This window comes from Ruegeria sp. CDSB136 (assembly GCF_059610965.1).
This window is the reverse complement of record NZ_JBXWOP010000005.1, coordinates 170,053-225,190: the sequence shown is the minus strand read 5'-3', so window position 1 is coordinate 225,190 and position 55,138 is coordinate 170,053. Positions and strand designations below refer to the sequence as shown.

58 protein-coding genes and 1 tRNA gene (1 of these 59 cut by a window edge) are annotated in these 55,138 nt (G+C 60.2%); 17 read left to right on the top strand and 42 right to left on the bottom strand.

The genetic code is table 11. From position 1 onward, the window contains the following. Positions 1 to 294: 294 nt before the first annotated feature. The 10 genes from AC2FIR_RS07915 to AC2FIR_RS07870 form a co-directional block, all read right to left on the bottom strand. Positions 295 to 888 carry a GNAT family N-acetyltransferase gene (locus AC2FIR_RS07915; protein WP_496744745.1) on the bottom strand — a complete coding sequence of 198 codons (594 nt, stop codon included), beginning with the start codon at positions 886 to 888 and terminating at the stop codon, positions 295 to 297. Continuing rightward, positions 881 to 1,279, bottom strand: a complete 399-nt coding sequence (locus AC2FIR_RS07910) for a ketosteroid isomerase-related protein (RefSeq protein WP_170612402.1) — start codon at positions 1,277 to 1,279, stop codon at positions 881 to 883. Before AC2FIR_RS07910 ends, AC2FIR_RS07915 begins: the two co-directional genes overlap by 8 nt. Further along, complete coding sequence (locus AC2FIR_RS07905) at positions 1,276 to 1,734, bottom strand: arsenate-mycothiol transferase ArsC (protein WP_170619887.1); 459 nt, start codon at positions 1,732 to 1,734, stop codon at positions 1,276 to 1,278. The genes AC2FIR_RS07910 and AC2FIR_RS07905 overlap by 4 nt, the downstream gene beginning before the upstream one ends. A gap of 3 nt (positions 1,735 to 1,737) precedes the next feature. Further along, positions 1,738 to 2,217, bottom strand: coding sequence for a UPF0262 family protein (locus tag AC2FIR_RS07900; protein ID WP_170807803.1), 480 nt, complete (start codon positions 2,215 to 2,217; stop codon positions 1,738 to 1,740). An 86-nt stretch (positions 2,218 to 2,303) separates the two neighbouring features. Then, positions 2,304 to 3,101 carry a hypothetical protein gene (locus AC2FIR_RS07895; protein WP_480908700.1) on the bottom strand — a complete coding sequence of 266 codons (798 nt, stop codon included), beginning with the start codon at positions 3,099 to 3,101 and terminating at the stop codon, positions 2,304 to 2,306. 104 nt (positions 3,102 to 3,205) lie between these two features. Next, entirely contained in the window at positions 3,206 to 4,507 is a 1,302-nt protein-coding gene (hisD, locus tag AC2FIR_RS07890; protein ID WP_496744748.1) for a histidinol dehydrogenase, read from the bottom strand. A 60-nt stretch (positions 4,508 to 4,567) separates the two neighbouring features. Then, a complete protein-coding gene (locus tag AC2FIR_RS07885; protein WP_496744749.1) occupies positions 4,568 to 5,089 on the bottom strand; it encodes a GNAT family N-acetyltransferase in 522 nt (173 codons plus the stop codon). Next, positions 5,090 to 5,566, bottom strand: coding sequence for a DUF2948 family protein (locus tag AC2FIR_RS07880; protein WP_170612391.1), 477 nt, complete (start codon positions 5,564 to 5,566; stop codon positions 5,090 to 5,092). Further along, the gene (gene murA, locus AC2FIR_RS07875) at positions 5,563 to 6,831 is read right to left on the bottom strand and encodes a UDP-N-acetylglucosamine 1-carboxyvinyltransferase (protein WP_480527474.1); all 1,269 of its coding nucleotides are present in this window, start codon (positions 6,829 to 6,831) and stop codon (positions 5,563 to 5,565) included. The genes AC2FIR_RS07880 and murA overlap by 4 nt, the downstream gene beginning before the upstream one ends. Positions 6,832 to 6,837: 6 nt before the next feature. Beyond that, positions 6,838 to 6,993, bottom strand: a complete 156-nt coding sequence (locus AC2FIR_RS07870) for a hypothetical protein (protein WP_170612387.1) — start codon at positions 6,991 to 6,993, stop codon at positions 6,838 to 6,840. A gap of 83 nt (positions 6,994 to 7,076) precedes the next feature. On the opposite strand from AC2FIR_RS07870, the gene AC2FIR_RS07865 reads away from it, so the two are divergent. Then, a tRNA-Thr gene (locus AC2FIR_RS07865) sits at positions 7,077 to 7,151 on the top strand. Positions 7,152 to 7,630: 479 nt separating this feature from the next. On the opposite strand, the gene AC2FIR_RS07860 is transcribed toward AC2FIR_RS07865, so the two are convergent. From AC2FIR_RS07860 to AC2FIR_RS07845, 4 genes are all read right to left on the bottom strand, one after another. Next, positions 7,631 to 8,095, bottom strand: a complete 465-nt coding sequence (locus tag AC2FIR_RS07860; protein WP_321251590.1) for a phosphate-starvation-inducible PsiE family protein — start codon at positions 8,093 to 8,095, stop codon at positions 7,631 to 7,633. A gap of 367 nt (positions 8,096 to 8,462) precedes the next feature. Next, a complete protein-coding gene (locus AC2FIR_RS07855; RefSeq protein WP_170619409.1) occupies positions 8,463 to 9,809 on the bottom strand; it encodes a metal-dependent hydrolase family protein in 1,347 nt (448 codons plus the stop codon). Positions 9,810 to 9,964: 155 nt separating this feature from the next. Next, on the bottom strand, positions 9,965 to 10,543 hold the full coding sequence (locus tag AC2FIR_RS07850; RefSeq protein ID WP_170613173.1) for an Rv1289 family protein: 579 nt from the start codon (positions 10,541 to 10,543) through the stop codon (positions 9,965 to 9,967). A gap of 208 nt (positions 10,544 to 10,751) precedes the next feature. After that, positions 10,752 to 11,498, bottom strand: a complete 747-nt coding sequence (locus AC2FIR_RS07845) for an outer membrane beta-barrel protein (protein WP_480440756.1) — start codon at positions 11,496 to 11,498, stop codon at positions 10,752 to 10,754. Positions 11,499 to 12,061: 563 nt separating this feature from the next. On the opposite strand from AC2FIR_RS07845, the gene AC2FIR_RS07840 reads away from it, so the two are divergent. Together AC2FIR_RS07840 and AC2FIR_RS07835 are read left to right on the top strand one after the other, a co-directional pair. Further along, positions 12,062 to 12,229, top strand: coding sequence for a hypothetical protein (locus AC2FIR_RS07840; protein ID WP_170613177.1), 168 nt, complete (start codon positions 12,062 to 12,064; stop codon positions 12,227 to 12,229). Between the two features lie 63 nt (positions 12,230 to 12,292). Then, positions 12,293 to 12,973: a hypothetical protein gene (locus tag AC2FIR_RS07835; protein WP_480490449.1), complete on the top strand. Its 681-nt coding sequence runs from the start codon at positions 12,293 to 12,295 to the stop codon at positions 12,971 to 12,973. Positions 12,974 to 13,026: 53 nt separating this feature from the next. Here AC2FIR_RS07835 and AC2FIR_RS07830 read toward each other — a convergent pair whose 3' ends face one another. Both AC2FIR_RS07830 and AC2FIR_RS07825 read right to left on the bottom strand, forming a co-directional pair. Beyond that, the gene (locus AC2FIR_RS07830) at positions 13,027 to 14,103 is read right to left on the bottom strand and encodes a T6SS phospholipase effector Tle1-like catalytic domain-containing protein (protein ID WP_496762103.1); all 1,077 of its coding nucleotides are present in this window, start codon (positions 14,101 to 14,103) and stop codon (positions 13,027 to 13,029) included. Beyond that, positions 14,081 to 16,372, bottom strand: a complete 2,292-nt coding sequence (locus AC2FIR_RS07825) for a xanthine dehydrogenase family protein molybdopterin-binding subunit (RefSeq protein WP_496762101.1) — start codon at positions 16,370 to 16,372, stop codon at positions 14,081 to 14,083. Before AC2FIR_RS07825 ends, AC2FIR_RS07830 begins: the two co-directional genes overlap by 23 nt. Positions 16,373 to 16,487: 115 nt before the next feature. Between AC2FIR_RS07825 and AC2FIR_RS07820 the strand changes: the two genes are divergently transcribed. The 4 genes from AC2FIR_RS07820 (at position 16,488) to AC2FIR_RS07805 (ending at position 22,129) form a co-directional block, all read left to right on the top strand. Then, positions 16,488 to 17,219, top strand: a complete 732-nt coding sequence (locus tag AC2FIR_RS07820; protein ID WP_170613185.1) for a dienelactone hydrolase family protein — start codon at positions 16,488 to 16,490, stop codon at positions 17,217 to 17,219. A gap of 78 nt (positions 17,220 to 17,297) precedes the next feature. After that, complete coding sequence (locus tag AC2FIR_RS07815) at positions 17,298 to 20,459, top strand: valine--tRNA ligase (RefSeq protein ID WP_170613187.1); 3,162 nt, start codon at positions 17,298 to 17,300, stop codon at positions 20,457 to 20,459. Between the two features lie 137 nt (positions 20,460 to 20,596). Then, positions 20,597 to 21,757: a benzoate/H(+) symporter BenE family transporter gene (locus tag AC2FIR_RS07810; RefSeq protein WP_170613189.1), complete on the top strand. Its 1,161-nt coding sequence runs from the start codon at positions 20,597 to 20,599 to the stop codon at positions 21,755 to 21,757. 39 nt (positions 21,758 to 21,796) lie between these two features. Further along, complete coding sequence (locus AC2FIR_RS07805; RefSeq protein ID WP_170816801.1) at positions 21,797 to 22,129, top strand: DnaJ family domain-containing protein; 333 nt, start codon at positions 21,797 to 21,799, stop codon at positions 22,127 to 22,129. Here AC2FIR_RS07805 and AC2FIR_RS07800 read toward each other — a convergent pair whose 3' ends face one another. Next, positions 22,130 to 22,912 (bottom strand): crotonase/enoyl-CoA hydratase family protein, encoded by a 783-nt coding sequence (locus AC2FIR_RS07800; RefSeq protein WP_170613193.1) that lies wholly within the window; start codon positions 22,910 to 22,912, stop codon positions 22,130 to 22,132. 127 nt (positions 22,913 to 23,039) lie between these two features. Between AC2FIR_RS07800 and AC2FIR_RS07795 the strand changes: the two genes are divergently transcribed. Beyond that, positions 23,040 to 24,155: a pyridoxal phosphate-dependent aminotransferase gene (locus AC2FIR_RS07795; protein WP_496715549.1), complete on the top strand. Its 1,116-nt coding sequence runs from the start codon at positions 23,040 to 23,042 to the stop codon at positions 24,153 to 24,155. 70 nt (positions 24,156 to 24,225) lie between these two features. On the opposite strand, the gene AC2FIR_RS07790 is transcribed toward AC2FIR_RS07795, so the two are convergent. From AC2FIR_RS07790 to AC2FIR_RS07765, 6 genes are all read right to left on the bottom strand, one after another. Further along, the gene (locus AC2FIR_RS07790) at positions 24,226 to 25,416 is read right to left on the bottom strand and encodes a pyridoxal-phosphate-dependent aminotransferase family protein (protein ID WP_170613195.1); all 1,191 of its coding nucleotides are present in this window, start codon (positions 25,414 to 25,416) and stop codon (positions 24,226 to 24,228) included. Between the two features lie 50 nt (positions 25,417 to 25,466). Next, entirely contained in the window at positions 25,467 to 26,102 is a 636-nt protein-coding gene (locus tag AC2FIR_RS07785; protein ID WP_496744788.1) for a bifunctional 4-hydroxy-2-oxoglutarate aldolase/2-dehydro-3-deoxy-phosphogluconate aldolase, read from the bottom strand. 3 nt (positions 26,103 to 26,105) lie between these two features. Further along, the gene (gene edd / locus AC2FIR_RS07780; RefSeq protein WP_496715409.1) at positions 26,106 to 27,911 is read right to left on the bottom strand and encodes a phosphogluconate dehydratase; all 1,806 of its coding nucleotides are present in this window, start codon (positions 27,909 to 27,911) and stop codon (positions 26,106 to 26,108) included. 2 nt (positions 27,912 to 27,913) lie between these two features. Beyond that, a complete protein-coding gene (gene zwf / locus AC2FIR_RS07775) occupies positions 27,914 to 29,359 on the bottom strand; it encodes a glucose-6-phosphate dehydrogenase (RefSeq protein ID WP_170613200.1) in 1,446 nt (481 codons plus the stop codon). Positions 29,360 to 29,478: 119 nt separating this feature from the next. Then, positions 29,479 to 31,722, bottom strand: coding sequence for a phosphoenolpyruvate--protein phosphotransferase (gene ptsP / locus AC2FIR_RS07770; RefSeq protein ID WP_170613202.1), 2,244 nt, complete (start codon positions 31,720 to 31,722; stop codon positions 29,479 to 29,481). Positions 31,723 to 31,768: 46 nt separating this feature from the next. Beyond that, positions 31,769 to 33,007: an aspartate kinase gene (locus AC2FIR_RS07765; protein ID WP_170613204.1), complete on the bottom strand. Its 1,239-nt coding sequence runs from the start codon at positions 33,005 to 33,007 to the stop codon at positions 31,769 to 31,771. A gap of 166 nt (positions 33,008 to 33,173) precedes the next feature. On the opposite strand from AC2FIR_RS07765, the gene AC2FIR_RS07760 reads away from it, so the two are divergent. Then, the gene (locus AC2FIR_RS07760; RefSeq protein ID WP_170613206.1) at positions 33,174 to 33,530 is read left to right on the top strand and encodes a hypothetical protein; all 357 of its coding nucleotides are present in this window, start codon (positions 33,174 to 33,176) and stop codon (positions 33,528 to 33,530) included. Here AC2FIR_RS07760 and AC2FIR_RS07755 read toward each other — a convergent pair. The 5 genes from AC2FIR_RS07755 to AC2FIR_RS07735 all read right to left on the bottom strand — a co-directional run bounded on the left by AC2FIR_RS07755 (position 33,524) and on the right by AC2FIR_RS07735 (position 36,581). Further along, a complete protein-coding gene (locus AC2FIR_RS07755) occupies positions 33,524 to 34,162 on the bottom strand; it encodes an SDR family oxidoreductase (protein ID WP_170613208.1) in 639 nt (212 codons plus the stop codon). The two genes, AC2FIR_RS07760 and AC2FIR_RS07755, sit on opposite strands and share 7 nt — an antisense overlap. A 3-nt stretch (positions 34,163 to 34,165) precedes the next feature. Beyond that, positions 34,166 to 34,621, bottom strand: a complete 456-nt coding sequence (locus tag AC2FIR_RS07750) for a DUF1178 family protein (protein WP_170613210.1) — start codon at positions 34,619 to 34,621, stop codon at positions 34,166 to 34,168. 51 nt (positions 34,622 to 34,672) lie between these two features. Beyond that, a complete protein-coding gene (locus tag AC2FIR_RS07745; protein WP_496762098.1) occupies positions 34,673 to 35,158 on the bottom strand; it encodes an NUDIX hydrolase in 486 nt (161 codons plus the stop codon). A 128-nt stretch (positions 35,159 to 35,286) separates the two neighbouring features. After that, on the bottom strand, positions 35,287 to 36,033 hold the full coding sequence (locus AC2FIR_RS07740; RefSeq protein WP_170613214.1) for an EcsC family protein: 747 nt from the start codon (positions 36,031 to 36,033) through the stop codon (positions 35,287 to 35,289). A 53-nt stretch (positions 36,034 to 36,086) separates the two neighbouring features. Beyond that, positions 36,087 to 36,581, bottom strand: coding sequence for a GNAT family N-acetyltransferase (locus AC2FIR_RS07735; protein WP_170613216.1), 495 nt, complete (start codon positions 36,579 to 36,581; stop codon positions 36,087 to 36,089). A 73-nt stretch (positions 36,582 to 36,654) separates the two neighbouring features. Here AC2FIR_RS07735 and AC2FIR_RS07730 point away from each other — a divergent pair, with 73 nt between their 5' ends. After that, the gene (locus AC2FIR_RS07730) at positions 36,655 to 37,260 is read left to right on the top strand and encodes a flavin reductase family protein (RefSeq protein WP_170613218.1); all 606 of its coding nucleotides are present in this window, start codon (positions 36,655 to 36,657) and stop codon (positions 37,258 to 37,260) included. A gap of 139 nt (positions 37,261 to 37,399) precedes the next feature. Here the strand turns inward: AC2FIR_RS07730 and AC2FIR_RS07725 are convergent, their stop codons facing one another. Next, positions 37,400 to 39,034 carry a SulP family inorganic anion transporter gene (locus tag AC2FIR_RS07725; RefSeq protein ID WP_170815909.1) on the bottom strand — a complete coding sequence of 545 codons (1,635 nt, stop codon included), beginning with the start codon at positions 39,032 to 39,034 and terminating at the stop codon, positions 37,400 to 37,402. A gap of 219 nt (positions 39,035 to 39,253) precedes the next feature. Between AC2FIR_RS07725 and AC2FIR_RS07720 the strand changes: the two genes are divergently transcribed. Then, positions 39,254 to 40,126 carry an S-methyl-5'-thioadenosine phosphorylase gene (locus AC2FIR_RS07720; protein ID WP_170613222.1) on the top strand — a complete coding sequence of 291 codons (873 nt, stop codon included), beginning with the start codon at positions 39,254 to 39,256 and terminating at the stop codon, positions 40,124 to 40,126. 2 nt (positions 40,127 to 40,128) lie between these two features. Here the strand turns inward: AC2FIR_RS07720 and AC2FIR_RS07715 are convergent, their stop codons facing one another. Next, positions 40,129 to 40,989 (bottom strand): alpha/beta hydrolase, encoded by an 861-nt coding sequence (locus tag AC2FIR_RS07715; protein WP_170613224.1) that lies wholly within the window; start codon positions 40,987 to 40,989, stop codon positions 40,129 to 40,131. A gap of 222 nt (positions 40,990 to 41,211) precedes the next feature. Here AC2FIR_RS07715 and AC2FIR_RS07710 point away from each other — a divergent pair, with 222 nt between their 5' ends. Both AC2FIR_RS07710 and AC2FIR_RS07705 read left to right on the top strand, forming a co-directional pair. Next, positions 41,212 to 42,228 carry a DUF418 domain-containing protein gene (locus AC2FIR_RS07710; protein ID WP_170613226.1) on the top strand — a complete coding sequence of 339 codons (1,017 nt, stop codon included), beginning with the start codon at positions 41,212 to 41,214 and terminating at the stop codon, positions 42,226 to 42,228. Between the two features lie 50 nt (positions 42,229 to 42,278). After that, entirely contained in the window at positions 42,279 to 42,908 is a 630-nt protein-coding gene (locus AC2FIR_RS07705) for a LysE family translocator (protein ID WP_170613228.1), read from the top strand. A 2-nt stretch (positions 42,909 to 42,910) separates the two neighbouring features. Here the strand turns inward: AC2FIR_RS07705 and AC2FIR_RS07700 are convergent, their stop codons facing one another. Continuing rightward, positions 42,911 to 43,084, bottom strand: a complete 174-nt coding sequence (locus AC2FIR_RS07700; protein ID WP_170613230.1) for a hypothetical protein — start codon at positions 43,082 to 43,084, stop codon at positions 42,911 to 42,913. A 107-nt stretch (positions 43,085 to 43,191) separates the two neighbouring features. Between AC2FIR_RS07700 and AC2FIR_RS07695 the strand changes: the two genes are divergently transcribed. From AC2FIR_RS07695 to AC2FIR_RS07685, 3 genes are all read left to right on the top strand, one after another. Further along, entirely contained in the window at positions 43,192 to 43,326 is a 135-nt protein-coding gene (locus AC2FIR_RS07695; protein WP_480440744.1) for a hypothetical protein, read from the top strand. Between the two features lie 80 nt (positions 43,327 to 43,406). After that, the gene (locus AC2FIR_RS07690; protein ID WP_170619414.1) at positions 43,407 to 43,946 is read left to right on the top strand and encodes an adenine phosphoribosyltransferase; all 540 of its coding nucleotides are present in this window, start codon (positions 43,407 to 43,409) and stop codon (positions 43,944 to 43,946) included. 170 nt (positions 43,947 to 44,116) lie between these two features. Beyond that, complete coding sequence (locus tag AC2FIR_RS07685; RefSeq protein WP_496715415.1) at positions 44,117 to 44,599, top strand: fasciclin domain-containing protein; 483 nt, start codon at positions 44,117 to 44,119, stop codon at positions 44,597 to 44,599. 34 nt (positions 44,600 to 44,633) lie between these two features. Here the strand turns inward: AC2FIR_RS07685 and AC2FIR_RS07680 are convergent, their stop codons facing one another. The 11 genes from AC2FIR_RS07680 to coxB form a co-directional block, all read right to left on the bottom strand. Beyond that, entirely contained in the window at positions 44,634 to 46,049 is a 1,416-nt protein-coding gene (locus AC2FIR_RS07680) for an FAD-binding oxidoreductase (RefSeq protein ID WP_170619415.1), read from the bottom strand. A gap of 38 nt (positions 46,050 to 46,087) precedes the next feature. Further along, positions 46,088 to 46,906, bottom strand: coding sequence for an MBL fold metallo-hydrolase (locus AC2FIR_RS07675; RefSeq protein ID WP_170815908.1), 819 nt, complete (start codon positions 46,904 to 46,906; stop codon positions 46,088 to 46,090). Positions 46,907 to 47,030: 124 nt separating this feature from the next. Next, positions 47,031 to 47,615 carry a GNAT family N-acetyltransferase gene (locus tag AC2FIR_RS07670; protein ID WP_170613774.1) on the bottom strand — a complete coding sequence of 195 codons (585 nt, stop codon included), beginning with the start codon at positions 47,613 to 47,615 and terminating at the stop codon, positions 47,031 to 47,033. Continuing rightward, on the bottom strand, positions 47,615 to 48,877 hold the full coding sequence (locus AC2FIR_RS07665; protein ID WP_170613240.1) for a M16 family metallopeptidase: 1,263 nt from the start codon (positions 48,875 to 48,877) through the stop codon (positions 47,615 to 47,617). Before AC2FIR_RS07665 ends, AC2FIR_RS07670 begins: the two co-directional genes overlap by 1 nt. After that, positions 48,874 to 50,262, bottom strand: a complete 1,389-nt coding sequence (gene thrC, locus AC2FIR_RS07660) for a threonine synthase (RefSeq protein ID WP_170613242.1) — start codon at positions 50,260 to 50,262, stop codon at positions 48,874 to 48,876. Before thrC ends, AC2FIR_RS07665 begins: the two co-directional genes overlap by 4 nt. After that, positions 50,259 to 50,936 (bottom strand): SURF1 family protein, encoded by a 678-nt coding sequence (locus tag AC2FIR_RS07655; protein WP_170613244.1) that lies wholly within the window; start codon positions 50,934 to 50,936, stop codon positions 50,259 to 50,261. The genes thrC and AC2FIR_RS07655 overlap by 4 nt, the downstream gene beginning before the upstream one ends. A 156-nt stretch (positions 50,937 to 51,092) precedes the next feature. Next, positions 51,093 to 51,908, bottom strand: a complete 816-nt coding sequence (locus AC2FIR_RS07650) for a cytochrome c oxidase subunit 3 (protein ID WP_170613246.1) — start codon at positions 51,906 to 51,908, stop codon at positions 51,093 to 51,095. A 22-nt stretch (positions 51,909 to 51,930) separates the two neighbouring features. Further along, entirely contained in the window at positions 51,931 to 52,506 is a 576-nt protein-coding gene (locus AC2FIR_RS07645; RefSeq protein WP_170619417.1) for a cytochrome c oxidase assembly protein, read from the bottom strand. Next, positions 52,506 to 52,667: a cytochrome c oxidase system small membrane protein gene (locus AC2FIR_RS07640; RefSeq protein ID WP_170613250.1), complete on the bottom strand. Its 162-nt coding sequence runs from the start codon at positions 52,665 to 52,667 to the stop codon at positions 52,506 to 52,508. The genes AC2FIR_RS07645 and AC2FIR_RS07640 overlap by 1 nt, the downstream gene beginning before the upstream one ends. Beyond that, positions 52,664 to 53,620 carry a heme o synthase gene (cyoE, locus tag AC2FIR_RS07635; RefSeq protein WP_496715420.1) on the bottom strand — a complete coding sequence of 319 codons (957 nt, stop codon included), beginning with the start codon at positions 53,618 to 53,620 and terminating at the stop codon, positions 52,664 to 52,666. Before cyoE ends, AC2FIR_RS07640 begins: the two co-directional genes overlap by 4 nt. A gap of 84 nt (positions 53,621 to 53,704) precedes the next feature. Continuing rightward, complete coding sequence (gene coxB / locus AC2FIR_RS07630) at positions 53,705 to 54,616, bottom strand: cytochrome c oxidase subunit II (RefSeq protein WP_170613254.1); 912 nt, start codon at positions 54,614 to 54,616, stop codon at positions 53,705 to 53,707. Between the two features lie 176 nt (positions 54,617 to 54,792). Here coxB and tldD point away from each other — a divergent pair, with 176 nt between their 5' ends. Further along, positions 54,793 to 55,138, top strand: the 5' end (the start) of a protein-coding gene (tldD, locus tag AC2FIR_RS07625) for a metalloprotease TldD (RefSeq protein ID WP_496715423.1). It continues 1,076 nt past the right edge of the window; only the first 346 of its 1,422 coding nucleotides appear in the window; it begins with the start codon at positions 54,793 to 54,795; its stop codon lies off the right edge, out of view.

The following is a 55,138-nucleotide window of genomic DNA, read 5'->3' as shown; positions in this document are numbered from 1 at the left end:
TTCGAATTGTCGAACTACGCAACCACTTAGAGCCGAGACAGGAAGGCAACGATTAGCGGTCAGATCACCCGACCCCGCCATAGCGCGATGTACTAAGGTGTCGGCCATTCCGAAAAGAACCCACTGGATGCCAGGTTCGGCCTCATGAGCTGGCGCGGCGTGGCAAATGAGACATTGGCTGCCTTCCTAGAAGGCATAGCGGCGATTTGGACGAGTAAGCTCAGCCTGAACAACTGGTCATTCACCGCGTTGGCACGATGAATGGCTGTTTTGTCGGCAAGCGACCAAAGCGGCCTACAAATCCCTGATCCAGAATTGCAAAGGCTTCTGGGTCTCGCCCTTTTCCCCGATATCCTTCCACGAAAACTGCGCGATGGCGCCGGAAAGCGGTGCGTATCCGCGCGCGCGCCAGAAGGCGTCGAGCGGCCGGTATGTTTCGGGGCGCATCGGGTGGTCGGCAGGACGCTGGACGCCGCAAAACGCACATTTGGAAAACCCGTGGCTGCGGGCGTGGGCTTCGCGCAGGTCGAAGAACTTGTGGCCAACGCCCTGCCCGCGATAGTCGGGTAACAACACGGATTCCGCACAATAGAAGATGTCACCCAGATCCAGCCCGGTTCCGTCGAACGCCGCCGCGAAATCGTCGGCGTGGTCGGTCAGCGGTGCGCCGGTCGATGCGCCGATCAGGCGGTCGCCGTCGAAGGCGCCGACCATTATGGCGCGGTCGCTGTCGCGGTAGGATTGCAGATACTTTCGTTCGTAATCCAGATCACCGTCATAGAGATAGGGCCAGGCGCGGAACACCTGGATCCGAAGGCGCGCCACATCATCCAGCGCGGCCTCCAGTGCCGCGCCGGTCAGGGTGCGGACCTCGCTCACCTCAGGCATTTGCGACCTGACGGGTCCAGTCGGCAAGATTGTAGAAGGTGGTAACCCGGGTGATTTTGCCGTCCTTGAGGTCAAAGAAGGACCCTGCGGGCAGGCGGTAGGTCTGGCCGTTGGCTCGCGGCAACCCTTCATCCGTTTCCAGATAGGTGCCGTTGACGATGAACTCGGCGGCGGCGCGGGTGCCACCCTCGGCCTCGAAAACCACGATATCGGTCAGGTTCTCGCGGTAGCAGCGGTTCATATGAGCACAGAAGGCTGCAAATTTTTCCTTGCCGACACGGATCTGGCCTTCGTTCACGTGATGGGCCACATCATCGGACAAACAGGCCAGCATGCCGTCCACGTCACCGGCGTTGAAGGCTTCGAAATAGGTTTTGACGGTCGCGTTCATGATCTCTCCGTTGGTTCGCCCCAGCGATCTTTCAGATGCTGAATGATCTGATCGCGGGTCTGACGGTAGTGATGTAGCTTTTGTTCGCGTGTCTCGCCCAGTCCGGTAGGGTCCATTATTGGCCAATAATCGACATCGAGGTGAAAAACACGGGTCAGTTCCAGCGCCTTGCGTTGACTGGCAGGCGACAGCGCCACCACCAGATCGAAGGAACTGAGGTCATCGCCCCATTCTTCCATCTCGTCGAACGACCGCGAGCGGTGGCGCGACAGTTCGACATCGATCTCCTGACAGGCGGCAATGCAGAACCCGTCGATTTCCAGATCGTTATGCACGCCGGCAGACTGAACATAGGTGCCGGTGCCATAGAACTTCTTCATGATCCCTTCGGCCATGGGAGACCGGACCGCGTTGTGGTCGCAACAAAACAGGACCGACTGCGGCAACGGCTTCACGCGTCAGCCTCCGAAGTGCAACACGCAGATCAGCGTGAACAGGCGGCGGGCGGTATCGGTATCGATGTCGGCCTTCCCTTCCAGCCGTTCCTGCAGCACGCGGCTGCCTTCGTTGTGGATCCCGCGGCGGGCCATGTCGATGGTTTCGATCTGGCTGGGCGGCAGGGTCTTCACGGCATCGAAATAGCTTTCGCAGATCTGGAAGTAATCCTTGACCACTTGCCGGAACGGACCCAGCGACAGGTGAAACTCGGCCGCCTTTTCGCTGGCCTCGGTTTCGATGTCGAAAACCAGCCGTTTGTCGCGGATCGACAATTGCAGGTGATACGGGCCGTCGGGCACGGTGCGACCGTCGCGCTGTGGCAGCGTAAAGGTGTTCTCTTCGAGCAGATCATAGATCGCAACCTTACGCTCCTGCTCGATCTCGGGGGTCGGCGGAGGCAGGTTTCGGTCGTCCAGTTCGATATGCGAAATGCGGGTCATAGATCATTTGGTCCGTTCAGGTCTGGCCAGACTTATCGTAAGAGTTCTGAATGGGCAATGCGTGGGTTCGGATGCCGCGGGCCCTGTCACAAAGGGTGGTCCGAAGGGTCGATTCCGTGCTTGCGCAGCAGCGTGTCGACCAGTGATCCAGGATTGATCGGGCGACCCGAGAAGATCCTGCGGAACCACGATCCAAAGAAATGGACCGACATCTGCTGCTGCCAGTTCAGGGTGTCCAGTTTGGACAGGTCCGGTTCGTTCCACAGCGACCGGTGGCGCAGCGGGATCGGGTAGAGCAGCGTACGAGGAACGCTCATCTCGTGTTCGGGTGTCGGGAAGATGTAATGGAACAGCATGGGCGGGCCGAAGCTGAAGATGGGCAGGCTCCAATGCGTGGATTTGCCGTAGAGTTCCAGGTAATTGGTCTTTTGCTGATCGCTCCACCAGGGCGGAACCAGATCGCTGTCGAAAGCGAAATCGCACATGTTCCGCAAGGCAGGGCTGTCGCCGGGCAAGGCCAGCACGCCATTCATGATGCGGCGGGTTTTGCGGTTGGCCTTGGGGAACAGGTAGCCGTTTTCGGTTTCAAACGGGCGCAGGGCGTAGGCGTCGGTGTCAGCCCAGATGTAATCTGTCTGCTCCAGCAGTTTAAGTCGGAAAAGATCGGCATGCACGGCCGCCGACCGGGTGACAGGGTCGCGGATAATCTCGGGGGTATCGAATATCTCGCGCGCGTCGCGGGCTTCGATATAGTCCGGAATGTCCCGCAGATCGCCGTAATGGTAGACGATCGGCGTCTGATCCACGTCGGCGAAGGATTTCAGGCACAAATGCTCCAGAAAGCTGAACCGTTCTCCGATCCAAAGGGTCGCCACACGTTCCAATAGACTGATCCTTGCTGGTCGGTGAACGGTTTAGCGGTCAATCGAGCGCCCCGGAACCCGTCCCCGGCCAGGGTCGGGTCGGCTGTGGCCCGCAGGCCATAGCTTTACCCGTTCAGCCGCCTGAGGCGGGCCGTGACGGACAGCCCGTGCGCCTCGAGGCTTTCCGATGTGGCCAGTTGCTCGGCGGCGGGTCCGATCGCGCGCAGGGCTTCGGGCGTCATGTGGCTGAGCGTGGTGCGCTTGAGGAAATCCATCACACTGAGACCCGAGGAAAACCGGGCGGAACGCGCAGTCGGCAGCACGTGGTTGGGGCCGCCGACATAATCGCCTATGGCCTCGGGCGTGTATTGGCCAAGGAAAATGGCACCCGCGTGAACGGTTTTGGCGCTCAGCGCCACCGGGTCGGCCACGCAAAGCTCAAGATGTTCGGGTGCGATGCGATTTGACAGCGCGGCGGCCTGTTCCAGATCGCGGACGGTAATGACGGCACCGAAATCGCGCCAACTGGCCCCGGCAATCGCGCGGCGCTGCAAGGTCTGGAGGCGCTTTTCGACCGCCTGCGCGACCGCCTGCCCGAATGCGGCGTCGTCAGTGATAAGGATCGACTGCGCGCTTTCGTCATGTTCGGCCTGGCTGAGGAGGTCCAGCGCGATCCAGTCGGGGTCATTGTCCTTGTCGGCGATCACCAGAATCTCGGACGGGCCCGCGATCATGTCGATGCCGACCTTGCCAAAGACCCGGCGCTTGGCCGCCGCGACAAAAGCATTGCCCGGACCGGTGATCTTGTCCACGGGCGCGATGGTCTTTGTCCCGTAGGCCAACGCGGCAATCGCCTGTGCACCGCCGATGCGATACACCTCGTCCACACCGGATAGTTGTGCGGCCAGCAGGACCAGCGGGTTCACCTGCCCGTCCGGTGTCGGCACCACGATGGCCAGACGTTCAACCCCGGCGACCTTGGCGGGGATGGCGTTCATCAGAACAGATGACGGATAAGACGCAAGCCCCCCCGGCACATAGAGCCCCGCTGCCGAAACTGCTGTCCAGCGCCAACCCAGCGTCGCCCCGGCCTCATCGGTCCATTGTGCGTTCTGTGGAAGCTGTTTTTCGTGATAGGCACGGATGCGATCCGCCGCCAGTTCCAGCGCCGCGCGGTCGTCGGCCGAAACCTGTGCAACCGCTGCTGAGATTTCAGCCGCTGAGAAGGCCATGGTTTCCGGTGTCAGGTCTAGCCGGTCAAACTTTGAGGTCAGCTCGATCACCGCCGCATCGCCCCGGGTGCGCACATCGTCGATGATCTGCGCAACCACCGCATCCACATCCGGACTGTCCTCGCGTTTGGCGGACAGCAGGGTCTGAAAAGCGCTTTCGAAGTCGGGCGCGGTCGTATCGAGGAAAACGGGCATGATCTGGCACTCCGGACGTTTGACGCGGGACATATCGCCGGGAGGGGCGGGCCTCAACCCTCAGTCGCCTGGGTGCAGCGATTTGCGCATGGCAAAGCAGGACAGATCCATGCGGTCGCAACACTGCCCGGTGGCCTGCCAGCCGTGGCGCAGATAGAAATCTTGCGCGGTTTGCGTTGCCTCAAGTCGGGCATCGGAACATCCCGCAGCGATCAGTTCTTGTTCCATGCGGTTCAACAATGCCGAACCAAGACCACAGCCGATATGATCCGGATCGATGTAAAGCAGAGTGATCTCTCCGGTTTCAAACAAACCGCCGACAGCAGCCACCTGCCCGGCCCGCTCGGCCAGCCAGATCTGCGAACCGGGTTTGATCCAGCCCCGGATCGTGGCCGGGTCCTTGTTTTCCGTCCATTGCGCGATGGCCCGGGGGTCGTTCTGATGATCTGCCGTGCAAAGCTGGGTGATCGACCGGATCAGAACCCGGCTGATGTCGAACACGTCGAAAACGGTAGCGCGGCGCAGAATGACACTTTCAGGCGCGGCGGAAAACGCCTGAGATATGCCGCGCTTGTTCTGCATCTATTCGGGGTGGTGCGGGGCATGCCCGGACGGGGCCCGGTAAGGGCGCGTGACGTCCTTTAGCGTGGCATCCAGCGCCTCGACCGTCAGACGGATTGCACCGTCCCCGGCCAGCGTCAGCAACACCTGACCCGCGCCTTCTTCGCCCGGTTCAAAATCGACCGACAGCAGTGACATCACCGTATCCTTTTCGCTGCGGTCGACACCCTGGCTGGCAACAGACAGGACCGAGTCGAACACCAGCACGGATTGCACGCGCTCAAACGGGCGGCCCCGGCGGTCGGCTGCGTCCTTGTCTTCCCAGCGGAAGCGGTTGAGCAGCAGGCCAAAGCGGCGCTGCGAAGGTTGCCATTTCATCTCGGTCGCAGGGAAAACCGCGTCCTGTGCAAGGGTCGAGATCACCTGCAGGTCATCGCCGTCCTCGGCCCCCAGATTCAGCGGCGCCTCGCGCCCGTCTTCGAAACTTGCGTCTGTCATTCGCCCTTGATCCGTTCAATCTTTGCGCCCACGCCTTCCAGCTTGCGCACCACATGTTCATATCCGCGGTCCAGATGATAGACCCGGCTGACCGTTGTTTCGCCTTCCGCCGCCATTCCGGCAAGGATCAGCGACACCGAGGCCCGCAGGTCCGTCGCCATGACCGGCGCCCCTTTGAGCTTTTCAACACCAGTGACGGTCGCCGTGCCGCCATGCACCTCGATATGCGCGCCCATGCGGACCAGTTCGGGGGCGTGCATGAAACGGTTCTCGAAAATCCGCTCTTCCAGGACAGAGGTACCTTCGGCCGTGCACATCAGCGCCATCATCTGCGCCTGCAGGTCGGTGGGAAAGCCCGGGAAAGGTTCCGTGACAACGTCCACGGCGCTGACGCGGCCATTCTTGCGCGCGACCTTCAAGCCCTTTTCGGTCTCACTCACGTTGATGCCGGCCGCATCCAGCTTGGCCGCGAAGGATTCGACCAGAGACATCCGGCCGCCCAGCAACTCAACCTCGCCACCGCAGATCGCGGGGGCCAACATGTAGGTGCCCAGTTCAATCCGGTCGGTCACCACCTGATGCGTCGCGCCATGCAGCCGGTCGACACCCTGAATTTCGATGGTCGACGTGCCCTCACCCGAGATTTGCGCGCCCATCTTGCGCAGGCATTCGACCAGATCGACGATTTCAGGCTCTCGGGCTGCGTTTTTCAGGACCGTGGTGCCCTTGGCCAGCGTCGCGGCCATGACGATGTTTTCAGTCGCCCCGACCGAGGCGAACCGCATCTCGTGCACGGCGCCCTTCAGGCCGCCCGGCGCGCTGGCGTGCAGGTAACCGTCTTTCAGCGCGATCTCGGCGCCCAGCGCTTCTAGCCCTTCAACGTGCAGATCCATGGGCCGCGCACCGATCGCGCAGCCGCCGGGCAGCGACACGACCGCCTCGCCAAAGCGGGCCAGCAACGGGCCAAGCACCAGGTTCGAGGCGCGCATCTTACGCACGATATCGTAGTCGGCGACATGACTGGTCAGGGTGTGACTGGACATCGCGATCACCTGACCGTCCTGCAGCGCGGACACCTCGGCCCCCAGCGACTGCAGCAGCGTGGTCATGGTCTTGATGTCGCTCAACCGCGGTGCGTTGGTCAGCGTAAGCGGTTCTTCGCTCAGCAAGGTTGCGGGCATCAGCGTCAGACACGCGTTTTTGGCCCCCGCAATCGGTATCTGACCTTTGAGAGGGCCGTTGCCCGTCACCAGAATCGAATCCATCTGCTCTTATCCCTCTTCCTTGTCGGCCTTGTCATCGGATGCCGCACGCGCCTTGGCCTGCGCCTTGCGCCGCGCCATATTCGCCTTGAGCGCCGCTTTCAGTCGCTCTTCCCGCGCGTCCCCGGAATTGCCGCGTTTTTTGGGTGATTTGTTGTCTGCCATGACCTTTCTCTACAGGAGGCGAAAAAAACCGTCCAGACACCCTTGCGCAGCGTTTCGTTTGAGTCTAATCACCCGCCCACAGCGCTGCTGTAGCTCAGAGGTAGAGCACTCCCTTGGTAAGGGAGAGGTCGAGAGTTCAATTCTCTCCAGCAGCACCATAACTTCCTGATAATAATTAAAAATTAGGCTTCTCCCAAACAGTCAAACCGCAAGAAAGCACTGCAAAGTGCTGCATTCGCCGGCAAGATTGTTTCTGCAACGTGCAAAATGCGTGCAAATGCGGTGCAGCCAATAAGCGTCATTTCGAGAGGGGAATCCGTAATTTGCGGCGCTTCCAGAAAATGGAGAGTGCTCAAGATAGCAGAAATCCTTTTAGCGGGCGTTTCGTTTACCGCTTTGCTTCAAACGGCGTGCGGGCTCTGGACCCATGAAACGATCAGAATAAGCCACCCGCCAATGGTGCTGCAACAACCAAGCTGACCTTCTTTGCTTCCGGCATTAGGGTTTATGTCGGCAAAGTCCGGTTAATCCACGGATTAGTCGGGGGTTAATCAGGAACGCATGGGCTGACGAGGTTTCTATTTCATGTTCAGGAAACAGCTTCACAGAAGCGATGGCAACAAAAGATCCGAGTGACTCATGGTTTTCTGGCTATAAGCCAGTAGGTTACGCCCAGCGCAAGACCGATTGCTGCGTAACCAAGAAAGTACTGAGGTTCCAAATTTTTGTCGTCTAGCGTGATGATTTTTCGAGCTACAGCCATCAAGGCTGTTGCGACAACAAGCTTGATGTGGATGACGTCGGCGGTCAAATATAGTGTAATATTTGTATAGATTTCTATCGCAATGAGAACGACCAGCACGGCGCTGAAAACCGTGAGAAGGTCACTGACTTCCAAGATGTAGACAGGCGGTTCCAGCAACTTTTGGTAGGTTGTGAAACCGGCGTCAATAATTGCCATCAGAATGATTCCGAGCATCAGCACCGACAATGCCCTGACACCGTGGCGGATCATGCGGTTGCACCACCGAACAATGGCATCTTCGTGATCGGGATCTAGTTCCACATGTGCTGGGATGGGTTTGTTCTCTTCACCACTCACTGTAATCTCCAATTCCGACTTCATTCGCAAGCGTGAGAAATTTCATGGTGTTGCATCGCTCACTTCGGCTTGGACCGAGTTTTCCCATGAAACGCGTGTAGTCTTCCAGACCGATCTTTAGGTCTTCAAAGAACTCTGTTGGGCTCTGTGAGTTCATTTTCTAATCGGGGCAAATGCCTCTTTTCGGGATAAGCGGTCGACGAGCCTCGGTTCATTGACGGCGGTTCTCCATTGTCACCGCGTCTGGTTGGATTTTTGAGCCCTCTCACTGCTATTCACTGCCAAACTTTCGAACTGAGTGTGTACACCTACCACGGACTTGACTGAATCTTGCGTTCAAATCGCACATTGCGCCTGAGCGGCCGCTTCACTCAAGACTGTTTTTGTAGATCACACCATCCTTCATGATAACCGAGAAGTTGGCCTCTGGATCGACCATCAGATTGATATCCTCCACCGGGTTGCCATCCACCAGCACAAGATCGGCATAAGCCCCGGGTTCAATAACTCCGAGTTTGCCTTCGTGGTAAGGGTTTCGTGGCCCGGAGAGGGCAAGGAGTTCAGCGGTATTGAATGTCGCTTGCTGCAAAACTTTCGCTCCTGACCACCATCTTCCGCGACGCTCGAACTCCAGATTCTGCATAGCAAGAAGCGCCGGTGAGCCAAATAGGTCGACCCCAAAGGCAATCGGCAGGTCGTACTTCTGGATGAGCGAGACGAAGGTCTCCACATTGTCTCGGACTGGTGCGCCCTTGGCGATGGTGTCCGGGTCTCCTCCTGCCAGCATCTCATCGTCTGGTGTGAAGATCAGGAACTGTGGATTGAGGATAGCGCCCGCATCTCGAATTGCCGCGATGGTCGCTTCTTCCTTGATCAAATTGCCATGATCAATGCTTTTTACACCGCCGGCCAGCGCTCGCATAACCGACTCGTCTGAATATGCGTGCACCAGAACATAGGTATTCCAATCCTCGGCCGCATCCACCGCAGCACGGATCTCCTCGACTGAGTAATGCGTGGTATCAAGTGGGTCATAGGGGCTGGAGTTGCCACCTCCCAGGCTTAGTTTGATTTGGGTCGCCCCTAGCCGCAACGCCTCGCGGGTCATGGCACGAACTTCCGGCACACCGTCTGCGATGAATGACCACTGCGTCTCGAAAAAACTACGCTCGCCACGCTGCCTCGGGTGGGTTTCGTTGTACAAACGAAAGTCAAAATGCCCGGACGTCTGCCCTATGAAATGCCCGGAACAAAATATGCGCGGCCCAGGTATGATGCCTTCATCAATGGCCTGAGCAATACCGTAGCAAGGCCCTCCGGCGTCCCGCAGGGTCGTGAAGCCGCGCATCAGCATGGCCTCAGCCTCCCGCGTCGCCAACGCGCCGACATAGGTCCAATGCAGATTGTAGGCGAGTGCAATGGGACTGGCACCCAGCATGATGTGATTGTGCCCATCGATCAGACCGGGAACGAGCATGCGCCCGCCACCGTCAATTACAGTTGCGGCTTCGGGTGGCAACTCAGTGGTCGAAACCTCGGCGATAAAGTTGCCCGTGACCCGGACGTTAGCATTTTCGATCACAGTTGCATTTCGACTGTCAAAAACATCGACGTTTAAAAAAAGAGTCGAAGACTGAGGGGTTTGCCCGATCGCAGGCGAAAAAGCTGTCACCGCGGTAAGTAGGCTCAATACATTTGTAAGCTTAATCAGCATTATTTCCCTATTTTCCAGTTCACAGAGCGCGAATGTCTCCGTTCGCACACCATGATACACAGTTTTTCGATGAGCATTCAAAACTGGCCAGAAGTGCATCCGAAGAGGTGCTCCGCTTTCGTCAAAGTTTCAGACCTGATCCTCCTTATTGTTGATCAGCGTTTGTGGGATTGTTCATCAGCTCGGCGCAGTGCAACCTTTTCTGCTTTGCGGCGGTGAATATTCTCTAACTCGGCCCTGATCCATTCTTCGGCGCCCCACAAACTCTGGGCAGGAATATCCCGGCCAAAGAAATTGAACTTAAAGGCCAAATCTTCTTGCTCGTCCGAATTTTCCTTAGCCGATATAGCTGCAGTTGCCAGGCCTGTCAGAAATCTTGGTGGCAGGTTCCAATTCTCTCCCACTGGAAGCCGCTCATAACCACCCTCAAAACTAATGCGCTTACTGAACTCACCTTCGTGCACGATGGGGTTTCTAACCAATTTCCACATCGCTTCCGGCATCGTAAGGCCTTCAAATTTCGTGCCTATTACTCTGACACTGAAGGCAATCTCCCAAACGATTTCCTCTTGGTCTTCCAGCAGCTTTTTGAACCTATGACCTGATCCTTTTGACGGGTATCGCTTTTTCCCCGTCGCATCAAAAGCCTGGAAGATTGCTGTCACCGCGTTCTCGTAATCGCCAACGGCGATGTCCCTAACTGCTCTTTTCAAACGCCTACCAATTCCACTCATGATATATCCCTACTTCGGCCGTCGCGCGCTCGACCCGTTCGCCTTGATAACCTGATCGCTAACCAATGATCGGGCACCTCAGTGCCACGACTTCACGCACTTGCACCACAAAAGAGCTGCGCTTCGTTTCGGGAGATGGCCACAGCGAAACAATTGAAGCGACCTGCTGAAATCAAAAGCGAAATTTATCCGCCACACACAGGAACACCTAATTGAAAGCGTATGTCGCGCCGATCAGCAGGCCGGACTGGCTGAAGTCAAAGTCGTTACCATTCACTTCGTGATCAAACGAAATATGGCGGTATCCGCCTCTGATCATCCATCGGTCGTTTATGGCATAATCCGCCGTCAGCAAAATTTGCCAGGTCTCGCTGCCACTTCGGAACCCTCCGTAGTCCAGAAAGGCCGTACCGGACCAGCGATCAGAAATCGCATAGCGGGCGCGGAGACCTATGACAGGGTCTGTCCAACTGGCGTCTACGGTACTGGTCGTCCCAGGCAATGCCCCCGGGGACAGCGTGAATTCGGTTTCCGTGTTGAACCACCTGAACCCTCCTGCCAGATCCAGCTTCAAAGTTGGGTCTTCGTAGACGCGGTAACCAACGTAGCCGCTCAGGAACTGCGTCTTGAGGGACGTTTCCACGCCGGAGAACGCAGGCCCGGACAGGTCGTTGTCAATGGAAAGCTTGGTGTAGTTGTAATCAGTCAACAGACTCCACCGGCCGTTACTGGCCGCGAAGGCACCCATGAAGGCGAGGTCCAACTTGCTGAGCGCGTCCGAAAAACTCAGCGTTGCATCGATGTTGCCGTTCGGCGAATCCAGTGACGTTTTTGTCTCTGGCATGAACAGATAAATCGTGGCTTCGTAATTCCAGTCGCTCGACTGGGCTGCAACAGGCAGCGCTGGAACTGCCCAAGTGGCGAGAGCAGCTGTCCATGTGGGTAATCTTTTCATAAATTCCTCCTATCACATGCCGACTGCATGAACTTTCACAGCAGGGAGGGGCCAAAATCGCATTCTGGTATTCTTGTGTGAATGATGGCGATGGCGGTGATCCGAGTCAAAAGGATTATCTGATCGGGCTTCGTTCAATCAGCATTTCAACCAATGGCTTATCTGGCGGGCTACTCTTGAACCTACATATCTGAGCGGACCCACGGTTGTGCTGAAGAAACGGAGAACCAAGAGGGACGTCTATTGCCCGGAAAGATTCTCTCTGAGCGCTGAGGTTGAAGCTTCGAAAGTGTCCAGGATGTTTCGATCGGGCGCAACCTGCAACCGGATGTCCGATGCCTGTCATATACACTTTGGTTTTGGGAAAGGGTTGAGGGGCTGGCATGAGTGAGGGGGTCTATTCGGCCAGCCCCCCGTGTAGTGTTGGACGGAGGTGTGTGTGTGGTTGCTCCGTTATCTGATAAATAACAAATCGAGCGGGGCTGCGGTATTGGGGGTTCCCCGTAGTTAGGCAAATTAATCCTCCCGACATAATTCAGACAGAGCGCGGGGCTAATCGGCAGATGTGGCGCGTTCTGGTGTGTTCTGCGATTGCTGATGGGTACGAGTTTGGCGCGTCACACCACAGCACCCAGGGCGACATGACACTGCGTGGCAAATTCGCGCGGAAGCCGGAACAGGTCAGCTCTTGGGCGGCGTTGGGCGGGTCGATGCAGGTTGTGGTATTCTGAAGGCATCCACCGGCGGCATTGTATTGAAACCGCTTGGGGTCCGTTCTTGTTTCGGAGTGTCCTATGAAATTTATCAATTCTTCCACACTCATCCTTTGCGCCGCCGTATTGCCGACATCTTGCAGCACCATTTTTCACGCGGATTTCGAGAGCGGGACGCCCGGACAGTCGCCACTGTCCAACCCGCCAGGGCCACCCGCCGGCGACAGTATCAGTGTCGGATCAGAAGAGTTCTTCTTCGTATCCGCCGAAGACGCCATTGCCGGCGATCTTTCCCTGAGTATCCGTGAGCGGCCACCTGCAACAGAGACGTCCGGCGACCATATCACTTTCCGGACGTCACCGATCAGCGACGAAACCGCGCCGATCTACATCACGTGGCAGGGGCAGATTCTGGATGATGGCGGAATGATCGTAGATAGCGGTGTCGTGGGGCGGTATTTCGGCCGGGTCGTTTTCAACAATGGCCAGATTTCCATGTTTGATACACCGGTGGGCAGCTACAGCATCGGCGACAGGCACACGGTTCTGATCTCGATGTTTCCGGACGACATGGTTTATCGCCTCGCAGTCTTGGGTGACGCTTCATTAGAGGCGCCATTTGCCGAGGCGAACCTGCGCGACCTTGACGGCACTCCTGACAATGAAGGGTTCGTTGATGTTTCCGTCAGCGCCTCGGCAGATCAGAACAGGTTCTATGTCATGGATGACGTGACAGTGTCGCTGCGTGATCCAGGCGATTGATTGGGGGCATTCAACATTTTGCAGCGCCGGCGGCGGTGGATGGCCGGTCGCGGTTATTGCGCCGGATGAGAGGACAAGTTGGGCATGGGCACCCACCCCGGCAGATCATCCGGTGAAACCGACACGTGCAGATGTTCCGAGCGGTCCCGACCGACCTTGCGATGCTTGCGCAGAAGGAAGATCTTGCCCCAGCCCCTCCATGTCCCGACTGATCTGGCGGACGCATCGACCGGGAAACGCTCGCGCCAACCGTCCGGCAAGGGCAGACCATGCAGTTCTGCCTTGTCCAGCATCCAGATCAGGGAGATGTTGCTGAGTGGGCGCGCCTCTTCAAAGCCGTTCAGTTGCCCGCCGACATCGCCATGGGTGCCGCGGAACCAGACCTGTTCGACATGGCCGCGGAACTCGGGCGTACATTTCCACAGGACCGGTTCGAACACTTCGCGCGTCTCATCCAGCGCCAGAGCGTGATAGCCGTGGCGGGTCGAGGGACCAAGCTTGTGGTGGTGAAACGCGTGCCGATCCTCGGCCCAGCGCCACAGCATGGGCAGGCGCAGGCCCAGCGCCTTGACCGTATCCCAGACGCCAACCATTTCTATCGCAATTTCGTCATGGCAGAACTTGCGCCGGAAATCACCTGCCGCTGCTCCACCTGGATTGCATTCACAATGGCGATAAGCCTGTTTGATGTTGCGTTCGGTGGCATGCTCGGCCTTGAGCAGGCCAATCATGTCGATGACACCGGCAAGACCGCGCACACCGTACGCGCCACGGGAATATCCGATGAAGTAGATCCGGTCGCCGGGCTTGTACCGCGAGGCAAGATAGCCGTAGGCACGCCTGATCTGGCGATTGATGCCGCGCCCCATCATCACATCCAGCGAGGACTTCCAGCTTTCCCATTGCACACCGGATTCGTAAAAGACCGAGACTTGGCTGCCCATTTCCCGACACAGGCGATAGGTCTGACCGGCATGTGTCTCAAGGCCCGGCTCCAGCGTGGACATGGTGCCGTCCAGAATGATGACATGGCTGATTGGCTCGCGGTGCAGCGCCTCGGCCGAGTGCTCGGAGCGAAGCGGCCGTCCTAGCCATCCCAGAACCTTTCTACTCAGCCGCGACAGAACCATGTGTCAGCATCTCCCATACTCTGTGAGGTGTGAAAGGCATGTCCGCCTGCCGTACCCCATGATCCCAGAGCGCATCCTGAACCGCGTTTGCAACAGCGGCCAGCGCGCCCACGGTCCCGGCCTCACCGCATCCTTTCATCCCCATCGGGTTGGAAGTTGACGGAACCGGCGCCGAGGTAAACTTAATCATGGGTATCCCGGCGGCACGGGGCAAGGCGTAATCCATCAACGAAGCCGTGAGCAGTTGCCCCTGCGCATCATGCACCACTCGTTCGTTCAGTGCCTGGCCAATGCCCTGCACCACCCCGCCATGCACCTGCCCCTCGGCCAGCATCGGATTGATAAGGTTTCCGAAATCATCAACCACTGTATAGCGGTCGACCCAGGTTTCCCCGGTGAAAGAATCGATCACGACTTCGGCAACATGTGCGCCGTTGGGATAGCTGCGCGCCTCCAGATCGGCGCGTGCCGTGTGTTGCAACAGGTCGGTACGGCCATCGGCGCGGGCCATCTCGGCGGCCTCGGTCAGGGTGGGTGTCAGGTTGGACCCCGGCGCCCGAAAGGTTTCGTGGTCAAAAATCACTTGGTTTTCCTCGACCCCCATCTTACCGGCCAGATAAGGCGTGAATGCGGCGATCATGACGTCGATTGTGGCCAGCGTTGCCGTGTTTTGCACCGTCACCGAGCGGGATCCGCCCGTCCCACCGCCATGCGCCAGATGGTCGGTATCGCCCTGGACCACCACGATCCGGTCCATTGGTATCCCGGCCTGATCCGACAGGAAGTGAGTGTAGGCCGTCTCGTGTCCCTGCCCATTCGATTGAGTGCCAACGCACATGTTCACCATTCCATCCTCGCGGAACTCGATCTTCGCGTTTTCGGAAGGGTCGCCCAGAATGCTTTCGATATAGTAACAAAGCCCCTGCCCCCGGATCAGGCCGCGTTCAGCATCGGCGGCCTTTCGGGCGGCAAAGCCTCGGGTCTGCTCGCCAGCGCGGCTGAGAACCATGTCGAAATCGCCGACGTCATAGGTTTCCCCTGTTGCGGTTTTGTAGGGGAAGTCCGCAGGTTTGATGAAGTTCCTGCGCCGCAGTTCCCACGGATCGACACCCAGTTCGCGCGCGGCGCGGTCCATGACCCGTTCGAGGACATAGATCGCCTCGGGCCGGCCCGCGCCGCGATAGGCGTCGACCTGCGTGGTGTTGGTGTAGAACCCTTCGACCCGCAGATATGTGGTCTGAACATCATAGACACCCATCAGCACCTTGCTGAACAGGCTGGTCTGGATGGCCTGCCCGAAATGACTGTTATGGGCGCCAAGGTTAACCTTGCTGTGGACCCGGTAAGCCGTGATCCTGAGATTGTCGTCGAAAGCCAGTTCGGCCAAAGACGTCAGATCGCGACCATGATGATCGGACAGCATCGCTTCGGACCGGTCGGACATCCAGTGCACGGGTTGCCCCAGTTTCATGGCGGCAACGCAGACACAGAAATATTCGGGATAGGGCATCACCTTCATGCCAAACCCGCCACCCACATCCGGCGTGGTGACACGGATCGCCTCGGTTTCAAGCTTCAGTTTCTGCGCCAGTTGCCCCCGCATCGCCCAGACACCCTGACCGCCGTAGGCGAAGTGCAGCCGGCCGTCCGACCATCTGGCCTGACAGCCGCGCGGCTCGATCGAGTTGATGATGACCCGGTTGTCCGCCACATTCAGCGCCACGGTATGGGCGGCGGACTGAAAGGCGGCTTCGGTCGCGGTTTCATCGCCAAGCCCCCAGTCAAAGGCGCGGTTATCCGGGGCTTCGGGATGCAGCGGCTCTCCGCCCGCATCCACATCCAGCTTGGCGGGCAGGTCATCGGTCTCCATCAAGATCAGCTCGACCGCGTCCTGCGCCTGAAGCTGCGTCTCGGCAATCACTGCAACGACGGGCTCACCCACAAAGCGCACACGGTCTTTGGCAAGCATTTGCCGCTGTGGCGCCGCGCCTTGCGAGCCATCCCGGTTGGGCATGATCGCCGCGTTCATTACAGTGTCGATCCCGGTCGCGGCCAGATCGTCCAGCGTCATGACCAGGCGGACCCCATCCACCTGCCGCGCAGCATCCAGATCCAGCGCTATGATCCGCGCATGCGCAACCGGGCTGCGGAAGAAGGCCGCATACAGGGCATTGTCCGGCACGGCATCGTCCATGTAGCGCCCCTGCCCGGTCAGAAAGCGGTGATCTTCGGTCCGTTTGACCGGCTGGCTTTTGCCGAACTTTTCCATTGCTGTCCCTTTCAGGCTGCTGTGGCTGCGAGGTTAGCCCCCGCATATGCGATGTCCAGTCGATCGCGAAGAAATTCGATTTCCAGCAGCATCCCAATGGTATAGCGTCGGCGCCATGACCTGGACACATGACGCCGTATTCCCGTTCACCGCCCCTATCAGCACCGGCACAGAAGCCACGCATGACGTTTACGTCGGGGGCGAAGGTCCACCGATCATGATCCTGCAGGAACTGCCGGGGATCGGGCCGGAAACGCTGGAACTGGCGCAGCGGCTGAACAACTCGGGGTTCCGGGTGTATCTTCCGCACCTGTTCGGTACGTTCGGCAAAACTCAGACGGGCAGGAATTTTGCCCGGCTGTTCTGCGTCCGGCGCGAGATCAACATGTTCGCGAAAGGCCGCCAAAGCCCGGTTGCGGGCTGGATGCGGGCGCTGGCGGGTCATATCCGGGATCAGGAAGGCAGCGCGGGCGTTGGTGTCATCGGCATGTGCCTGACCGGCAGCTTTGCTCTGACCTTGATGGCCGACGACGCGGTTCTTGGCGGCGTGGCCAGCCAACCCGCATTGCCGATCTTTGGCGGCGACAAGCTGCATATGAGCTCGCAGGATATCCTAGACGCGCGCGCGGGCATGGCACAAAAAGGCCCCGGTCTGGCGATGCGGTACGCCAAAGACAACCTGTCGCCCCAAAAACTGATGCGGTCGCTGGAAAGCGCCTTTGGCGAGAACCTCGAAACGATTGAGTATGCGGGCAAGGACCATTCGCTGCTGACGCTGGATTTCCACGATCCAGCCTATCAGCGCGTTGATACCTATTTCAAAGACCGATTTGGGATGGCCGGTTAGCACAGACGCCCTTCCCCTTCCTGCGTGCATTCGCTATTGCAAGCGCTGACCCGATTTTGTTGACGCAGGACGCATCCCATGGCGATGGAAAAGACATTCAACGCGGCCGAGGCCGAGGCCCGCATCTACAAGGCCTGGGAACAGGCCGGAGCCTTCAAGGCAGGCGCTAACCGCTCGCGCGACGAAAGCTTTACCATCATGATCCCGCCGCCCAATGTCACCGGCGCGCTGCATGTGGGCCATGCGTTCAACAACACCCTTCAAGATATTCTGACCCGCTGGCACCGGATGCGTGGCTTTGACACGCTGTGGCAGCCCGGTCAGGACCACGCCGGCATCGCCACGCAGATGCAGGTGGAAAAGATGCTGGCCGCCACCCAGCAGCCGGGGCGCCGCGAGCTGGGGCGTGAAGCATTTCTGGACAAGGTCTGGGAATGGAAGGGCGAATACGGGGGCACGATCATCGAGCAGCTAAAGCGCCTGGGATCATCCTGCGACTGGTCGCGCAATGCCTTCACCATGGCAGGCGCGCCGCGCGACCCGCGCACGGGGCACGAAAACTCTGCGAATTTTCACGACGCGGTGATCAAAGTCTTTGTCGACATGTACGAAAAGGGCCTGATCTATCGCGGCAAGCGGCTGGTCAACTGGGACCCGCATTTCGAGACCGCGATCTCGGACCTTGAGGTCGAGAACATCGAGGTCGCGGGTCATATGTGGCACTTCAAATACCCGCTCGCCGGTGGCGAGACATATGAGTATTTGGAAAAAGATGAAGATGGGAATGTGATCCTCCGGGAGGAGCGGGATTACATTTCAATCGCGACAACCCGGCCCGAGACTATGCTGGGCGATGGTGCGGTTGCGGTTCACCCCTCGGACGAGCGGTATGCACCCATCGTTGGCAAGCTCTGCGAAATCCCGGTTGGCCCGAAAGAGCACCGCCGCCAGATTCCGATCATCACCGATGACTACCCGGACCCCGGTTTTGGCTCGGGAGCGGTGAAGATCACCGGCGCGCATGACTTCAACGACAACATGGTCGCTAAGCGCGGCGGCATTCCGATGTATCGCCTGATGGGCACCAAAGGCGCGATGCGGGCCGATGGGGCTCCTTACGCCGAAGAGGCCGACAAGGCGCAGGAATACGCACGCGGGCGTGAGTTTACCGAGAACGAGATCGACGCGATCAACCTGATCCCCGATCACCTGCGCGGGCTCGACCGGTTCGAGGCGCGCGCCAAGGTGGTGGAAGAGATCACCAACGACGGTCTGGCCGTCATGTGCCGCGCAGATGACCCGCGTTTGGGCTCGACCGCTTTGAAACCGGAGCACGAAGGCGCGGACAAGCTGGTGCCGCTGGTCGAGCGCAAACCGATTATGCAGCCCTTCGGCGACCGCTCGAAAGTGGTCATCGAGCCGATGTTCACCGACCAGTGGTTCGTCGACGCCGCCAAGGTCGTTGGCCCCGCGCTGGATGCGGTCAAGGACGGCACGGTCAAGATCATCCCCGAGTCTGGCGAGAAGACCTATTACCACTGGCTGGAAAACATCGAGCCTTGGTGCATCTCGCGCCAGCTGTGGTGGGGGCATCAGATTCCGGTTTGGTATGGTCTCGACCTGTCTGCCGAAGACTTCATTGACGACGAAAACGACGGCAATCTTGATCTGGTCGAGATGGGCCGTTTGCTGAACGAAGGCGGCATGCTGCACCGTGGCAACGTTATGGAATGTGCATCCAGCCTTGAAGCGGTAACCGAGAAATTCTTGGACGACAATGCTAACATCCCCAGCCCTCTGAGCCACGCGACAGTTATTGAAGTCGCCGACAAGCAGGAGGCGATTCATCAATTCGCCGAAAGCCTTGCACAATATGCAATCGAACAGGACCCGACCAAGCTGGTTTACCCGGTCTGGCGCGACCCTGACGTCCTGGACACCTGGTTCTCCTCCGGCCTCTGGCCCATCGGCACTCTGGGCTGGCCCGAGCAGACCGAGGAACTGGAACGCTACTTCCCCACGGACGTTCTGATCACCGGCTTCGACATCCTGTTCTTCTGGGTCGCCCGGATGATGATGATGCAACTGGCCGTGGTCGATCAGATCCCGTTCCACACCGTCTACCTGCACCAACTCGTCCGCGACGAGAAGGGCAAGAAAATGTCCAAGACCACCGGCAACGTCATCGACCCGCTGGAGATCGTGGACGAATTCGGCGCCGACGCGCTGCGGTTCACCAACGCCTCGATGGCAGCGATTGGCGGCGTGCTGAAACTGTCCAAGGAACGCATCACCGGCTATCGCAATTTCGGCACCAAACTTTGGAACGCCGTCCGTTTTGCCGAGATGAACGAGGTCTTCACCGACGCCGTGCCGCAACTGGACGTGGCCGACCTGAAACCCAAGGCCGCCGTAAACCGCTGGATCATCGGCGAAACCGCCCGCGTGCGCGAAGAGGTTGACGCGGCGCTGGAAAGCTACCGCTTCAACGACGCGGCCAACGGGCTTTATGCCTTTGTCTGGGGCAAGGTCTGCGACTGGTATGTGGAACTATCCAAACCGTTGCTGCAGGGTGATGATGCTGCGGCTCAGGCTGAAACCCGCACCACCATGCGCTGGGTTCTGGATCAGTGCATGGTTCTGCTGCACCCGATCATGCCCTTTATCACCGAGGAACTCTGGGGCCTGACAGGCAACCGCGCCAAGATGGTGGTCCACGCCGACTGGCCGACCTATTCTGCGGCCGACCTGATCGACGCGGATGCGGATCGTGAGATGAACTGGGTGATCTCGGTGATCGAAAACACCCGCTCAGCCCGTGCTCAGATGCGGGTGCCTGCTGGTCTGTACGTGCCGATGCTGGTGACCGAGATCGACGCCAACGGCCAGGCCGCATGGGACCGCAACGAGGCGCTGATCAAGCGCCTTGCGCGGATCGACAGCCTGACCAACGCAGAAGATCTACCCAAAGGAACAATCTCGATTGCCGCACCCGGCGCGTCCTTCGGCCTGCCGCTGGCGGATATCATAGATATCGGCGCGGAAAAGGAACGACTTGAGAAAGCCAAGGCCAAGCTGGCCAAAGAACTGGGCGGCCTGCGTGGGCGCCTGAACAACCCCAAATTCGTGGCTTCGGCCCCGGAAGAAGTGGTTGAGGAAGCCAAAGCCAACCTCGCCGCCCGCGAAGAAGAAGAAGCAAAGCTGAACGAGGCCCTTGCCCGTTTGGCAGAAATCGCCTGATCTTCATCTTTTCCCAAATACTCAAATCCCGAACCCCGCCACCTGTCGGCGGGGTTTTCTTTTGGTGACACGGCTTTCCCCTTGTTCCCGACTGCTTGCAATTGTTAGCAATTTGCCCAAACAACCCCGAGGCAGAAATGGCGCATTCCCATCCCCCCGTGCAGACGATTTCGACCGGCCTGGTGGTGGCGGTGGTTGGGTTTTTCAGCTCATTCCCGATTGTTTTACAGGGCCTTGCCGCCATGGGTGCCTCGGCAACTGAGGCTGCGTCCGGCCTGATGATGGCTGCGGTTGCAATGGGGCTGGCAGCCATAGTCCTCAGCCTCTGGTATCGGCAGCCGATAAGCGTGGCCTGGTCAACACCCGGCGCTGCTTTGCTGGCGGTTTCTGCCACCCCTGCCGCCGGTTTTTCAGGGGCTGTCGGCGCGTTTCTGTGCGCCGGAGCGCTGACCGTTCTGGCAGGCCTGTGGCGTCCTTTGGGGCGGTTGGCGGCTGCGATCCCGACAACGCTGGCTCAGGCCATGCTGGGCGGGGTTCTGCTGCCGCTGTGTATTGTGCCATTCAAGGCGGCGGTTGAGCTGCCCTGGCAGGCATTGCCGGTCATCGTAACGTGGTTTGTCGCCGGCCGGATCAATCGGTTGATCGCGGTGCCGGCCGCGGTTGCGGCGGCGGCCCTCGTCGTCCTGAATGCCGGAGACAGCCCGGTTCGACCTGAACATCTGGTCGCCGCGCCGGTCTGGACAATGCCGACATTCTCGGTGGCCTCTGCCATAGGCATCGGGCTTCCGCTGTTCATCGTGACCATGGCCACGCAGAATATCCCCGGCATCGCGGTGATGCGCAGTTTTGGTTATGCACCCGAAGCTAGCAGGCTGTTCTCGGCCGTCGGCGGGGCCAGCATTCTGTCCGCGCCATTCGGAGCCCCTGCCACCTGTCTGGCCGCCATCACCGCCGCCATGTGTTCGAACGAGGACAGCCATCCAGACCGGGACCTGCGCTACTGGTCCGCGGTCATGGCAGGCTTATTCTACTGTCTGTTCGGCATTTTTGCCGTGGCGATCACCGGGTTTGCCGCCCATGCCGACCCGTTGCTGATGGGAACATTGACCGGGATAGCGTTGATCGGTGTCATGGCAAACGCGACCTCTGCGGCGCTGGAAGTTCCTGCCGAACGGGAAGCGGCGATCCTGACATTTGCAATCACTGCTTCCGGTATCACCGTGTTCGGCTTGGGCGCGGCGGTCTGGGGACTGGCGGCAGGCGGCATTGCTTATCTGGTTACGAAACGGACCCGGTGAACGCTTTCGTCTGCATCAATGGTCGCGTATAATCCTGCGATGCTTGGATCACTTGGAAAACTGGTGGAACGCCAGATCAAAAAGGCGCAGGCGGAAGGTCAGCTAGAGGGGCTGAACGGCGAAGGTCAGCCCTTGCCCGATCGTTCGACCGAGGCCCAGAGCGATCCGGCCATTGCGGCCGGGCACCGGATCATGGCGCAGGCCGGTGTGCTGCCCGAAGAATTCAGCCTCAGGAAAGAACTGGACGCGGCCCGACAGGTCTATGCCGGTCTGACCGATGCCGCAGACCGAAAAGCGGCCATGGCTCGCATCGCCGATCTTGAGATGCGTTACAACATGGCCCGTGATGCGCGCCGGGCGTTCATGCGGTGATCACTTGAACTCGGGCTTGCGGCCCTGCATCTGGGCCGAGATGACCTCGATCTGATCCGGTTTGCCGATCAGTTCCACCTGTTCCGCCGATTCCTCCATCAGCACCTCTGCGCGGGCCTTGCATTCGGCCACTTCGATCAGTCGCTTGGCGGCACGGATGGCCGAGGGGCTTTTGCCCGCGATATTTTCGGCCAGAGCCAGCGCCTCGGTCATTGGATCATCCGACAGTCTGGTAACAAGCCCCCAATCGGCGGCTTGCTGGGCACCGATGGGGCGGGCTGTATAGGTCAGCAGGCGCAACACGTCCGAGCGGACAAGTTGCGGCAACAGGACCATCCCGCCCATGTCGGGGATAATGCCCCATTTCATCTCCATCACGGCCAGCTTGCTTTCGGGATGGGCGATACGGATATCCGCGCCCAGAGCGATTTGCAGACCGCCGCCATAGGCCACGCCCTGAATGGCGCAGATCACCGGCACCGGCACCCGCCGCCAGATCAGCGCAAGCTCCTGCATCTCGTTGGCGTCATGGTGGCTGCGCGTCATCAGCCATTCGGTCGGGTCCATATGGGCCATCTTGGCAAAGCTTGCCATGTCGAGACCTGCACAGAAGCTTTTGCCTTCGCCCGACAGAACAACGGCCCTTGCGTCCGAGGCCGCGACTTCCTGACCGGCGGCCAGGATGGCTTTAATCATCGCATCGTCCAGCGCGTTCATCTTGTCGCCCCGGGTCAGCGTGACGTGGGCAATGTGGTCTTTATATTCGACGGATACGCGCGCCATGCGAGGCCTCCCAGATCCTGTTTCGCCGATCATGCCCTGAAAGGCATGGCCAGTTCCACCACGACGTGAGGGCAGATCATCTGACCTGATGCTTGCCCGACCCGCCGCCCTGCGCTTATCTGCGCATATGACTGATCCGCGCTACACCCCGCTTGCCCGATCCCTGCCCGCCACCGTCCCGTTTGTCGGGCCCGAAACGCAGGAGCGTGACCGCGGTGCGCCGTTCGTGGCCCGACTGGGCGCGAATGAGAGCGTGTTTGGTCCCTCGCCCCGCGCCATTGAGGCGATGCAACGCGCCGCGAGCGAGATCTGGATGTATGGCGATCCCGAAAACCACGATCTGCGCCATGCCCTCGCCGATCATCATGCCGTGTCCGTTAAGAATGTCGTGGTGGGTGAAGGGATCGACGGGCTATTGGGCTATCTGGTTCGGCTGCTTGTCGAGCCCGGGGATGCGGTTGTGACCTCGGACGGGGCCTATCCGACCTTCAATTACCATGTCGCAGGCTTTGGCGGCGTGCTTCACAAGGTGCCTTATGCAAAGGATCAAGAAGATCCGGTGGCGCTGTTTGCCAAGGCGGCAGAAGTGGATGCCAAGCTGGTCTACCTGGCCAATCCCGACAATCCGATGGGAAGCTGGCATGCGGGTGCCGATATCGTGACCGCGCTGGACGAATTGCCCAATGGCTGCCTGCTGGTGCTTGACGAGGCCTATGTCGAATGCGCACCGGAAGCAACGGCAGCGCCGGTCGCGGCGGATGATCCGCGCGTGATCCGGATGCGGACTTTTTCCAAGGGGTATGGAATGGCCGGGGCACGGGTCGGGTACGCCATTGCAGCACCAGGGCTGATTGCAGCCTTCAACAAGGTGCGCAATCATTTCGGAATGAACCGGGCGGCGCAAGCCGGGGCGCTGGCGGCGTTGCGGGACGACGCATGGCTGTTCAACGTTCAGGGGCGGATTGCCGAGGCGCGCGACAGGATTGGCGCGATCGCGCGGGAGAACGGGTTGGTGCCCCTGCCATCGGCCACCAATTTTGTTGCCATCGATTGCGGGCGGGATGGGGTTTTTGCCAAAGCGGTTCTGGATGCGCTGGTGGCGCAGGGTATCTTTGTGCGGATGCCCTTTGCCGCACCACAGAACCGTTGCATTCGCATTAGTTGCGGTGCGAAGGCCGATCTGGACGCCTTTGCGGCCGCGCTGCCCGGGGCGCTTGCAGCGGCAAGGGCGGAACCCGGCTGAAACGCTGTGCCCGGGGCGCGATTCCCCCCGGGGATATTGTCAGCCAATTGAAAAGACGGTTCTTTTCGGACTAGCCCGCCAGCGTTGCTGCCGCAGCTTCGAGCGCCCCTTTGCCGCGCGGGATATTCAGGGCGGCCATGGCGGTTTCCATTCCGCCCAGCATCGCCATAACCATCTGAGCGTTCACATGGCCCATGTGGCCAAGCCGGAAACAGCCGTCCCAGTCCTCCATCCCCAGACCGATTCCCAAGGTCAAACCCAGCTCTCGCTCGGTAAAGCTGCGCAGCGTCGTGCCCTGACCGTCGGTCAGGCGCAGGGCCGTGACGGCGTGGCTGCGAAAGGCGCGGTCGGCGACATTGAGCTGCAGCGCACCGCCCTGCGCCCAAATCTCACAAGCGCTCCAGATCGCCTGTGAAAGGCGTTCGTGGCGGACCCACACCTGGTCGAGCCCTTCGGCATGGATCAGGTCCAGCGCGGCGCGCAGGCCGTAAAGGTGATGCGTCGGCGCAGTGCCGTTGAAATACTGGTAGAACAGGTCGGGATTGGCGCGCGGCTGCCAGTCCCAGTATTGCGACACGCGAGGCATGGCTGCGCGTTTGGCCTGTGCTTTGTCATTGAAGAAAACAAAGCCCGTACCGGCGGGGGTCATCAGGCCCTTCTGGCAGGCCGTGACCATGACATCGACCCCCCAGTGATCCATCTCGAACCGTTCGCAGCCCAGCGAGGCGATGCAATCGGCCATAAGCAGCGCGGGGTGGTCAAGTTCGTCCAGCAGAGCGCGAAGGGCCGGGATGTCGTTGCGCACCGAACTGGAGGTATCGACATGAACCGCCAGCACCGCCTTGTAGCGGTGTTCTTTATCGGCGTGTAGAGCTTCGGCGATGCGGTCAAAATCCCACGACGAGGCGGTTCCGAAATCGATCAGGTCGACCTGCGCTCCGATGCCCTCGGCCATTTCGGCCCAGCCATGGGTAAACCGGCCCGACGCAGGGGCCAGAACGGTTTCTCCCGGTGCGATCACATTGGACAGTGCGGCCTCCCACGTGCCGTGGCCGTTGGCGATATAGATGGCCACGTCATGCTGCGTGCGCGCGACGCGGCGCAGGTCGGCGGTCAGCGCCGGCATCATGTCGATCAGTTCGCCGTCGTAGATATTGGGCGATGGGCGATGCATGGCCTGCAGCACCGCATCGGGCATGACCGAGGGGCCGGGAATGGCCAGATATTCGCGCCCCCGCGCGAGGGAAACTTGCTGTGTCATGGGTCGCCTTGCCTGAATTGGCGCCTAACCTAACGCAGGTTGCGGCCGCGTCAATCCACCAGTTGCGAGGCCTCGCGCGCAAGTGACTCGATACCTGCCCAGTCGCCATTCAGCACCATTTGCTTTGGCGCAACCCAACTGCCGCCGGCGCAGACAACGTTGGACAGCGACAGGTAATCGCGCGCATTTGCGGGCGAGACGCCACCGGTCGGGCAGAAGCTGATCTGCGGCAGGGGCGCACCGATGGCCTTCAGCGCAGGCGCGCCGCCCGAGGCCTCGGCCGGGAAGAATTTCAGCATGTCGTAGCCCTGTTCCAGCAGGCGCATCGCTTCGCTGGCGGTGGCAGCGCCGGGCAGCAGGGGCAGGACCTCGGCCTCGCAGGCGGCAATCAGGGCGTCGGTTGCACCGGGCGAGACGCCGAACTGCGCGCCCGCTTCCTTCGCTGCTCGCACGTCATCGGGTGTGACCAGCGTACCCGCGCCAACAACACCGCCGGGCACCTGCGCCATGGCGCGGATGGCGTCCAACGCGGCAGGCGTACGCAAGGTAACCTCGAGCGCGGGCAGACCACCGGCCACGAGCGCTTCGGCCAGCGGGCGGGCCTGTGCCGCATCGTCGATCACAAGTACCGGGACAATGGGTGCCAGGGCGCAGATTTCGCGGGTACGTTGGGTTTTGGATGTCATGGCTCAGGCTCCGAAAATACTAGCGCCAGCATCGGCTGAGCCGACGTTGCCGCGGAACGCCGCAAACAGGTCCCGCCCGGTGCCGTGTTGGTTGGCCGAAAGGTCGGCGGTGACTGGTGTGCGGTCCAGAACGCCGGGCGTCAGAATCTCCAACTCCCCCTTCACTGCGTCGACGCGCAGCAGGTCGCCGTCCTGCAGATACGCGATGGCACCGCCATCCAGCGCCTCGGGGCAGACATGGATCGCAGCGGGGACTTTGCCGGACGCACCGGACATGCGGCCATCGGTGACCAGCGCCACCTTTTGTCCCCTGCCCTGCAGGATCGACAGGATCGGCGTCAGCGAGTGCAGTTCGGGCATGCCGTTGGCCTTTGGACCCTGAAAGCGGACGACGACAATGACGTCACCGGTGAATTCTCCGGCCTTGAAGGCGGCTTTGACCTCGTCCTGATCGTGGAACACGCGGACCGGAGCCTCGACCACCTGATGTTCGGGGGCGACGGCGGAGACCTTCATGACGGCGGTACCCAGATTGCCGGTCAGGCGGGACAGGCCGCCGGTGGGTTGGAACGGGTCTTTGGCCGGGCGCACGATCTTTTCGTTCAGGCTGTGGCCCGCGCCGTCTTCCCAGATCAGTTCGCCACCGACCAGCTTGGGTTCTTTGGTGTAGTTGTGCAGGCCCTGCCCCGCAACGGTCAGCGTATCGGGGTGCAGCAGGCCGTCTTCCAACAGGGTTCCGATACAATAGCCCAGACCGCCTGCGGCGTGGAAATGGTTTACGTCGGCCAGACCGTTTGGATAGACCCGCGCAACCAGGGGAACGACAGCGGAAATGTCGGAAAAATCCTGCCAATCTAAAATGATACCGCCTGCCCGCGCCATCGCGATCAGGTGGATCAGCAGGTTGGTCGAGCCGCCGGTGGCCATCAACCCGACGATGCCGTTCACAAAGGCGCGCTCGTCCAGGATCTGATAGACCGGCGTGTAGTTGTTGCCCAACGCACTCAGCGACAGGGCGCGACGGGCTCCCTCTTCGGTCAGCGCGTCGCGCAAGGGTGTGTTGGGATTGACGAAGCTGGAGCCCGGCAGATGCAGGCCCATGAATTCCATCAGCATCTGGTTGGTGTTGGCGGTGCCATAGAAGGTGCAGGTGCCGGGGCCGTGATAAGCGGCCATCTCAGCGGCCATGAGCGCATCGCGCCCGACCTCTCCGGCGGCGAATTGTTGGCGGACCTTGGCTTTTTCGTCGTTGGGCAACCCGCTGGTCATGGGACCGGCTGGCAGGAAGACCGCCGGCAAATGGCCAAATGATTGCGCACCGATCACCAGACCGGGGACGATCTTGTCACAGACACCCAGAAAGACGGCAGCGTCAAACGTGTTGTGGCTGAGGGCGACCCCTGTGGCCAGAGCGATGACATCGCGGGAAAACAGCGACAGCTCCATTCCGGCCTCGCCCTGCGTGACGCCATCGCACATGGCCGGTACGCCTCCCGCAACCTGCGCCGTGCCGCCTGCTGCGCGGATCGCATCGCGGATCAGGGCCGGGTAGCGTTCGAACGGCTGATGGGCGGAAAGCATGTCGTTATAGGCCGTAACGATCCCCAGATTCCCGGCGGTTCCGGTGACCATGGCCTGTTGATCCGGTCCCGCGCTCGCATAGGCGTGGGCCTGACCGCTGCAGGACAGATGTGCGCGGGCCGGGCCTTTTGATCTTGCCTGCTCCATCCGATCCAGATGAGGACCGCGCAGGGGCGCGCTGCGATCAATGATCCGTTGGGTGACATCGGTGATGACAGAGTGAACCATGTTTAACCTCCGATCTGACGCCAGCGGCGACCATCGCGATGCATCAGCATCAATGCTTCCTCGGGGCCAGAGCTGCCCTGATCGTAACGCGCCGGGCGGTCACCGCGGTTTTCCCAGCCCTGTATGATCGGGTCGACCCAGGCCCAGGCGGCCTCGGCCTCGTCCCCGCGCATGAAGAGGGTCTGATCGCCGCGGATGACGTCCATCACCAGACGCTCGTACGCGTCCGGCGCTTGTGCTTCGGCGCCCAGGGCGTCAGCAAAGCTCATGTCCAGCGCCACATCCGACAGGCGGAAACCGCCCGGACCGGGATCCTTGATGGTGGTTCGCAGTGTAATGCCTTCGTCCGGTTGCAGGCGGATCACCAATACGTTGCCGCGCAAGTGACCGACATTGGGGAAAATCGTGTGTGGCGGGTCACGGAAAAACACCGCGATCTCGGATTCACGGGCGCGCAGGCGTTTGCCGGTGCGCAGATAGAACGGCACGCCCGCCCAGCGCCAGTTGCCCAGATGGACCTTCAGCGCGATGAAGCTTTCGGTGCGGCTGGCTGGGTTGCCGACATGATCGACATAGCCGCCTTTGCCATGAACCGCCCGGTATTGACCGCGGGCAATGTCGGCCGGTGCGACGGGTTCCAGCGCCTCGATCACCTTGACCTTTTCGTCACGTACCGAATTGGGTGAGAATTTCGAAGGCGGCTCCATCGCCGTCAGGCACAGAAGCTGGACCAGGTGGTTCTGGATCATGTCACGCATGGCGCCGGACTGATCGTAGTACGCACCGCGCCCCTCGACCCCTACCGTTTCGGCCACGGTGATCTGAACGTGATCGATATGGGTGGAGTTCCAGAGCGGCTCGAACAGGGAATTGGCAAAGCGCAGGGCCATCAGGTTCTGCACGGTTTCCTTGCCCAGGTAATGGTCGATCCGATAGATCTGATGTTCCTCGAAACAGGCGCGCAGCCCCTCGTTCAGGGCGCGGGCCGAAGCCAGATCGTGGCCAAAGGGTTTTTCCACCACGATACGGCTGTCCGGTGTGGCCAGGCCGTTATCCTGCAGCCGCTGCGCAATCCCGGCAAACAGGCTGGGCCCCACCGACAGATAGAACGCCCGGACAACATCGTCGCGCAGGACCTTGCCCAGCTTGTCCCAGCCCTTTTCACCCAGCGCGTCGACAGGTACGTATTCCACCCGCTCGAGAAAACGATCCAGCGTTTCTGCTTTGAACTCGGGCGCGAATTCCTGCATCGATGCGCGCACCTGATCGCGGAAACCGTCGCTGTCCATTTCCGTGCGGGCGGTGCCGATGATCCGCGCCTCGTCCGGCATCTGCCCGACTTCGAAACGGTGGTACAGGCCCGGAAGGATCTTGCGCTGCGCCAGATCGCCTGATGCACCAAACAGCACAAGGTCGAACGGGTTGACGGGAATTACGCGTGAAACCATGACCGGGCTCCTTCAGAACACATTCGGATCACCTTAGCACCAGATCGCTGCAATACCGGTATCGTAGGTTATGTTATCGCTAACACTCGTGAGGTGAATAGGCAAAGCAGGCGCAAAGATCAACCCTGATTTCGCAACCACTCCATAACCGAGGGCCGCACCGACTGTTCGCCGCGATGCCGGGCATCGGCGATGATCTTGCGCACTTCCTGCAGGTTTGCCCGCAGCAGAACGCTTTTGACCGGGCCGATCGAGGCAGGACGCATCGACAGCGACCGGATGCCCATGGCCGCAAGGCACAGCGCCTCGACCGGGCGCCCGGCGTCCTCACCGCAGAAACTGAGCGGTGTGTTCGAGATGTTGCAACGCTCGACAATACGTTCGATGAAGCTGAGGAAGCTGACGTTCAGCGTGTCATAACGGCGGCGCACCAGTTCGTTTTCGCGGTCGGCCGCAAAGAAGAACTGTTTCAGGTCGTTGCCGCCGATCGAAATGAAATCGACCTCGTCAAAGAATTTTTGCGGGGCGAAGGCCAGCGACGGCGTTTCAAGCATCGCGCCCACTTCAAGCGTCTCAGGCAGGACATGGCCCAGACGTTTTTCCCGCTCGATGGTCTTGTTGACCTCCCAGCGGGCTTCGCGGAATTCGTCGGCCTGCGCCACGAACGGGAACATGATGGTCAGCGGGCGGCCGTTGGCGGCGCGCAGCAGCGCCTGCAGCTGCATGCGCATCACGCCGCGCTTGTCCAGACCCACGCGGATCGCACGCCAACCCAAAGCCGGGTTCGGTTCGGCCACGTGCTTCATGTAAGGCAGAACCTTGTCGGACCCGATATCCAGCGTGCGGAACACAACGCGCTTTTCCCCCGCCGCATCCAGCACACGCTGATATTGCGTCACAAGCTCCGATCGTTTGGGCATCTGGTTGCGGATCAGGAATTGCAGCTCGGTCCGGAACAGGCCCACGCCTTCGGCCCCGGAATTACCCAGCGACGGCAGGTCGGCCATCAGGCCCGCGTTCATCACCAGATGGATCCGCTCTCCATCGCGGGTAACGGTCGGGGTATCGCGAATCGAGGCATAGCGTTCCTGCGCCTTGGCCTGCATGGCGATCTTGTCGCGGAAGGCGCTGACTACTGTGTCTTCGGGGCGCAGATGCACGACGCCGTTGTCGCCGTCGACCAGAATGTGGTCTCCGTTCAGGGCCTCGGTCGTGATGCGACCAACATGCACCACAAGCGGAATCGCCAGTGCCCGGGCGACGATGGTGGCGTGGCTGCCGACGGAGCCTTCCTCGAGAACGATGCCTTTCAGCGACCGCCCGTATTCCAGAAGATCGCCTGGACCGATATTGCGGGCAATCAGGATCGGATCGGGCGGCAGGTCCGCCCCGTTGGTGTTGCCCTGCCCGGTCAGAATGCGCAGCAGCCGATTGCTGAGATCGTCAAGGTCCGCCAGCCGTTCGCGCAGGTACGGGTCTGTCACCTGCTCCATCCGCGCGCGGGCCTGAGACTGTTCCTTTTCTACCGCAGCTTCGGCGCTGAGACCGCGGGCGATGTCTTCCTCCATCCGACGCATCCAGCCCTTGGAGTTGGCAAACATGCGATAGGCTTCCAAAACCTGCAACTGTTCCTTGTCGCCGCCCTGCGAGATTTCGAGCATCTTGTCGACGCCCACCCGCAATTCATCGACCGCTTCGGTCAGGCGCTCGCGTTCGCGGTGGGGGTCGTCCGCGATCGGGTTTGTCACGACAACGCGCGGTTCATGCAGCCAGACATGGCCTTCGGCCGATCCTTCCTGCGCCGGACCACCGGTCAGCTGGACCGATTGCTGGTGCAGCGGCGACAGGGCCGCGCCCTCGCCGACAAAGGCGCCAAGCTCGGCCATCTCGGCCAGAACCATTGCGACCACTTCCAGCGCATAAATCTCGTCGGCGGAAAACTCGCGCGCCTCGCGTGATTGCACGACCAGCACGCCCAGTTTTTCGCCAAGCCTTTGCACCGGAACGCCCAGGAAGGACGAAAACCGCTCTTCACCCGTTTCTGGCATGTAGCGGAAGCCCTTCGCCGAAGGGGCGTTTGCAGTGTTGACCACCTTGCCCGACTTCGCCACCCGGCCCACCAGACCTTCGCCCATGCGCATGCGGGTCTTGTGTACCGCCTCGGGCGACAACCCTTCGGTGGCGCACAGCTCCAGCGTTTCCTGATCGCGGAACAGGTAGATCGAGCAGACCTCGGCACGGATACTGTCGGCGATCAGATGCGTGATCCGGTCAAGACGTTCCTGACCGGCGGCCTCGCTCGCCATTTCTTCGCGCAGCCGCCCCAGCAGCTTGCGGGATTCAGTTTCGGTGCCGTCCGCCATGGCCAAACCAATTTACGGTGTCAGGCAAAACCCTTGGCTGAAATGCTCAGGCCGCCTTGTCCAGTTCAAAGGCATCATGCAGTGCCTGAACAGCAAGTTCCATGTATTTCCGGTCGACCAGAACAGAAATCTTGATCTCGGAGGTTGTAATGACCTTAATGTTGATCCCCTCATCCGAGAGTACCTTGAACATTTTCGCTGCCACACCCGATTGCGAACGCATACCGATACCGACAACCGATACCTTGCAGACGTCATTGTCGGTGACCAGCTCGGCGTAGTTCAGCTCGCCCTTTTCCTTGATGGCATGCAATGCCTTTTCGGCGCGGGCAACCTGGTCGGTCGGGCAAGAGAACGTCATGTCGGTCCGGCCTTCGTCCGAAATGTTCTGAACGATCATGTCGACATTCACGCCTTCGTCGCTGAGCGCGGTGAAGATGGTCGTGGCGATGCCGGGGCGGTCGGCCACGGACACCACGGTCATTTTGGCTTCGTCGCGGGAATAGGCCACACCGGCCACAACATTGGATTCCATGATATCCTCCTCGTCGCAGACCAGAGTGCCGGCCTCGTCGGATTGTTCTTCGAAACTTGAAAGAACGCGCAGTTTCACCTTGTAACGCATGGCCAGTTCGACCGAACGGGTCTGCAAGACCTTCGCCCCCAGCGAGGCAAGTTCCAGCATCTCTTCGAACGCGATCCGGTCCAGCTTGCGCGCTTTTTCACAGATGCGCGGATCCGTGGTGTAAACCCCGTCCACGTCCGTATAAATGTCGCAGCGTTCGGCATCGAAGGCTGCGGCAAAGGCCACTGCCGTGGTGTCCGAACCACCCCGGCCCAGCGTGGTGATCCGACCCTCGGGGCTGATGCCCTGAAAGCCCGCGACCACGGCAACTTTCATGCCTTCGGCGAATTTCTGGTTGATGTTGCCGGTCGGAATGTCTTCGATCCGGGCCTGGCTGTGTGCGCTTGTGGTCAGCAGCGGAACCTGCCAGCCCTGCCAGCTGCGCGCGGGCACGTCCATTTCCTGCAGTGTCAGCGCCATAAGGCCAGCAGTAACGTTTTCCCCTGAAGATACGACCGCATCATATTCGCGCGCGTCGTACAACGGCGATGTTTCGTCGACCCAGCCCACCAGTTCGTTGGTCTTGCCCGACATGGCCGAGACAATGACGATCACGTCATAGCCCTTTGCTACTTCAACGCCCACGCGCTTGGCCGCGCGGCGGATGCGGTCGAGATTGGCAACCGAAGTGCCACCGAATTTCATCACGAGTACGGGCATGGGGGCAGGTGTCTCCGCGCCTTTTATTTCTGGTCCCGAGCCTCATAAGCGAGGGGGGGCGCAAGGGCAAGGGCGCAAAGATGTCCTGATTGGCGCGCAGGCCGACTTTACAATGGGTTCCTGCGGTGCCAGCCTGCGTCTGACACATCCTTCACGAGGTTTTTTCATGTACCGTCTTGCTGCTGCCTTTGCCCTTTTGTCCTCGTCCGCTCTTGCACAATCCGCGACACTGGCCGGAACCGATGGCAAGAACGCATTGGGCACCGTTCCCTGCGCCGCCATTGCCGGTGAACCTCTGCGCTCGTGCAACGCCGAGCTGCGTCGCCGCGACGATGGAACCGCGACACTGGCCGTTCAACTGAGCACCGGCGAAGTGCGGCAAATCTATTTCACCAATGGCGAGCCGGAATCCAGCAGCTCGACATCGAAAATAACCTCCGAAACGCGTGGCGACATGATGGTGATCTTCATCGATCCCGGCGAGGTTTACGAGATTCCCAAGGCGGCACTGGCCACTCAGTAAGGGTGCGCCTGACCGTCATAGGTTTCAAAACACCCTGAACTGTCCAGGTTCAGCGTGTCGAAACGTTCGATCAGGCCCTCAACGGCCTGATCCACGGTGATGGCGGCCGCCGAGCCACCCATATCGGTCTGCACCCAGCCGGGGTGATAGATGCCGACGGCAATGCCCTCACCCTGCAGATCTGCCGCCAGATTCCGCCCCAAATTCAGCGCAGCGGCCTTGGATGCACGATAGATATAGCTGCCACCGGGCGCGCGCGTGTGCGAAGCCATTTGCGAGGACAGAATTGCGATCCTGCCTTTGGCCGCACGCAGGTTCGGCAACAGGGACTGGACCGTCAGAAAGACGCCGGTGACATTGGTCGCGAATGTCTGCGCCCACATGTCTGCCGGGTATTCTTCGATGCCGTGTCCTTTGTCGAGATAGACGCCTGCATTGCAGATCAGCAGATCAACAGGTTGACCAATCAGCCGTTCAGCCATGGCAGCGTGGTGAGCGGGTTCTGCGACGTCCAGCTTAATCTGCGCACTGTCATCGCGCGCGGTTCCGATGACGTCATCACCCCTGTTCCGGTACCTGTCGGCCAGAGCCTTTCCAATACCGCGGTTGGCCCCGGTGATAACAACCCGCACGGGTCAGTTCGTCTTTCGGCTGGGAACAAATGGCAGCGGGGCGACCGGAACACCGTCTTCGATCAGGGCTTTGGCCTCTTCCGCCTTGGCCTCGCCATAAATGGCACGGTCGGGCGCTTCGCCCAGGTGAATCTTGCGGGCCTCGGATGCGAAATCCTTACCGACGTAATCCGAATTCTCTTCCACCTGGCGGCGCAGTTGCGTCAGGATCTTTTCGATCTCAAGCGATGGTTTTGCAACATTGATCGGCGCGGGCTCGGCCGGCGCGGATTCCGGGCGCGCCACGGCATTGCGGGCGGGCCGGACACGGGGGGTCATGATCGCCTTTTCCACCTGCACACACCCGCAAACCGCGCATGTCACCATGCCCGCAGCTGCAAGTTTGTCGTAGGCGGCGGCCGATTGAAACCAACTTTCAAATGTATGGCCGTTGCTGCATTTCAATGCGTACTGAATCATGTTTCGCCCAAAATACGTGTTACAAAATAGATACCGACCAATACCGTAATATCAAGCCCTTCCGGCCAGAAGTTGGCAGGGATATTGCCTAAAATCTCGCAACAATACGGAAAGTTCCGGCGAATTGACCCTTAAAGCTGCCTTTTCCGGAACGCACCATTCCCGCTTACGCTCGTCGCTTTCCGGGAAATCCGAAGCCAGTGAGCTTACCAGCATCGCGAACACATCAACTTCGCACAAAAGTGTCCGTTTCTTGGAACGGTGCTTGATGTAAGTATACCGCCCCATCGCCTTTTTGTCGCACCGACCGACAGCGCCCGCTTCTTCCCACGCCTCCCGCTCGGCGGTTTCTGACGGGCTGAGCCCCAGGATTGGCCAGCCTCTGGGTATGATCCAGCACCCGGAGCGGCGGGTGGTGATTAAAAGGATCTCGGGCCGGTTTTGATGGATCCGGTAGCACAGTGCTGCCGCCTGTGAATGGACAGGACAAGCCCCGGCCTTGCGCCGAGAAGTTGGCGAATGCTTCGCGTTGTTCACGCTACCGCCTTTCAAATGGTATTAACGCCTGTTTTTCAGACCGAATTTCTGCTCTTATTTTGGGTCTGCTGAGGGTAAACATACCACATGATGCGGTACTTACCAAGCGGGACTGCAAAAGTCGGGCGTTATTTCATTCGCGAAGCCAAGCGGCGCACAAGTTCGTCATGCGGGATGTCAGCATCCACCGCCAGTCGGCGCAATCCGAAATGGACACGGGCAATCTGTTGATAGTAACGGGAATAGACATAGTTCGTGCTGCCTCCGGCCAAAGCACCCAGAACCGGAATGGACTGGGCCGCCAGTTTCTGGCCCAGAACCACCGACAGGCGCGGTGCAACCGCCGCGATCAGGCGCTGCATGGCCGGTCCGGTCAACGTCAAGCGCACGGAATAGAACCCCAGATCAGCCCCGTCATCATCTGAAAGGGGCCCTGCGGCAGACAGGACCCGGACGCAATCGAATTTCACACCTTCCTCGGACGGATCAAATCCTTCGCGGGCAGCGGCCCCCTGAATGGCGCGCAGCAGCATGGCCGTTGTTGCGGGCAACTCCATCAGGGCCGTCGACAGACCGCCCATACCACCTGCCGCTCCCATGGCCGTGCTGACGACGGTATTCACCCAAGGTTGCTGGTCGGGTATCGCCCGGCGCGATCCTTCTGCGGCATGCATGGCAATCCAAAGCGCCTGCTCCGTCGCGCCGGTCAGACCCAGACGCACGGGCTCAGGCAACTGATCCAGCAGAGATTCTGCTGATCCGCCAAGCGCATTAAGCAGTTTCACCCCCGCGCCACCGGCGGACCGGTAATGCCCTGCAAGCCGATCCAGTTCAGCGTCGGCATCCAGTTCTTCAACAAGAACCACGTTCTGCATCTGCCTCCTCCTCAGTCAGAAAGATCGGCATTCAGCAGGGCCGTTTCAATAGTTCAGCGGGTCCAGCGTGATACGAGGCCCTGCACCCCGCCCCATTTTCCGGGCACAAGTTCCAGCCCCAAAACACGGTCAGGATTTGTTGGCGGCGGCATTTCCACATGCTTCAGCAGCGAAAAACCAAACCGCGAGTAATAGGGCGCGTCCCCCACCAGCATGACCCGCGCCCAGCCTTTCTCGCGCCCGGCCTGCAACCCCTGGTGGATCAGGAAACCGCCAAGACCCTCGCCCTGATGGGTCGGGTGAACCGCCACTGGACCCAGCAACAATGCATCATGATCGCCGACATGGACCGGCCAGAACCGGATCGCACCGGCCAGAATACCCTGCCCGTCGCGGGCAACAAGCGACAGGCCCGCCACCGGTGGCACATCATCGCGCAGACGATAGGAAGACAGAGCCTCACGACCGGGTGCAAAGCACAGGTCATAAAGCGCCTCGACCTCCCACCAGTCATCCGGCTGTTCCGGCCTGATCTTGAATTGCTGCACGCGCGCCCTCTTTTCCTTGCTGGAATTCGCCCTAGCACTTCGATACGCCTTGGGCAAACGCTTGGAGACCTTGATGTTCTATCGCCCCGAAGACGGCCACGGCCTGCCGCACAACCCCTTCAACGCCATCATCACCCCCCGCCCGATCGGCTGGATTTCGACGCGCGATGCGGATGGGATCAACAATCTAGCGCCCTATTCCTTCTTCAACGGGGTCGCGTACACGCCGCCTCAGGTAATGTTTGCCACTACCGGCACCAAGCACGATCAGGACGGCGGCAAGGACAGTATTGCCAATATCGAGGCCACCGGCGTTTTCTGCGTGAACGTTGTGGCGCATGCCGATCAGGATGCCATGAATGCCAGTTCGGCAGGTCTGCCGAAGGAAATTGACGAATTCGCCCATGCCGGGCTGACACCGATCGAGTGTGAAACCATCCCCTGCGCCCGGATCAAGGGCGCGCCTGCGGCTCTGGAATGCCGATTGACAAAGATCGTGACCCTGCCCGGAGAGGCCAACCGGGTGGTGTTCGGAGAAGTCATCGGTGTTCATCTCGATGACGCGCATATCCGCGACGGGCGATTTGACGTCACCTCGTTCAAACCGCTGGCCCGTCTTGGTTATCGGGACTACTCGGTTGTTACTGAGCTGTTCGCGCTCGAACGCCCGGACGATTGAGGCCGCACACAAAGGGGGGCGCTGCCCCCGCCGCGGCAAGCCGCGACTCCCCCGGGATATTTTCGGCCAGGTGAAGAAACGGATCCTTCATTCATCTGGCCCCAAATATCCCGGAGCGCGAGGCAGAGCCTCGCAAAAATCAGTGGCCGCCCAATATACCGGTACGAACCGAATAGTCGACCGCCAGTTCGTAATCCGGGTCGTCGTCGCTATCGACCATCAGATGTCCGGCTTTGTTGAGCAGTTTGTGGCAATCCCGGCTCAGGTGGCGCAGCATGACCCGCTTGTCTGCCGCCTCGTATTTGGCCGCGATATTCTCGATGGCCTGCAAGGCGGACTGATCCACAACCCGGCTGGCGGCGAAATCGATAATCACGGTTTCGGGGTCGTTCTGCACGTCGAAGATTTCAAGGAAGCCTTCCGACGACCCAAAGAAAAGCGGCCCCTGAATTTCATAGACCTTGGCGCCTTTTTCAGTCTCGGAATCGCGGGTGACCGCATGGATGCGTTTGGCGTTGTTCCAGGCATAGGCCAGCGCCGAGACAATCACGCCGACGACAACGGCGACCGCAAGGTCCTCCATCACTGTCACGACAGTAACCAGTACGATCACAAACGCGTCTGTCAGAGGCACTTTGCGCATGATGTTGAACGAGTTCCACGCAAAGGTGCCGATCACGACCATGAACATCACACCCACCAGTGCCGCCAGCGGGATCTGTTCGATCAGGGGGGCGGCAAACAGAATGAACACCAGCAGGAACAGGGCGGCCGCGATCCCCGCGACACGTGTGCGCCCTCCGGATTTCACGTTGATCATCGACTGGCCGATCATTGCACAGCCGCCCATGCCGCCGAAGAAACCGGTCACGACATTGGCTGCGCCCTGCGCGATACATTCCTGCGAGGCGCCGCCGCGCTTGCCGGTTATCTCGCCCACGAGGTTCAGGGTCAGAAGAGATTCGATCAATCCGATCGCCGCCAGAATGACTGCATAAGGCAGAATGATCTCGAAGGTTTCCCAGTTCAACGGCACCATCGGGATGTGGAAGGCGGGCAAGCTGCCTTCAATCGAGGCCAGATCGCCGACGCGCGGCACGTCCAGCCCAAAGCCGATCACCAGCGCGGCGACAACCACGATGCCAGCCAGCGGGGCCGGCACAATACGCGTGATACGTGGCATTACCCAGATGACCGCCATGGTCAAAGCAACAAGACCCAGCATGGTATAAAGTTGCATGCCCGACAGCCATTCACCGCCGCCCATGCCGTGACCGGTGTTTTCCATGGTTCCCGGCACCTTGAACTGCCCCATCTGGGCCAGAAAAATCACAATCGCCAGTCCGTTCACGAAGCCCAGCATCACCGGATGCGGCACCAGCCGGATAAACCGCCCCCAATGCATCGCCCCCGCAATGACCTGCAGGATACCCATCAGAACAACTGTGGCGAACAGGTACTCGACCCCGTGCTCCGCCACCAGCGCGACCATGACCACGGCCAGAGCGCCGGTTGCACCCGAGATCATGCCGGGGCGGCCGCCGATCAGAGCGGTGATCAGACCGACAAGGAACGCGGCGTACAATCCGACCAGGGGGTGTACGCCAGCAACGAAGGCAAAAGCCACGGCCTCGGGCACCAGTGCCAGGGCGACGGTCAGCCCCGAAAGCAGCTCGATCCGGATACGCGACAGGGTGAAGCCTTCGTCCGGCATCCAGCGCAGATCGGGTATGGCAAGGCGATTGGCAAAACTTGCCAGCAAGGCTCGGGGCATTGGACGGTCCTGTCGGTTTTGATTGGCTCGCGCGAAGCGCGCCTTGTACCCGCCATTTCCCCCGCGAGGTACAGCATCTGGCGGGAACCTGCCATGCGCTGAGCACATAGCGAGATCACGGTCCACAGGGTCAGGCGCACAATCGGTTGAAACCACTTGTCAAATGGCCGCTGGCGCCTCAGAAATTTCAGGAAAGAAATTTTGGATCGGAGAAACGACGTGACCCAGACAAAGATTGCCGTCATTGGCGGATCGGGCATTTATGACATTGACGGGCTGGAAAATGCACAATGGGTCAGTGTCGAAACGCCATGGGGGGCACCGTCGGACCAGATTCTGACCGGATCTCTTGAGGGGATCGAGATGGCGTTCCTGCCCCGGCACGGACGGGGGCATGTGCATTCGCCGACCGAGGTGCCCTATCGCGCCAATATCGACGCGCTCAAGCGGCTGGGTGTGACGGATGTGATCTCGGTTTCGGCCTGCGGTTCGTTTCGCGAACACATGGCACCCGGCGATTTTGTTATTGTAGATCAGTTCATTGACCGAACTTTTGCGCGCGAGAAGAGCTTTTTCGGAACCGGCTGCGTGGCCCATGTCAGCGTTGCCCATCCCACCTGCCCGCGTCTGGGCGATGCGTGCGAGACCGCAGGCAAATCGGCTGGCATCACCGTGCATCGCGGCGGCACCTATCTGGCGATGGAGGGGCCGCAGTTCTCCTCGCTGGCGGAATCGAAGATGTATCGCAAGCACTGGGGCTGTGATGTCATCGGCATGACCAACATGCCCGAGGCCAAACTGGCCCGCGAGGCCGAGCTTTGTTACGCATCCGTTGCCATGGTCACGGACTACGACAGCTGGCATCCCGATCACGGCGAGGTTGACGTGACCACGATTATCGCCACCCTGACCGGCAATGCCGAAAAGGGCCGCGCGCTGGTCAAGGGGTTGCCGGCCTTGCTAGGGGCCGAGCGTGCGCCCTGCCCGCATGGCTGCGACCGGGCGCTGGAGTTTGCGATTCTGACCGCACCGGAAAAGCGCGACCCTGTGTTGCTTGCCAAACTGGATGCGGTCGCCGGGCGGGTCCTCTGACGTCAGTTTTTTGTCAGGCTCTGTTCGACCACGTCCCAAAGGCCGCGCGACCAGAGATCGTTATGCGTACCGTCGGGGATCACATGAAGCTGCGCCGTATCCCCGGCCAGAGCCGCCAATGCTTCAGCATGATGCAGCGGGATGGTTTCGTCCATCGTGCCGTGGAAGATCAGGGTCGGCACGGCAACATCGTCGATGATGTCCCGCGTCGCGAATTGATCTTTCATCAGGGTTGAGACCGGCAACCAGGGATACCGCTCGGCCGCGACGTCGACCGTTGCGGTAAACGGCGCCTCAAGCACGAGCAGTCTGGCATCCGGGCGCTGTTCGGCCACCGCGGCCGCGACCCCGGTTCCAAGGCTTTGGCCGTGCAGGACAACGGTCTCGCCAGCGCTGCTCAGCCTGTCGAACAGGTGCACCCCGTCGGAAATCAGCACCTGTTCGGATGGCTCGCCCCCGCTTCCGGGAAACCCGCGATAGCTGGGCGCAAGCAGCCCGTATCCGCTGTTCAGGATTTCGCGAAACCGTTCGGACCGGTCACCAAGATTCCCGGACTGACCATGAAAGAACAAAACGGTCGGCGCGTCGTCTATGGCCGAAGGCGCGGACCAGGCCGTCAATACCGTGCCGTAGGACATCGGCAGCGAGATCACATCGACATCCGCCAGCCCGATCGCAGCAGGTTCGGGCAGTTCGCCCTCGGGCTTGAACAGCAGTGACTTCTGGTTGAGGTACATGTAGCTGACCGCGCCGATATACAGAACGGCCCCGGCCAGAACGAGCCCGGTCAATGCGCGCCGGATCCGGGCGATACCCGGTACAGCAGCTTTTGCATCCGGTTTTGCGTGTTGCGTCTGTACCATTGGCCCCTCCGACACTCAGGCTTGCATGACAGGTCTGACGCTTTGAGCCGTATTTCAAGGCTCGGGTACAGTGCTTTATTGAATCTTAATCTGTTGCCACGAAGCCAGCCAGCGCAGGTTTCGCACTTTACATGGTTGAAACGCGCGGCGACCTCTCCATGTTGACGAAGATTATCGTGTGGCGGCAAATATTTAGCCGGCCACCGCCAAATGTGAGGACCGATGACACGTCTCAAGGCGCTGGATGCCGCCCGCTACTTGGCCTTTTGCGGCATGGTGCTGGTCAATTTCCGAATTGCAGCCGGCGTGGAACCGGGCCGTGACTGGGCCTCGGCTCTGGTCGATGCGCTGGAGGGGCGCGCGGCTGCGCTGTTTGTGGTGCTGGCTGGGGTTGGCATCGGGTTGTCGCAAATTTCTGCCAGTCTGCTGTTGCGCCGCGCCGCATTTCTATTCGGGCTGGGCCTGATCAACATGACCGTGTTCGACGCGGACATCCTGCATTTCTACGCGCTGTATTTTGTTGCCGGCGCGGCGTTCCTGACCGCCACGACGCGCGGCTTGTGGCTGGGCGCGTTTGGGATTGTCGCACTGTCGGTGCTTGCGATGCTCAGTTTCGACTATGACCGGGGCTGGGACCGGACCTCCCTGACCTACACCGACCTGTGGACCTTGCCCGGGTTCCTACGCAACGCACTGTTTAATGGCTGGCATCCGGTCCTGCCCTGGACCGCGTTCTTGTTGATCGGGATGGCGATCGGGAGGACACAGTTGCAAACTCTGTGCATTCAACACCGCCTGATCATCTGGGGTTTCGCCGCCGCCGTTCTGGCGCAATTTCCGCAAATGCTGATCCACGACCCCGAACTGAAGGCCTGGCTGGGCACTGAATCCATCCCGCCCGGTCCGTTCTATGTCATGGCGGGCGCGGGGACGGCATGTCTGATTATCGGGCTGTCACTCAAACTATGGCCAGTGATCGAGCGGGCAAAACTGGCCCCTGCCCTGGTGGCGCCGGGCAGGCAGAGCCTGACCCTGTACATGGCACATATCCTGATCGGGATGGGCATTCTTGATGAGGCCGGATTGCTGGACGGTTCCCTGACCGCGCCGCAGATCGTGGGGTACGCACTGCTGTTCTGCGCCGCATCGACACTTTTTGCACTGATGTGGTTCCGCCGCTTCAAGCGGGGCCCGCTTGAGGCGCTGATGCGATGGGCAACCGAACCACGTAAGGCTTGACGGCAACCGCGCGGCAAGTCTTTCTGTGAGACGAAATTACAGGATGCCTCATGTCGACAGATCTATGGCTGGCCTTTGTCGCCGCTTCCACCGCCCTGCTGCTGATCCCCGGGCCGACGGTTTTGCTGATACTCAGCTACGCCTTGTCGAAAGGGCGCAGTGTCGCCGTCGCCTCGGCCACCGGCGTGGCGCTTGGCGATCTGCTGGCGATGACGGCATCCCTGCTGGGACTTGGGGCGCTGGTTCTTGCCTCGGCCACCTTGTTTTCCGTTCTGAAATGGGTCGGGGCGGCCTATCTGGTCTGGCTGGGTATCAAACTTCTGCGCAGCGCCCCGTCTGGCGGGCTGAGCACCGTCCGCACAGAACGCGAGGTGACGGCGCGCGGCGTTTTTGGCCATGCGGCGGCCGTGACGGCGCTGAACCCCAAGTCCATCGCCTTTTTCATCGCTTTTGTGCCGCAGTTCCTGCGCCCGGATGACCCGCTGGGCCCGCAGTTCACGATCCTGATAGCTACATTTGTCGGGCTGGCCTGGCTGAACGCGCTGGCCTATGCGCTGCTGGCCGACCGACTGCGCCTGATGATCGGACGTGCCAATGTCATCACCGCAATGACCCGGTTCGGCGGATTGGCGTTGATCGGAATGGGATTTGCAACCGCCATTCTGCGCCGCCCCGCCTGACGCTACCCCTCGGCGTGTTCCTTCATGAACCCACGAATGAAGCGTCGGATTTCGCGCGCCGCCGAGGTGTCCAGCTCTTTACATAACTCGACAAAAGCGTCACGCTCATCTCTGTCCAGCCGCAGAACCAACTGACTGTTTTTCCTGGTAGAACCTTTACCGATTTTCTGTGTCACGCCTCTGGACCCTGTCAAATTCTCGATTCCTTTAGCTGCGCATTGTATATACATTGCATAGAGAATGTAGATATCGTGTGCATAACAATAAAACAGGACTTGTAGCAATGAACCTTAACGTCGCTCAGGCGTTTCTCCTGAAAGATCAGCCCAACTGGCGCAAGCCGCATCTGTCGTGGCTGCCTGTGGGACGTTACTGCTACTACGGCCTTCCCATGGCGCTGCCAAAGCGCCGCAGGTGAGCCCGAAAAGCCAAACTTTGCTTGCGTGAAAGGCACGGATAGGCCAAACACCCCGCGTAGCACGAGGCAAGGGGTCGCGCATGCCCAAACACACTACGGTCAAGGATTATATCCGCACCATCGTTGATTTCCCCCATGAAGGGATCATGTTCCGGGACGTCACCACGCTGTTTGCAGACCCGCGTGGGTTTCGCATGGCCATCGACCAGATGCTGCACCCTTATGCGGGCGAGCAGATCGACAAGGTCGTGGGACTTGAGGCGCGCGGATTCATCCTGGGCGGAGCGATAGCGCATCAGCTGAGCGTCGGATTTGTCCCGATCCGCAAGAAAGGCAAGCTGCCCGGTACCACGATCAGCCAGGACTACAAACTGGAATACGGCGAGGCGATCGTCGAAATCCATGACGACGCCATTCAGCCCGGTGAAAAGATCCTTGTCGTCGATGACCTGCTGGCCACCGGCGGCACCGCCGCTGCCGGCATCAAGCTGATCGAACGGCTGGGCGGCGAGATCGTGTCATGCTCATTCATCATCGACCTGCCCGATCTGGGCGGCCGCAAGGTGCTGGAAGGCATGGGCATGGATGTCCACGTCCTGTGTGAATTCGAGGGGCTGTGAGCCTCGATTCAATCACAAAACCGTGAATGGAAATATGCGACCGCGCCGGCTTAGCGCGGTTCACATTGTGTTCAACCCAAACTTATCGACATATTCAGTGATCTCTTCTTGAGAGCGGCGCGTAGCCCAGAGGATGCCAACAACGGCATTCCATCAAGGGATTACAGACCATGTTTCGCAAACTCGCAATCGCCGGTGCAGCAAGCCTTTTCGTCGGAACAGCTGCTTACGCTGACGGCCATTCCAAGGACATCGTTGACACAGCGGTCGGCGCCGGAAGCTTTGAAACCCTCGTTGCAGCCGTTCAGGCCGCCGAGCTTGTCGACACGTTGAAAGGTGAAGGGCCGTTCACCGTTTTCGCCCCCACAGACGAGGCCTTTGCCGCCCTGCCCGAAGGCACGGTTGAGACCCTGCTGAAACCCGAGAACAAGGACCAGCTTGTCGCCGTTCTGACCTACCACGTGGTGCCCGGCAAGGTGATGTCCGGCGACCTGTCCGACGACATGAAAGCCGCAACCGTTCAGGGTGGCGAGGTCACGATCGATCTGGACAATGGCGTGATGATCAACGACGCGAATGTTGTTCAGGCCGATATCGAGACGTCCAATGGCGTCATCCACGTTATCGACAAGGTGATCCTGCCTGTCTCTTAAGTGCAGTGCGCGGCCCGTATCACACGGGCCGCAGCTATGCCTTCAGGACAGCACCCGGGTTCATGATCCCATTGGGGTCAAGTGCCGCCTTGATCGCCCGCATTACTGACAGCTTGGCGGGCTCTCCATAGCGCTGAAGATCATCTGTTTTCAGCCGCCCGACCCCGTGTTCAGCGCTGACGGACCCTTCGAATTCGTGCACTAGCTCATGCACCGCATGCTTGACCTCGGCCCGTTGCGCATCGAATTCGGATCTGTCGCGGCCCTTTGGCGGGAACACGTTATAGTGCAGGTTCCCGTCCCCGAGATGTCCAAAACAATTGATCCGGTACGGCCCAAGCCCGGCCACAATCTCCGCGCCGCGCCGAATGAACTCGGGGACACGCGAAATCGGGATCGAGATATCGTGGCTGGAGACCGAGCCGATCATCCGGTTCGCCTCGGGGATGTCTTCGCGCACTGACCACAACTCGTGACGCTGTGTTTCGTTCTGGGCAATCACACCATCGCTGACCAAGCCGCGCTGACTTGCCTGTTCAAAAAGGTCCGCAAGCGTGTCTGTCGGAGAAAGCCCGCGCGACAAGCCCAGTTCGATCAGCACACACCATTCCGGCGGCACCGCAAAGGGTTGCCGGATGGCGGGCAGAACTTCGGACAGAAACTCCAGCCCCTGCCGGTGGATCAGTTCGAACGTCGATACCGCTTCGCCGAACTGGTCCCGCGCAAGCGCCAGAAGATCGATGGCGGCCTGCGCAGACGTCACCTGAAACATCGCGGTTCCAATACCGGCCGGGCGCGGAAACAGCTTCAGTGCGGCCGCCGTGATGATCCCCAGCGTCCCTTCCGACCCGATCAACAGGTTGCGCAGATCATAGCCGGTGTTGTCCTTGCGCAACCGGCTGAGCCCGTTCCAGATGTCGCCATTCGGCAGCACCGCCTCAAGACCCAGGCACAGATCACGCGCATTACCGTAGCGCAGCACGTTCACCCCACCTGCATTGGTCGCGAGATTCCCGCCGATGCGACAAGACCCCTGCGCGGCAAGGGACAGAGGGAACAGGCGGTCGGCGCTTTCGGCAGCTGCCTGGACATCGGCAAGAATCGCCCCAGCCTCGGCCACCAGCACGTTCTCGGACGGATAGACCGCCCGGATGGCCGTCATCCGCTCAAGCGATATTAGCAGCGGCGGCGGTCCGTCCGGCATCACTTGCCCGCCGACCAGTCCCGTTCCGCCGCCATAAGGAACAACCGACACCCGTGCGTCGGATGCGATGCGGATCAGGCCCGCCACCTCGTGAACCGTGCGCGGCGCGGCCAGCAGGCCGACATGCCCGGCAAACCGGCGGCGCGGTTCTTCCAGATATCGCGCCGCGACAGGGCGCAGGATCGCGTCACCCAGTTCAGCCTCGATCCTTCGGGCAAGGGTTTCATCGGCGGGATTAAATATCATGCCCCTTCCTTGCCCAACTCACGCGGCTGCAACAAGTCTTATTCCAGATCAATCAGGTACTGCGGCTCCAGCACCACGACGGTTGGCCGGTCGGGGAGCGTTTTGAGCGACACCGTGATCTCGGAAACCCCGTCACGCTCCACCGGGAATGTATCCCGGATGTCAATCAGGAACCGATCCAGCGAAAACCCCGAGAACCAGTGCATCGGTATGATAACCGAGCTTTTGAGGCGCTTGAGGACAGTGATCATCTCGGGCAGGGGCATGGTCGTGCCTCCATCCACGGCCGCCATCACCACATCCAAACGTCCCAACGCGGCAAACTGCTCGTCCGAAGGGACATGGTGCAGATGCCCCAGATGGCCGATGCACAGGCCTTCGACCTCGAATACGAAAATAGAATTGCCCTTGGTCTCGACCCCACCCAGGGTCGATCGGATATCGGTCGACACGTTGCGCACCACCAATTCACCAAGATCAAGATAGTGTTCGATCCCCTGCCCGAATTCGCCCCAACCCGGCAGGACATGGGGGATGGCAGGATCCGGATGCGCCGTCCAGTGCGTATTGTGGGCGTGGTTCATCGTCACCACGTCGGGGATCAGATCGGCGCTGCCGATGAAACCGGTGAAATCGGTGACCGAGTTCAAGCCACCCCGTGTCTGTATCAGAAACGATGCGTGGGCAATGTAACTGATGCGCACCGAAAACTCGGGCACCGGGTCGGTCCACGCAGCCTTATGCAGATACTCAATGCCCGGTGCCGCGTCTGCAATGGCAATACAATGGCTCGGTCGCCGCTCCTGCGCCGACACCGCTCCCGAGATTACCATCAATGCCAGAACCACCCAGCGCATGAGGAGAGTGTAGCGCAGAACGCGACCAAGTCATGCCCCTTGTTCATCTGGCCAAGAATATCCCGGGGGAGACGCGGCTTGCCGCGGCCGGGGGCAGAGCCCCCGATGGCCCCTTTGGGGCCACCTACCCGGCGTCGGTCTTGCCGCGCCGGTCCGAACGCAGGCTGGCATAAAGAACATGCGTCCGCCAGCGCCCGTTGATCTGCAGATATGACTGCGCCACGCCTTCGTATTTGAACCCCGAGCTTTCCAGCAACCCGCGCGAGGCATTGTTTTCAGGAAGGCAGGCAGCCTCGATCCGGCTCAGGTCAAGGCGTGTAAAGGCGTGGTGCACAACCGCGCCGATGGCCTCGCGCATATACCCCTGCCGGGCAAACGCCTGACCCGTCCAATAGCCAAGCGTTCCGGCCTGCGCCGGGCCACGCCGGATGTTGTCCAGCGTGATCGCCCCCAGCAGTACGTTGTCGCTGCGGCGAAACAGGAACAACGGGATCGCCGTACTGCTGCCGACCGAGCGCTGCGCCCAGTAGACCCGGTTGGTGAAGGATTTGCGGCTCAGGTGATCCTGGGCCCAGATCGGCTCCCACGGGGTCAGATAATCTCGCGACGCCCGCCGCAACGCGGCCCAGTCATTGAAATCGGAATGCACAGGCGGACGCAGGCTCAGCCGCTCGGTTTCGAGTTTCAGCTTGCGTCTGCCCAACAGCATCACGCCGCACGCCTCTCCTGCAATTGCGCCAGCGTAGGCGCGCCCGAGACCGGACCATAGAGCGCCAGCGCTGCCGGGGCCTGTACGGCCATCTGTTCGGCGAAGACGCGGACGTCCTCGGTGCTGACGGCGTCGATCTTGGCGACGGTATCTTCGAGCGAGGGCACCCTGCCCCAGATCTGCACCAGCCGCGCCAGACGTTCGGCGCGGTTCGAGGGGCTTTCCAGCCCCATCAGCATCCCCGCCTTCATCTGCGCACGGGCACGGGCGACCTCTTCCTCGCTCATATCTTCGGCGGCGCGCTTCATCTCGTCGATGGTGATCGTTGCCAGTTCGCCAACCTGATCGGCCGATGTTCCGGCATAGATCGTGGTTGTCCCGGTATCGGCATAGGCACCTGTCTGCGCGAAAATCGTGTAGCAAAGCCCGCGCGTCTCGCGCACTTCCTGAAACAGACGCGAGGACATGCCGCCACCCAGTGCGGTCGAGTAGATCTGTGCGGTATAGATCGCATCGTCACGATAGCCGGGGCTTTCCAGCGCCAGTGCGAAATGGGCCTGTTCCAGCGCTTTTTCCTGCCGCGCCTCACCGCCGGTGAACCGCGCAGGCTCGGCGATCAGGCCGGTTCTGGGTGTCAGATGGCCAAACATCTCCTCGGCCAGTTTCTTCAGCGCATCGTGATCCACAGCGCCGGCGGCGGACAGGATCATCTGATCCGGGCCGTAATGCTCTGCCACGAAGCCCGACAGATCCTCGCGCGAGAACGAACTGACCCTTTCGGTTGGGCCGAGAATGGTCCGGCCAAGGGGCTGGTCGTGATAGCTCTGCTCCTGCAACCAGTCAAAGATCACGTCGTCGGGCGTGTCATAGGCCTGACCGATCTCCTGCAGGATGACGCCGCGCTCGACTTCGATCTCGCGCGGGTCGAAAACCGGATTCAGGACAATGTCGCCGATGACATCCATGGCCAGCGCCACGTCGTCTTTCAGGACACGTGCGTAATAGGCCGTTACTTCGCGCGAGGTGTAGGCATTGATATAGCCGCCCACATCTTCGATCGCCTCGGCGATCTGCAGTGCGGAACGCCGCTTGGTTCCCTTGAACGCCATGTGTTCAAGGAAATGGGCGATGCCGTTCTGCTCGATCCGCTCGTGCCGCCCGCCGGCGGTTACCCAGATACCGATGGCCGCCGATTGCAGCCCCGGCATATGTTCACTGACGATACGAAACCCGTTCTTCAGTTGGTCCTGTCTGACAGTCACTCAGCAATATGCCTTCTGATATGATCCTCGAGGGCACCCAGATCGTTGGCAATGCGGGTCACCCGTTCCGGACGTTCATACAGATCAGACATGCGGGATGGAAGAGGCGGATGCACGCCGCTCGCCTTCTCGACCGCAGCCGGGAATTTCGCCGGGTGCGCGGTGGCCAGTGTGATCATCGGCACGTCCGCCGTGCGGTGCGCTTCGGCGACCCTGACGCCGACGGCGGTATGCGGGCAAACCAGCTCGGCGCTGTGGGCGAGCGTGTTCTTGATCGTCGCAAGCGTTTCGTCTTCGGACACGCGACCGGAGTCGAAGCTTTCACGCAAGGCCTCCATCGCGCCCTGGCTGACGTTGAAGCCGCCCGTCTTTAGTTCGTCCATCAATTGGGCCACTGCGGCGCCGTCTTCGCCATAGGCATAATACAACGCGCGTTCGAAGTTCGAGCTGACCTGAATATCCATCGACGGGCTGATCGAAGGGATGGTTTCGCCCTTGAAATACCCCTCGCCCGACAGGCAACGGTGCAGGATGTCGTTCTGGTTCGTGGCCACGACCAGACGGTCGATTGGAAGCCCCATGCGTTTGGCCAGATAGCCCGCGAAGATGTCACCGAAATTGCCGGTGGGGACGGTAAAGCTGACCTTGCGGTGCGGGGCTCCGAGGCTGACAGCCGCCGAAAAGTAATAGACGATCTGCGCCAGAACACGGGCAAAGTTGATCGAGTTCACGCCCGCCAGTTTCACACCATCGCGGAAGTCGAAATCGTTGAACATATCCTTCAGCGCGGCCTGGCAATCGTCGAAATCCCCATCCACGGCAAGCGCATGCACGTTGCCATCGGCGGGTGTGGTCATCTGACGGCGCTGCACCTCGGACACGCGGCCATGCGGATACAAGATGAATACGTCCACGGCATCCAGACCCCGGAACGCCTCGATGGCCGCCGATCCGGTGTCGCCGCTGGTCGCGCCGACGATGGTCACCCGATCGCCCCGCCGTTTCAGAGCGACCTGGAACAGCTGACCGATCAACTGCATCGCGAAATCCTTGAATGCCAGCGTCGGGCCGTGGAACAATTCCAGCAGGAAATGGTTTTCGTTTAGCTGCTTCAATGGTGCCCGGGCATCATGGCCGAAACCTTCGTAAGCACGGGCGATGATTTCCTTGAACTCATCTTCGGCAAACGAGCCGCTGACATAGGGCCACATCACGCGGAACGCGATTTCTTCATAGGACAGACCGGCCAGAGCGGCGATCTCGTCCTGTGACATTACCGGAATTTCGGCAGGCAGGTACAGGCCGCCATCGCGGGCCAGTCCGGTCAGCATCGCCTCTTCAAAGGTCAGTTCGGGCGCCTGCCCACGGGTCGAGATGTATTTCATGTCGCGTCACTCTCAGTATTGGCACGGCTGCGCCACAGGAAGTACCCGGTCATCGCGGCCCAGACCAGAGCCAGACCAAACCAGGTGATTGCATATTGCAAATGATCGTTCGGGATACCCGCCGCATCCACTGGCAAAGGCGTTACATTCGGGTCGGTTTTCGTGCGGGCAATCAACAGCACCGGCTCCGCTCCCAGCGCTGCGGCCAGATTTGGCACATCCCGGGCAAACCAGATGTTGTCATCGATGTCCGGATCGGGCGTATAGCTGTCGATCTCATCGGGCCAGTGCAGATTGCCGGTGATCTCCATAGGCCCGGTCGAACGCTCCGCCTGCTTGGCAGTGGTCCGGACGAAACCCCGGTCCACCAGAATTGTCCGATCCGCGGTACTGAAGGACTGGATGATGCGATACCCGGCCCCAACCTGCTTGACCGAAACCAGAACATGGATTTCGCCCGGTTCCATTTCGCCAGAGACAGTGACCGGCAGATACTTGTCGGCATCCTCCGAAACCTGCGGAGGCAAAGCAACGGGCTCGGCTGAGATCCGGCTTTCGATCTCGGCCAGGATCCCCTGTTTCCACGCAAGTCTCTGCACCTGCCAGACGCCCAGCGACACCAGCACGCCCAGACCGGCAAGGCCGAAGATCAGCAGAAACAGAAAGCGGCGCATGGCTTGGGCAAACCTCATTGCAGGAACCGGCGTCTTGTTAAGGGGCGTGCGACCCGAATTGCAACCAAGCAATTGTATGGGGCGCAATCTTGCGCCCCGGATAGAGAAAAAGCCGCCCCAAAGGGCGGCTTTTGCAATTGGATCACCAAAGCGGAGTTACATCAGCGGGGCCTGACCCCAGATGTAGACGGCAAAGAACAGGAACAGCCAGACAACGTCCACGAAGTGCCAATACCAGGCGGCCGCTTCGAAACCGACGTGTTTCTCGGGCGTGAAATCGCCTTTCAGTGCGCGGATCAGACAGACCGTCAGGAAGATGGTGCCGATGATCACGTGTGCGCCATGGAACCCGGTTGCCATGAAGAAGTTCGAATAGAACTGATCGCCGCCGAATTCCCAACCACCGTGGGCCAGCAGTTCGTAATATTCGAAACCCTGCAGGAAGGTAAACGCAATACCCAGCGCGATACCGATTGCCAGACCCTGCACCAGTGCCTTTCGGTCATTGCCGTGCACAAGCGCGTGGTGCGCCCAGGTGATCGCGCAGCCCGACAACAGCAGAACCAGCGTGTTGATCAGCGGCAGGTGGAACGGGTCAACCGCGTGGATGTCCGGCTGGATGTATTCGGTGCCGGCATAGTCGTACATCGGGTACATCCGATGTTTGAAGAACGACCAGAACCAGGCAAAGAAGAACATCACCTCGGACATCACGAACAGGATGAAGCCATAGCGCAGACCGATACGGACAACTGGCGTGTGGTCGCCCTGACGGCTTTCAACCACCACTTCGGACCACCAGGCGAACATGGTGTAGAGAACGGCCACCAGACCGGCCCAGAATATCCACGGAGTGATTCCGTGCATCCACAGGACGGCTCCAAACAGCATCACAAAACCACCGACGGCGCCAACAAGCGGCCAGATCGAGGGGTTCAGAATGTGGTAGTCATGGTCTTTAGCGTGTGCCATCAGTGTCCCTCACCTTAAGGCGTTAGTTCGTATTTGTGTCTGCCTGCACGTCAAGGGCGGCATAGCCCTCGGGCAGGTCGATTTCGTAGAATGTATACGACAGAGTGATCGTATGAACATACTGTGCTTCGGGGTCTTCGACGATTTCGGGGTCGACAAAGAAGGTTACGGGCATCTCGACCCGCTCACCCGGCTGCAATACCTGCTCGTCAAAGCAGAAGCAGGCGATCTTCTGGAAATACCCGCCTGCCGAATACGGCGTCACGTTATAGGACGCCTGCCCGGCAATGGGTTTGTCGGTCGGATTGTAGGCCTCGTAAAAGGCCAGCCCGGTTTCCCCGATGCGGACCTTCATCTCGCGTTCGACGGGCTTGAACTCCCACGGCATGCCCTTGGCCTTGGAGCCGTCGAAACGGATCGTGACCATGCGGTCGAGAATATCATCAGGGGCTTGCTGCGCGACGCCGGTGGTGCCGCCAAAGCCCGTAACCCTGCAGAACCAGTTGTAAAACGGCACCGCAGCCCAGGCCAAACCGCCCATCAGGACGACCACACCGACCAGTTGCACAACCGTTTTTTGAGGACCCGACATCGCCATCAGTTCTGCACCTCGACAGCGGGACCCGTGAAGGAACTGCTGGAAACCTTGGCGATGGTCAGGCCGAAGATGATCACGATGAATGCGGCGAGGGTCAGCCCCACGCCCAGATTGCGGCTGAAACGGCGGTGGTGCAACTCGTGGCTCTTGCGCAGGCTCATGACCAGCCTCCCAGCCCATAGGGCTTCAGCAGCGCTTCCACGAGAATGGCGCCGAAATGCAGGAACAGATACAACAGCGACAGTTTGAAAAAGCCACGCTCGACCTTGAAATTGTCCGCCTCGGCATCGTCTTCGGTGCGGCGGGAAATCCGCCATGCGCCGCGCAGGAACAGCGCATTCAGAACAAGGGCGACGGTCAGATAGACCGGGCCGCCAATGCCCGAGAAGGCCGTGCCAACCGCTAGAATGGCCAGCAGCGCAGTATAGATCAGGATATGCACACGGGTCGCGCGTCGCCCATGAGTGACCGTCAGCATCGGAACACCGGCATCGTCGTAATCCGTGCGCATGAACAAGGCCAGCGCCCAGAAATGCGGCGGCGTCCACATGAAGGTCAGAGCGAACATCAGCCACGGCTCAAGCGTCATGGAGCCTGTGGCGGCAACCCAGCCGATCACCGGCGGGAACGCTCCGGCCGCGCCGCCGATCACGATGTTCTGCGGCGTCAGGCGCTTTAGCCACATCGTGTAGATCACGACATAGAAAAAGATAGTAAAGGCAAGAAACGCACCGGCAAAGATGTTCGTAGCCAGCGCCAGCATGATGACCGACATGCCCGACAACGCGAGGCCTAGCGCCATCGCCTCACCCGGTTCAACCTTGCCGGACGGGATGGGACGACCCTTGGTGCGTTTCATCACCTTGTCGATGTCCGCATCCCACCACATGTTCAGCGCGCCGGACGCACCGCCACCTATGGCAATGAACAGAATGGCGCAAAAACCGACCACGGGATTCACGGAAACCCGAGCCGCCAGCAGACCGACCAGCGCGGTGAACACGACCAGAGACATCACACGCGGCTTCAGCAGGGCGAAATAATCGCCAAAGCTGGCCTCGTCCGCGTATCCCTTCGCGGTCACGGTGCTGGCATTGAAGCTTGCGTCGCTCATTTCCGGTCCTTTGTGGGCGAAAGCTGCGCGATTACCGCGCAGCCTGCATGTTGTTTCAGGCGGGGCCAGCCCGCCCTGTCGCGTTTACTTGGCAGCAATCTGATAGGATTGCGGCAGGCCTGCGTATTCGTCGATCGCACTCTTCAGCCATTCATCATAGGCTTCCTGGCTGACGACCTTGACGGTGATCGGCATATAGGCGTGGTCTTTGCCGCACAGTTCCGAACACTGGCCGAAATAGATGCCTTCCTTGTCGGCCTCGAACCACAGCTCGGCCAGACGACCGGGTACACCGTCCTGCTTCACGCCGAAGGACGGGATCGTCCACGAGTGGATCACATCGGATGCGGTCACCTGCATGACGACGACCTTGTTCACCGGAACGACAACCGCAGTGTCGGTGGCCAACAGCCATTCATCGTCGCTGTATCCGGAATCGGCCAGCTTGGCGCGCATCGCGTCGTCCAAAACAAACGGCGTCACGTCAGCGTCAGCTGGGCGGGCACCTTCGTCCAGGGTGGCCGGGTGGCCCAGCAGGTAGCTGTCGAACGCAAAGTCGTGATCGACGTATTCATAGGTCCAGTACCACTGGTTGCCGACAACCTTGATCACCACGTCGCCTTCGGGAATTTCCTGCTGCTTGAACAGAACCGGCAGCGAGAAGGCGCCAATGAAGACCAGAATCAGGATCGGGCCAAGCGTCCAGGCGATCTCGACCGGGGTGTAGTGAGAGAAACCGGCTGGCTTCGGGTTAACGCGCTGATTGTAGCGCACGATGCAGTAAAGCAGCAGGCCACCAACCAGCAAGCAAACGGCGGTGATGATGACCAGAATCATCCCATCCAGATCCCGAATCCCTTCGGCCAGGCTGGTGGCGGCGGGCTGGAAACCCATGCCGCCATCGGTCGGCTTGCCGATAATCTCAAGCTCCTGAGCCATGGCGGGAAGGCTGGAGAGGGCTGTCATAAACCCCGAAAGCATCAAAGCATTCTTCATTTTCTGTCCTGATCGTTTGATCTTTGCGTCCCTGGCGAAAAGGTGTGAATCGGCCACACCTCTCCCGTTGTCTTTGGCCGCGTTAAAAACCATATTCCTGCGGGTAGATAAAGCAAAATGCTTGCGTCAAACAGACGCTATTTTTGATCTGGATCAAACCGGAAAGGCCCCAAGCCATGTCAAACGACCCGTTTCGCCCCTTTGAAACCGCAATTCCGCATGATGAAGCGCTTGCGGTGCTGCAATCGGCAACGGCGGGGGCCGAGGATGGCGAGCTGTTCGTGGAACGCCGCAAATCCGAATCTCTGGTCTTTGATGACGGTCGCCTGCGCACCGCGTCTTATGATGCGTCCGAAGGATTCGGACTGCGCGCCGTGCAGGGCGAAGTTGCCGGATATGCGCATTCCACGGACGTTTCGATCCCCGCGCTGAAACGGGCGGCCGAGACCGCGCGGCTGGCGGTCGGGGATGGCGGTGGCACGCTGGCCGAGGCACCGCGGGCGACCAACAAGCGGCTTTACA

What these genes read in the sequence shown, in the direction of transcription:
- AC2FIR_RS07915 (WP_496744745.1), bottom strand. Translation starts at nt 888, where the DNA reads ATGCCTGAGGTGAGCGAGGTCCGCACCCTGACCGGCGCGGCACTGGAG.
- AC2FIR_RS07910 (WP_170612402.1), bottom strand. Translation starts at nt 1,279, where the DNA reads ATGAACGCGACCGTCAAAACCTATTTCGAAGCCTTCAACGCCGGTGAC.
- AC2FIR_RS07900 (WP_170807803.1), bottom strand. Translation starts at nt 2,217, where the DNA reads ATGACCCGCATTTCGCATATCGAACTGGACGACCGAAACCTGCCTCCG.
- hisD (WP_496744748.1), bottom strand. Translation starts at nt 4,507, where the DNA reads ATGCCCGTTTTCCTCGATACGACCGCGCCCGACTTCGAAAGCGCTTTT.
- AC2FIR_RS07885 (WP_496744749.1), bottom strand. Translation starts at nt 5,089, where the DNA reads ATGCAGAACAAGCGCGGCATATCTCAGGCGTTTTCCGCCGCGCCTGAA.
- AC2FIR_RS07880 (WP_170612391.1), bottom strand. Translation starts at nt 5,566, where the DNA reads ATGACAGACGCAAGTTTCGAAGACGGGCGCGAGGCGCCGCTGAATCTG.
- murA (WP_480527474.1), bottom strand. Translation starts at nt 6,831, where the DNA reads ATGGATTCGATTCTGGTGACGGGCAACGGCCCTCTCAAAGGTCAGATA.
- AC2FIR_RS07870 (WP_170612387.1), bottom strand. Translation starts at nt 6,993, where the DNA reads ATGGCAGACAACAAATCACCCAAAAAACGCGGCAATTCCGGGGACGCG.
- AC2FIR_RS07855 (WP_170619409.1), bottom strand. Translation starts at nt 9,809, where the DNA reads ATGCTGATTAAGCTTACAAATGTATTGAGCCTACTTACCGCGGTGACA.
- AC2FIR_RS07850 (WP_170613173.1), bottom strand. Translation starts at nt 10,543, where the DNA reads ATGAGTGGAATTGGTAGGCGTTTGAAAAGAGCAGTTAGGGACATCGCC.
- AC2FIR_RS07845 (WP_480440756.1), bottom strand. Translation starts at nt 11,498, where the DNA reads ATGAAAAGATTACCCACATGGACAGCTGCTCTCGCCACTTGGGCAGTT.
- AC2FIR_RS07840 (WP_170613177.1), top strand. Translation starts at nt 12,062, where the DNA reads ATGTGGCGCGTTCTGGTGTGTTCTGCGATTGCTGATGGGTACGAGTTT.
- AC2FIR_RS07835 (WP_480490449.1), top strand. Translation starts at nt 12,293, where the DNA reads ATGAAATTTATCAATTCTTCCACACTCATCCTTTGCGCCGCCGTATTG.
- AC2FIR_RS07830 (WP_496762103.1), bottom strand. Translation starts at nt 14,103, where the DNA reads ATGGTTCTGTCGCGGCTGAGTAGAAAGGTTCTGGGATGGCTAGGACGG.
- AC2FIR_RS07825 (WP_496762101.1), bottom strand. Translation starts at nt 16,372, where the DNA reads ATGGAAAAGTTCGGCAAAAGCCAGCCGGTCAAACGGACCGAAGATCAC.
- AC2FIR_RS07820 (WP_170613185.1), top strand. Translation starts at nt 16,488, where the DNA reads ATGACCTGGACACATGACGCCGTATTCCCGTTCACCGCCCCTATCAGC.
- AC2FIR_RS07815 (WP_170613187.1), top strand. Translation starts at nt 17,298, where the DNA reads ATGGCGATGGAAAAGACATTCAACGCGGCCGAGGCCGAGGCCCGCATC.
- AC2FIR_RS07810 (WP_170613189.1), top strand. Translation starts at nt 20,597, where the DNA reads ATGGCGCATTCCCATCCCCCCGTGCAGACGATTTCGACCGGCCTGGTG.
- AC2FIR_RS07805 (WP_170816801.1), top strand. Translation starts at nt 21,797, where the DNA reads ATGCTTGGATCACTTGGAAAACTGGTGGAACGCCAGATCAAAAAGGCG.
- AC2FIR_RS07800 (WP_170613193.1), bottom strand. Translation starts at nt 22,912, where the DNA reads ATGGCGCGCGTATCCGTCGAATATAAAGACCACATTGCCCACGTCACG.
- AC2FIR_RS07795 (WP_496715549.1), top strand. Translation starts at nt 23,040, where the DNA reads ATGACTGATCCGCGCTACACCCCGCTTGCCCGATCCCTGCCCGCCACC.
- AC2FIR_RS07790 (WP_170613195.1), bottom strand. Translation starts at nt 25,416, where the DNA reads ATGACACAGCAAGTTTCCCTCGCGCGGGGGCGCGAATATCTGGCCATT.
- AC2FIR_RS07785 (WP_496744788.1), bottom strand. Translation starts at nt 26,102, where the DNA reads ATGACATCCAAAACCCAACGTACCCGCGAAATCTGCGCCCTGGCACCC.
- edd (WP_496715409.1), bottom strand. Translation starts at nt 27,911, where the DNA reads ATGGTTCACTCTGTCATCACCGATGTCACCCAACGGATCATTGATCGC.
- zwf (WP_170613200.1), bottom strand. Translation starts at nt 29,359, where the DNA reads ATGGTTTCACGCGTAATTCCCGTCAACCCGTTCGACCTTGTGCTGTTT.
- ptsP (WP_170613202.1), bottom strand. Translation starts at nt 31,722, where the DNA reads ATGGCGGACGGCACCGAAACTGAATCCCGCAAGCTGCTGGGGCGGCTG.
- AC2FIR_RS07765 (WP_170613204.1), bottom strand. Translation starts at nt 33,007, where the DNA reads ATGCCCGTACTCGTGATGAAATTCGGTGGCACTTCGGTTGCCAATCTC.
- AC2FIR_RS07760 (WP_170613206.1), top strand. Translation starts at nt 33,174, where the DNA reads ATGTACCGTCTTGCTGCTGCCTTTGCCCTTTTGTCCTCGTCCGCTCTT.
- AC2FIR_RS07750 (WP_170613210.1), bottom strand. Translation starts at nt 34,621, where the DNA reads ATGATTCAGTACGCATTGAAATGCAGCAACGGCCATACATTTGAAAGT.
- AC2FIR_RS07740 (WP_170613214.1), bottom strand. Translation starts at nt 36,033, where the DNA reads ATGCAGAACGTGGTTCTTGTTGAAGAACTGGATGCCGACGCTGAACTG.
- AC2FIR_RS07730 (WP_170613218.1), top strand. Translation starts at nt 36,655, where the DNA reads ATGTTCTATCGCCCCGAAGACGGCCACGGCCTGCCGCACAACCCCTTC.
- AC2FIR_RS07725 (WP_170815909.1), bottom strand. Translation starts at nt 39,034, where the DNA reads ATGCCCCGAGCCTTGCTGGCAAGTTTTGCCAATCGCCTTGCCATACCC.
- AC2FIR_RS07715 (WP_170613224.1), bottom strand. Translation starts at nt 40,989, where the DNA reads ATGGTACAGACGCAACACGCAAAACCGGATGCAAAAGCTGCTGTACCG.
- AC2FIR_RS07710 (WP_170613226.1), top strand. Translation starts at nt 41,212, where the DNA reads ATGACACGTCTCAAGGCGCTGGATGCCGCCCGCTACTTGGCCTTTTGC.
- AC2FIR_RS07705 (WP_170613228.1), top strand. Translation starts at nt 42,279, where the DNA reads ATGTCGACAGATCTATGGCTGGCCTTTGTCGCCGCTTCCACCGCCCTG.
- AC2FIR_RS07695 (WP_480440744.1), top strand. Translation starts at nt 43,192, where the DNA reads ATGAACCTTAACGTCGCTCAGGCGTTTCTCCTGAAAGATCAGCCCAAC.
- AC2FIR_RS07690 (WP_170619414.1), top strand. Translation starts at nt 43,407, where the DNA reads ATGCCCAAACACACTACGGTCAAGGATTATATCCGCACCATCGTTGAT.
- AC2FIR_RS07685 (WP_496715415.1), top strand. Translation starts at nt 44,117, where the DNA reads ATGTTTCGCAAACTCGCAATCGCCGGTGCAGCAAGCCTTTTCGTCGGA.
- AC2FIR_RS07680 (WP_170619415.1), bottom strand. Translation starts at nt 46,049, where the DNA reads ATGATATTTAATCCCGCCGATGAAACCCTTGCCCGAAGGATCGAGGCT.
- AC2FIR_RS07675 (WP_170815908.1), bottom strand. Translation starts at nt 46,906, where the DNA reads ATGCGCTGGGTGGTTCTGGCATTGATGGTAATCTCGGGAGCGGTGTCG.
- AC2FIR_RS07670 (WP_170613774.1), bottom strand. Translation starts at nt 47,615, where the DNA reads ATGCTGTTGGGCAGACGCAAGCTGAAACTCGAAACCGAGCGGCTGAGC.
- thrC (WP_170613242.1), bottom strand. Translation starts at nt 50,262, where the DNA reads ATGAAATACATCTCGACCCGTGGGCAGGCGCCCGAACTGACCTTTGAA.
- AC2FIR_RS07655 (WP_170613244.1), bottom strand. Translation starts at nt 50,936, where the DNA reads ATGCGCCGCTTTCTGTTTCTGCTGATCTTCGGCCTTGCCGGTCTGGGC.
- AC2FIR_RS07650 (WP_170613246.1), bottom strand. Translation starts at nt 51,908, where the DNA reads ATGGCACACGCTAAAGACCATGACTACCACATTCTGAACCCCTCGATC.
- AC2FIR_RS07645 (WP_170619417.1), bottom strand. Translation starts at nt 52,506, where the DNA reads ATGGCGATGTCGGGTCCTCAAAAAACGGTTGTGCAACTGGTCGGTGTG.
- AC2FIR_RS07640 (WP_170613250.1), bottom strand. Translation starts at nt 52,667, where the DNA reads ATGAGCCTGCGCAAGAGCCACGAGTTGCACCACCGCCGTTTCAGCCGC.
- cyoE (WP_496715420.1), bottom strand. Translation starts at nt 53,620, where the DNA reads ATGAGCGACGCAAGCTTCAATGCCAGCACCGTGACCGCGAAGGGATAC.
- coxB (WP_170613254.1), bottom strand. Translation starts at nt 54,616, where the DNA reads ATGAAGAATGCTTTGATGCTTTCGGGGTTTATGACAGCCCTCTCCAGC.